This is a genomic window from Myxococcus hansupus, assembly GCF_000280925.3.
Taxonomy (GTDB): domain Bacteria; phylum Myxococcota; class Myxococcia; order Myxococcales; family Myxococcaceae; genus Myxococcus; species Myxococcus hansupus.
Genome location: NZ_CP012109.1, coordinates 6,319,216 through 6,376,886 on the forward strand (window position 1 = coordinate 6,319,216; position 57,671 = coordinate 6,376,886).

Sequence of the window (57,671 nt, forward strand, 5' to 3'; positions counted from 1 at the left end):
GCTCGGCCTTGCTGTTGGCCCGCTTGGTTGCGATGTCCTGCTTCTGCATCTCACCGAGCAGACGCTCCACCCATCCTTTGAGCTGGCCCTCGAGTTCGGTGCGGTCGACGACGAGGAGCACCGTCGCGTTTTTGAAGCGATCCTTGTTCTCGAGGATGAGACGAGCCGAGGTGAGCAGGCTGAAGGTCTTGCCCGAACCTTGCGTATGCCAGACCAACGCGCGCGTCTTCTTCGAGTCGGCGCAGCGATCGACGATGGCGTTAATGGCGCGCTGCTGATGCTGCCGCAGCACGGACTTCCGGGTCTCGCTATCCTGAACGTAGAAGAGTATCCAGTGCTGGAGCGTGCGCAGGAAGTCGGTGCGTTCGAAGAATGCCTGCACCGCGAAGCGGTAGCTCTCCTCGCGCGTCTGCTTCCAGCGCGCCATGTCTCGTCGGTTGGCGTTCCAAGTGACGCCGTACCAATAGTCGAGCAGGTGCGTGACGTTGAAGAGTTGGGGCGAGCCGATCAGCTCAGGCGTCTCGAGCTCGTAGCGACGGAGCTGCTTCACCGCGCGCTCGATTGCGTCGCCGTCCTTCGGGTTCTTGTGTTCCACGATGCAGACGGGCACGCCGTTGATGACGAACATCATGTCCGCACGGTTGCCCTTCGGGCGCCCGGTCGGCTTGATCACCCACTCCCACGTCACGTGGAACGAGTTCGCGCTGGTGCTCTCGAAGTCGACGAGCTTCACCGCGCGGTGGCGCTTCTCCTCCTCGTCGTACCACTGCCGCTCGCCGCGCAGCCACGCGAGCATGTCGCGATTGCCCTCGATGGTCGGCGGAATCGCGTCGAGCGTTTCGATGACGGAGCGGATAGCGTCGGGCGACATCCACGGGTTGAATGCCGCGAGCTTCGTGGCCAGCTCATCGCGGAAGAGCATCCCGGCGTCGCCGCCGCGCTTCTCCTTCGCGGACTCAGGGGTGAGCGGTTCCCAGCCGATTTCGACGGCGTGCTTCACCATTGGGAACTGCACGGTGCCCGCCTCGCTGATCTTGAGCGTGCTCATGCTGCGGCCTCCGGCGCGGTCGTAGTGAGCGCAGAGAGAGCCAAGCTGGAAGCACGAATTTCTCCAGTCATCAGCTTGTGCAGAAGTGAGGAAAAAAGCTCCTCAAGCATGGTGGACTTGCGCCGATGGAGATTGATCTTGTCATCGATCGCATTGAGCACGATTGAGATGTCGTGCTGCTCCTGCAAGGACGGAGTCGGCACCAGGAACTCGCGAAGATACCCAAGGTTCAGATGCGACAAGTGCCCCAAGGAGCCCATGCCACGAAGGTCGTCGTACCTGCTCAGCAGGTAGTGCCAGAGGAAGCTCGGCACGATGATGCTTTCCTTCGGTGCGATCGCAGCCGCATTCTGAGTGGTTGCGGCGGCGACTTCGAGCAAGGCAACCTGGCCTCTCGTCTTGCCTTGGCCGTACATGGCCATAAGCACGGTGCCTGCCGGATAGAGCGTCAAGTTGTAGTCCGCGCGTGCCTGCTCGGAGATGTGCGTGCTCGCGACCCGAAGCCTGTTGTTGACGATGTCGGCGGTCTTGATGAACGGAATGGTGCCGCGGTAGTAGTCTTCTCGCTTGGTCGACGGAGTCGTTCCTGTACTGAGGGTGCAGGCATCGCCAAGACGACGAACCGACCAGCTCTCCGGGAGCATGCCGATCTCCGTCTCCCTCTGCGTCTCGCCCCTCAATCCACGCGTGAACAGCTCACGCATCGTTGCGCGTTTGAGCTCGTCAGCCGTCGCCGAGGCCTCGGAATGAAGAGAGAGCGCTCGACGGACCGCGCGAAGAGAATCGGCGACAGCACGTTGCTCACCAAGCGGCGGGAACGGAACTTCGAGCGCGGCGAGCCGGTTCCGGGACAGATTCGGGATCGTGGTTTTGTTGCCCGCGCCCGCGAAGATCCCAAGCTGCGTAAACGCGCTCTGTAGGAAATAGACATAGAACCGCGCATCGGCCTCCTCGTTCAGCGGACGCAGCCGGTGAAGGTGATTCTGGAATGACATCACTGAGACCTGGCCATCCCAAATCGCCGCGCGCCCTATTTCTCCACCTTCACAGACGAGCAAGTCCCCGGGCTTGAGACTCTTTTCCGCCAGTTCTGCAGGGGAAATCGCCATCTCATCAACGTCGGAGAGGTCGATCTGGTCCCAGAACACGTTGGACGTGCGTAGGAACGGAACCTTGTCAGACCCGGTGCGCGCCGCTTCCGACATCGTCTTTCCTGCGCCGATCGCGAACAGCTCGCCGAGAGGTCGCCACTTCCAGTTCGGGTTCGTCATAGCGGAGCCAGCAGCCTTGCTAGGGTTTGGTCGATCGCACGAGCCTGCTCGTCAAGCGCGAGCACATCCGCAACGATGCTCCTGATGGGGCGATGGTCAGCGGCGGCGCCCTGAGCTACCCACCGACTCGGGCTGAGGTTGTAGTCAGCCTCCTCAGCCTGCTCGCGCGTGATGTTCGCGAGTTCACCCTCCACGGGTTCTCCCTTGAGAAACGTCGCTGCAAGGGTGCGAATGTCCTCGTCGGGCAGGTAATTCTTCGGCTTGCCCTTGCGAAAGTGCAGGCTCGCGTTGAGGAGCACGATGCGGCCCTTCCGCGACGCGGGCTTCCGCTTGTTCAACACGACGATCACGCCCGCCGCCGTGGTGTTGTAGAAGAGGTTCTCTGGCAGCAGCACGATGCCGTCGACGAGATCTCGGTCGACGAACCACTTACGGATGTTTCGCTCCTTGTCGTCGTTCTTTGAACCGGAACCGCGCGTCATTGCGCCGGTATCGAGAACCACGGCGGCACGACCTTTGTCGTTCAGGCACGAGAGCGTGTGCTGCAGCCACGCCCAGTCTCCCTTGCCGGTCGTGATCCCACCGGTGGTGCGGAAGCGGTCGAAGGGATCGTTCGCGAAAACGTCGGGCGCGAACGGCTGGTTCCACATTGGGTTCGCAACGACCACGTCGTGCGTCTTGATCTTCCCGTCCGGCGTGCGGAACTTGGGGTTGATCATCGTGTCGCCCCGCGCGAGCTCGATCTGCATGTCGTGGATGATTCCGTTCATCTTCGCGACCGCGTAGCTCTCGGCCTGCAGCTCCTGCCCCGTCAGCTTGAGCGGAACCTTGCTCGTCGGATCCAGCTCGCGCGCGACGAGCTGCAGCTTCACGAGCAAGCCTGCCGACCCGCAGGCGTAGTCGTGGCAGTCCTCGCCGGGCTTCGGCCGCATGATGTAAGCCATGAGGAAGCCCACCTCGGTCGGGGTGAAGAACTCGCCGGCACTCTGTCCCGAACCTTCCGCGAACTTTCTCAGCAGATACTCGTAGGCGCGGCCGAGGAAGTCGGGCTGCACGTCGGCGAGGCCGAGGCGGTAGCGCGGATCCGAGAACGTCTCGACGACGCCGCGCAGCTTCGCGGGGTTGATGTCGCGCTCGCCGTTGCGTTCGGCGGCGAAGTCGACGACGTCGATGACGCCCGAGAGCGAGGGGTTCTGCTTCACGACCGCGCGCACCCCCTTGGTGAGGTGCTCGCCGATGTCGCGCGGCTTGTCCTTGGCGGGCCAGTCGAAGGCCTCGCGCCCGCTGATCACGCCCCAGCGCGCTTCGGCTGGCAGGTAGAAGCGCAGGAGCGAGTGGTCCCCCTCGGCGATCTCGAGCGCGGTCTCGCGGTCGCCGTACTCTTCGGCGAGGCGATCGATCTCGTCGTCGAAGACGTCGGAGAGGCGCTTCAAGAACAGGAGCGGGAGCAGGTAGTCCTTGAACTTCGCCGCGTCCTTCTCGCCACGGATGGAGCAGGCCGCGTCCCACAGCATCTGCTCCATCGGCTTTGTGCTCGGAACGGCGGCAGACGCCTTGCCCCGGCGGCGCCTAGTCACCTCGGCTGCGGCAGCGGGAGATTCGGAAGCCTCCGCCTCGTTTGCCCCATTGAGCCCGGCCTCGTTGGCGAGCGCAGCGATGACCTCGCGGGCAGCCTTCTGCGGCTTGCTCGAACCGCCCTCCCACCGGTTTACGGTGGCGAAGGACACCCCGAGCCGCTCTGCGAGCTGCTCCTGGGTAAGATCCAGCTTGGCGCGGATTGACCTCAGGGTGGCGGTCAAGGCGATCGAGTTCGGCATATTTGCCATAATTGATATATAGCACAACGTGCGTCAAGAAGCACTATGCCTACTCGCCTGTACAGGGATTCACCCTACCTTCGGGCTCGACTTCGCCCACACCATCCGCTGCCCTGCATGTGCGCACATGTAGACAACTCACCCCAGGGTCCGGAGGCTCAGTGCCGTTGACGGCCTCAAGCTCCAAGGACGGCGTCTTGGAGGTCGGGCGCCAGCATGAGCAGTGACCGAGAATCTGGGTCGCCCGAGCCCACATGAGCCCCAGTTTGCGCACCACAGCGGCCCGGTCAGTGATGATATGCCTCGGGTTGACGGCCCCGTGCAGGTAGCGCGCGAAAGTGCGCTTCTGAGTGTCTCTGGCAGGGTGATTCACGGGCCCCGGGCTTCGGTAACATCAGTCTGTCGGCAGGGATGACGCTCGATGACTTGCGATGGAACAGAGATTCAGAGAGGAGCCAGCCGCTAGGCAACGCCGAGCCCATATTCATGGGCCCCGTCGCACTTCGCACTCTCGGCGCCGCTCATGTCGCGTCCCTCGCGCAGGTGGCAGCACCAAGGTTCACAAACTCGACCTCGCAGGCGCCGGAATTCCCGCTGAAGCGCCACCGATGCGCCACATGCGCCAGCTATCACGACTTGCGCGTAGGTTGGCAGTCCCTCCTCTTCAGGCTCGGTACCGCTCCGCCTCATGGAAGAACTGCGTGAGCGAGTAGTCCAGCAGCGACTGACGGGACTGCATGTACCGGCGAGCCCGGAGGAAGGGCAGCCAGACGCGCTTGCCGACACGCACCTGGGACTCTTCCATCTTCTGCCGCAGCACCCACGTCCCTCCCAGTCGCCGCACCAGCACGTCCCCCAGGTAGGCGCCTAACGCCGGTATCGTGTGTCCGTCGAGGACGTCGCGCGTGTAGCGCTCGGGAAAGTGGGTCTTCCAGAAGTGGACGTCGAGGTCCGTCAGAGACTCAGGCGTCTCCTTCATGATGGAGGGTACATCCGTGTGAAGCACAGCCACGAGACCTTCGGACAAGTCTCCGTAGGATTCGAGGACGCGCTCCGGATTCGCCACGTCAGAGGGATGGGCGACAGGGAGCCACTCCTCCGGCACCGGCGGCCGGAAGGCGTTGAGTTCGGCAATCTTCCGTTGCCGCTCGCTGATGGAGAACTCGTCCGGTAGCCGCGAGAGGAACGGCGCCACGTCAGGGTGGAAGCGCGGCTCGACGGGTATCAGCGCAGCGCTGCGCTCCCGCAGCGTGCGGAGCACCGTGTCGAAGTCGAAGTCCGGCCGCAGATGGACATGGGCTTGGGCCTGAGCCACGCGCGCCTCATCGCTGGCGAAGTCGGAGGCAGTGGGCCACAGCACCAGGAGGACGGAGCCATTGGGGAGCTCCTCCACGAGGTGCGCAGGCGTCGCGAGCATCCGCTCTCGGCCAACTGACTCCACCAGTTTGGGACCGAAGATGTTCAACCAGAACAGCTCATAAATCTTATCGAACTCGTCCCGGGTCCATGTCGCATTGTCTCGACCGAACTTGGGGAATTTAGAGAGCTGCATGTCGGCATCGCTGTGCGCCGCAGCATAGTTCGCAGGATATTGGGAGGCCCAGGCCCGAGCCACCGCTACGAATCGGCGACAGCTCTCTAACTCAGAAAAAAAGGAAAGCGGCTGCACCGTGAGATTAGTGCTCCAGAGGGACCGTTCCTGTTCGGGCCCGAGAGTGAGCACCACCGACACAGCAGGATTCTCTGGCCGAACTAGTCCAATGATCGTCCCATATTCCTGGCGCCGCTCCTCCAGCGCAAGCCGCACCCCGTCTCGGGAGTATTTACGCTTCCGGCTGGTCTTGACGAGTGTCGGCATCCAGCCGTCGGCATACTGCTCTAGAGCCTCAAGAAATGGCACCACTCCGCGCACCAGGCCATTGCTCGCGTCATAGACCGCATCGAAAGTGAAGCGCAGAGAGTCCAAGTCGCGCAGCGTCAGCGTCTTCATTGGAAAAGCACCTCGACCCCCACAATCAGCTTCTGCGCGTTTTTCACCGAACTATCCAACCCGCTTCGATTGTCGGGCAGGAGTCCCTTCTCCTGGTAAACGAGGCGCACTCGTTTAACATCCGCCTGCTGCCGCATACCGTCCCGAAGAATCTTCACCTTTCCACCGTAGTACTTCATGGCGTTACTTGCGTCCGTACTCACCTGAACAGGCAGTGCATTGTCGTCCAGGACGGCCAAGTTACGACTCTTGAAGCTGAACGTCTCCACCCGAGGTGACTGCCCCGGAGTGGGCCTCGCTTCGATGACGAGCACGTCCGCATAACGAAGGTCCACCTTCGAGACTCCGACGTGGGTCTCGATACGGGGCTCCTCGAAGGCGCCGAGCCAGCGCCTCTGTGCGCGGGGCAATGCAGCGTCCTCCTTCAGGATGGCGATCATGGTCCGCTCGAAGGCCATGCCCCGAGCATAGTAGGCGCGCATCCCCTCGTAGCCCTCCCACTTCAGGGGGCCCTTGACGGCGTCACCGTCCTGAATCTCCTTCAGCCGCCTCTTGCGGTAGGCGACGTACTCCTGCCAGAGCGGCGCCCCCTTCTCGACTCCCGGCGGCGGCTCCTCCAGCTTCGGGGCCATCTGCTTCAGCAGCTTCGCGTCCTTCGGGAGACGGGGCCCCTGCGACTCCAGTTCCGCCAGGAACAGCTTCGCCTTCGCGGCCTCCGCCGCGCCTACCTTGGCGTCCTGGGCGAAGAGGTCCAGGTTGTCGAACTGCTGCCTTTTCGCCGATGACCGGGCGGGCTCGCGATTCGCCCCTTCCCTCGTCGTTGCAGCTTTGGAGGACTCGCGGCTGGCCGCCTGCGCCTCCGCAGCGGACACCTCGGCGTTCTGCTCGAAGAGGTCCAGGTTGACGGGCTGCTTCCCCGCAGAGCCCCTCGTGGCCACTGCCTGGGCGGCCTCGCGGCTCGCCGTCTCCATCAGCACGGCCTGCGCCTTCGCCGAGTTTCCGCGGGCCTCGTACAGCGCCAGCAGCCCCGCCTCACCCCACTCAGCGGCCAGCAGGGCACCCTCGCGGCTCGCCTGCAGGTAGCGAAGCAAGTCGCGCGCGGCGTTGATGCCGACCTGCTCCTCCAGGCGCGCCAGCAGCGCCTTCATGCCGGCCACGTCGAGCGCCGGCATCCGGAGCCGCCTCAGTCCTCCGCCCGAATCCAACAGAGCCCGGGCGCCCTTGCCCCCGGCGTACACCGCCACCGCCAGCGCGGCTGGCGCCAGCTCGCGCGTGGCCTGCTCGTACTTGCCCTGCGCGAGCGAGTACGCCCCGTGCCCCGTGCCCACCGCCAGGTGGTAGAAGCCCACCGGTACACCGAATGTCAGGGAGTCGAAGGCTCCCGCCGAGACACTTCCCGGCGAGTAGTGCCTCTCCAGCAGGGCCTTCTCCACCTCTTCGATGGCAAATTGGTACGGCGACGGCATGTGCCCACGCCTCGCCATGAGTTCCGTGTACCGGGCCTCGCCACTCACCAGGCTGCTGGAGAGAATGTCCCGGCCCGCTCGCCCCAGCCCGCGCAGCACGTCGCGAGCTCTCTCTCCCCGCTCCGGGAAGCCTTCCAGCTCCAGGCCCCGCCGCTTCAACTCCTCGCGGACAGAGGCCATGGCGCCCAGCGTGTCTTCCAACTGCTTGTCGCGGGCCAGCCGCTGCACCACCTCGCGCAGCTCGTCGTCGAAGGCCGAGTGGAGGACGAAGAGGGTGAACACCTCGGCGTACGGCACGCCGTACCTCTCCACGGACGCGACGATGAAGTCCGCGCGTTTCCGAGTGAGGACTTCCGAGGCGTGCTCGTCCAGAGGCCCCAGGGCGCCCAGGCGGACCGCGTCCCAGGGAGAGAGGGACTGCACCAGCACGGCCATGTCCACCCCGCGCTGCATGGCCACGAATTCCGCGGGCGAGACACACGCCAGGAAGGGCGCCAGCACTTCGCGGCTTTGAGTCAGGCTGGGCCTGCTCCGGTTCGGTGGACAGGTTGACTATGCTGCCAGCCTCTTGGTTTCGGCCATCCGCTCGTACTCCGCAGGGCAGACGTAGCCCAGGGCTGAGTGGCGCCGCTTCCGGTTGTAGAACACCTCAATGTACTCGAACAGCGACTGCTTCGCCGCCTCACGCGTCTTGAAGCGGGTGACGTAGACGAGCTCCAACTTCAGGGTGGAGAAGAAGCTTTCCGCCACGGCGTTGTCCCAGCAGTTACCCTTGCGCGACATGCTGCATCCGATGCCGTGCTCCTCCAGCAGCCGGCGGTAGTCCTCGCTTGCGTATTGGCTGCCCCTATCCGAGTGGTGAAGTTGCGGGGCGGGACGGCTGAGCAACGCCATGTCGAGTGCGCGCAGCACCAGGCCGCGGTCGATTCTCTCGCCCATCGCCCAGCCCACCACCTTGCGGCTGAAGAGGTCCAGCAGCACCGCCAGGTACAGCCAGCCCTCGTCGGTCCAGACATAGGTGATGTCACCCACCCACGTACGGTGGAGCTGACCGGGTTGGAAGTTCCTCTCCAGGGTGTTCGGCGCCACGGGGTGGTGGTGGGCCGAGTCGGTGGTCCGTACGAAGCGACGCCGTGCACGGCCACGCAGGCCCGCCTGGCGCATCAGGCGAGCCACTCGCTTCCGCGCCACCCGCTGGCCTCTCGCTTTGAGTTCCGCATGCACCCGCGGAGCGCCGTACGTGCCCCGGCTCTCCTGGTGGACGGCTGCCACTTCGAGATGAAGCGCCCGGTCGCGTTGCTTCCGCTCGCACTCGGGCCGCGCCGCCCAGGCGTAGTAGCCACTGCGTGAGACGCCCAGGTGACGACAGAGGACAGCGACGGGAAAGAGGGCCTTCTTCGCGTGGATGAAGGAGAACTTCACTTCATCTCCTTCGCGAAGAAGGCCGCCGCGTTTTTTAGTATCTCCCGCTCCATCCGCAGCTCCCGGTTCTCCTTGCGCAGCCGAGAGAGTTCCTCGCGCTCCACCGTCGTCAGCGCTCCAGGCCTGCCCCCGCCCCGGTCCGTCTTCGTCTGCTCGACCCACAGCCGCAGCGCTGACTCCGTCAGGTCCAAGTCTCGGGCGGCCTGGGGAATCGTTTTCCCCTCCTCCAGCACCAGCCTCACCGCCCCGGCCTTGAACTCCGCCGTGAACTCCCGGCGTGGCCTACGGGGCTTCCTCTGCTTCTCGTCAGTCGCGGACATCCCGTGCTCCTTCCATCACATCTCGGGTGTCCACGGAACCGGGCTACTCCCACGGCAGAGCGTCGCGATGCTGTGGACGGCCTGGTTCGCTTTCACGAGTCGGTACGCCGCTTGGGCGTCGCCACGGACTCCTGCGCGAACCAGGCCGCAGCTTTTTTAGGATGTCACGCTCCTCGCGCAGCACCCGCACCTCGCGCCGCAGCCGCTCGAGTTCGGCGCGCTCATCCGAGGCGGTACTGCTCCCCCTCGGCGCTGGTCTGCTCTCGTCCTTGCTGATGGGGGCGCTGCTGCCGCTCCCCTCCAACTGCTTCTTCCAGTTGCGGATGCTCTGCTCCGTGCAGCCGAACTCTCTTGCGAGACTCTTGCCAGACCGGCCGGCCTTCAACAGCTCGACAACACGCTCACGGAACTCCGGCGGGTATGGGGGGCGTGACTTCGGCATCGTGGGGTCCTTTTCGCACAGCGAGTGGGACTCCGCGAAAACGGGGCAACTTCACCCATGACAGGTCGAAGGCGCGGCTGTCTCGGCGGCTGCGTGAAGCCCGAAGCTGTTCGTCCAGGTTGGTCCAAGGCCAGCACACTCCCGCGCTCGGGGTAGTTCCCCTCCGACAAGCGCCCTCCCCCGCCGACCCCGACTGGGAGCGCCCGCCGATAAGTGAACGCGGACACTTTCGCGTTCAGTTTCGCCGTTCACTTTCACGTCGCCAGGCCGCGCCCGTTCACTTTCCCCCGGGGAGCTCCACCTGGCGCGCGGATGCACACACCTGGCGCCACAGCCTTCGTAGTTTCGCGACGTTAGGGCGAACAGCCACCAGGTGCTTGAGCGCCGCGGTACGAGTTCGGGCCAGAACTCCTGCCCAGAAGCACACTCCGTCCAGCGGGCCGGACTCCTGCGGGCCGTTCACGTCCACGGCCCTCCTGCCCGTTCCCCGTCAAAGCCCCGCTGGCCGCCACGTGGCCCACCTGGCGCGCGCCCCCGGCCGGCCCCGCGCGCAAACGGCTCCGCCGCGTGGCGCCCCATTCGTGCGCGCGTGTCCCCCAGCGCTTCGAGCCGCAGGCCTTTGTCCTCCTCGTGAACCCCACGCCTCCCCAAGCTGACCTCGAAGCCCCGGCTCTCCGCCCCGCGCGCACCTGGGCGCGCGTGCCGTTACCAGGGCCGAGCCGAATGGCCGAAAACAGGTAAAGGCGGCCATTCGGCGTCACGGCCCCCATGCTGTTTCGCGCGCTTACGAGCCCTCATGAAGGGCCGAAGCGCCGAGGCCAATGGCCGCTTTCCGCTGGTTGGGGCCGCCTGCCGCCCGCCGCGCGGCGCAGCTCCTCCCCGTCACCTTCACTGCCTGCCCCTGCTGGGCGCAACCATGCCTACCCATGACGCCAGCACGCCTACCCCGCCTACCCCTGACGCCAGGGTGGGGGGGTAGTGCGATTTTTCGTGAAGCGGGTATCGCCGGGGAGTGTACCTAGGGCCCTTTTTGAGGGAGCCACCTCCCAGAAAGTGAACACCCCTCCCCTGTTCATTTGCACTCGGTAAGTGAACGGCGCGGGGTGTTCACTTTCGCCGGCTGCGTCTGGGACAGCCCGCGCGGCTCCCGCGCACGGTCACCCATCACCGCCTCCGCGCGGCACCCCGGCCCAACCAGGGGCTCGTGCGGACTCTCAGCGCGGAGGCGGCGTGCCCCATCAGCAGGGCAACTCTTGCGTCACGCGCACCAGTTCGTCGTCCGAGGGGTGCGTGTAGATGACTGTGGAGTCGATGCTGCGCTGCCGCGCGAAGCGCTGGGTGAGGCGGATGTCCTTCGTCCGCCGGTACACCCCGGTGCACGCGGTGTGGCGCACGGCGTGGAAGTTCAGGTGCCGCTCCAGGCCCGCGCGCTGCTGCCACACCGCGAAGCCGTGGCGCACCTGCCGCGTGGACAGGCGCAGGCCCTTGCGGCTCAGGAAGAGGGGCGCCTGGAGCCCCACCTCGTGCCCCTGCGCGCGCTTGAGGCGCAGTAGCTTCTCCAGCTTCGCGCGCACCGTGTCCGAGAGGACGACTTCCTGGGGGCCAGGGTGCCGACGGCAACCCTTGAAGACGCGCAGCGACACGTGCCGGCGTGCGCGGCTACGCGCGTCGAAGATGTCGCCGATGTTGAGGGCGACCAGTTCGTGCTCACGCAAGCCCGAGGCCAGCGCGAGGCTGTACAGGCAGTGGTCTCGGAATCCATCCCGGTGTTGCCCCGTGACGCGCAGCAGGAGGTTCACCTCCTTCTCGGTGAGGGTACGCGGTGGGCGGGCGACAGCGGCATAGACAGACATGGCGACTCCTTCGCAAAGGGAACGCGGCCATGCACGCTCTATCGCCCTCGCAAGACAAGTCATTAACCGCGCTGCGCATTCTCAGTCAGGTCCCGCGCGGCTTCGGCGTTTCTCCCAAAGAAGTCGCTGTGCAGCAGACCGCAGACTTCAACTTCGAGGCACACCGCAGCCGGGGCAACATGGCCGAGCAGGGTGAGCCGGGGCTCGTCGCCGCCGACGTATGCGCGGCGGCATCACCTTGTCCTCGCAGCTGGCATTGACCGTGCCATTGGTGGTGACACGCGTCAGGGAGGCAGCCTTCGTGGCGGCGCCCAACTCGGCCCGGTGCAGCGGGCTCGCGTCGAACGAAGACGCCCGAGCAAAGCGCCGATGTCACGCGCCAGTTCGGGACGAATGGCGCCGATCCCTCCAGGGACGCCCCCGAAAGGCGCCGATGCCGCGCCAGATAGACCCCGAATCTGTCGCTGCTCGGGGCTCGCGCCGACGGTCAGCCCCTGAAGCCAATCGCCACTCCGGCCTCCGACACCTGACTGGTACGGCGTATCGAGTGGACACCCAGCCCGCGCTGACTCCTGACCATGACCGAGTCGGGAACAGTGGCGCTCGGCCACGCGGGATAGCTGCGTCAGGCAGGCGTCCAGCACTGTGCTCCATTCAGGTGCCCCAACGATCACAACCACTGCAATATTACGTTATGCCCGAATTGACACAATTCTGCTCGTTGAGCACGCTTGCATCGGCGCGAGATTATCTAATTTGTCAGGGGTGAGAGCCCTGTTCTTGCAACCCTCTTGCTCCAACCCTCTCTCTTGTTGGAGGCTCTCATTCCTAACTGGCGATGTCTGGATCGGAGGGTTTCTCCCCGATGTTCGGAATCATCCTGGCACTTCACACCTTGCTCTTGGCGCAGGCGAACGTCGGCTTTGGGCATGAGAAGAGCTTTGTCCGAAGAGAACAGAGACTCAATTGGTCGCTCGTCGGCGAGGCCCTTCTCCCGGCGGCGGGCATCCTGGTCGTGCTAGGCGACAAAGTCCGGCTCAAGCCCATCACCGCCCCCTCCACCTTCCGCGGCCAAGTCATCGCATATTGCTCCAAGCAGGAGCGCTTCGCCTTCGTCTTCAAGCGGAAGGTCACCCGCGACTTCCTCACCGATGTCACGCTGACGAGGCCATTCGACATTGCAGCCGAGCTCGCCTCGGCGAGCATGACCGAGCAGTTGCTCCTGAGTCCTACTGCCGAGCGGTTCCTGGTTGCGCCGTTTGACGGGACATTGCAGGGACGACGATTGGAGATGCCTAGCGCGAACCAGTTCCTCAACGAGAAGGCACGTGAGCGCTGCGCAAGTGAAGGAATGAGGTTTGAACGCGCGGTTCCCCGCCGGAAACCGCTCCCGGCCAGCTTCTCTATCCTGGTCACAGTCTGTAGCCCGGCGCTGAAGACCTCGGCCACGCTTTGCCCCTTCTGATGCCCCCCTCTCCTCGCTCGCCTTTCCACCGCCCGACCACGCCCTGGACCACCCGGCTGGCAGAATTGGTACTGTTGCTCGTCGCGGCGGCCGCGTGGGTCGGGGCTTGCAAGGCCGACCGGAACGCTGTCGTCACCGAACACCGTCGCCGCAATGACGTGCGCTGTTCGACTGGGGCCAGCGGCGTCTGGACTCTTCAAGACGCAGACAAGCTCAGCTGGGATGAATGCGACGCCCTGCTAGAGAAGCCCCCTGCGGAGCCGGAGGCCGCAGAGCAGACCCGGATGCGCGAGTCCTGCAGCCAACTCACATGGATGCAGGCTCGCGTCGACTCCGGCTGTACCTTCGTCAAGCCTGCTGCAATCGATGCATTGCACCTCCCGATGAATGGAGAGGGTGATGCCCGGATGGCGTGGCGATTGCTGACCAACTCCGCAGCCATCCTCGGGGCGATCTGCGTGCTCGCTCTTATGATGCTGTTGGTGCTGTTTTTGACCCGCTTGCGTGGGGCGCTGATGGCGCCACGCCTTCGCACACTCCTCTTCGCTCTCGGGGTCGGGGCAGTCACCATCATGGCCATTGAGGTGGCTCGTGCCGACCGTGTCGTGAAGGAACAGTTGCGCCTGACTGCCCGCTGGACCGAGAGTTGCGCGCCACTACAGGAGCGTATGGCCCACGCGCGTCAAATGGCCAACGACCAGTGCCTCAAGCTGGGGATCCAGGACTGCACTTCCCGGAGCGACTTTCAGAACGCGCAGAAATGGAACCTGTGGTACCTGCTCCAGAAGAGCTTGCAACGCATTGAGACCGGTTATGCGTGCGCGCCCCCCGCGATGGCGTCGGCCGACACTCGCGCGGCGAGCACGGACGGGCGGGCAGCGGGGGAGCCGACTCCGGCCGCGGTGCACAAGACGAGCCCCCCCAATGGCGAGACAGGTCAAGCAGGGCAGGCAAACGGAGATCCCGCCCAGGTCCCACCCATACCCATTCTCTCCATCCCCTTGGCACCTGATCCCGGAGCCACGCCCCCGCTCAATTCGCTGCCTGGCGCCCTGAATGGGCTGGAGCAAAGCGGGAGGGAGGGTGGAATCAACCTATGTCAAAACCGACTCGCCCTCGGGATCATCGCCTCGGCGCAGGCTCCGCTCTTCCTCGCCCTATGCGAGTTGGGGATCGCGTTGCAGTTGGGTTCGACGAAGGAACGTGGGAGCCAAGGTGCTCTCAGCACTGATGAAATTTTGCGCGTCGGAAACAGGGACGGAACCGAGGAGGACCTCAAGAAAGTGGCCGAAGAGCTTGACCAGTCAAAACCCAAAAAGCCCGAGGACAAGGACGCGGCCCTCACCGAGTTAGCGCAAGCGTACCCGAACTCTCCTGAGGTCAAGGAGAGAGTTGCGCGCCGCTGTGCCGAGACACTCACCGCCGCCGACTGCAGGAACCAAGCGCAGGCTTACGCGCGACTTCAGCAGCAACTGCAGGGGTCCAACCTTTGCGAGTCGAGTAACTTCGATCAGCATTTCTTCGGCGTTATCTGGAAGCAGAAATGTAGGGGGGACCAATGAAGCACGCAGCAGCGCAATTTAGCCTCGGAGTGTTGCTCGCCGGCTTCTGGGCTGCGCCGAGCCTCGCTCAGCCAACAGCACAGACAGGCACCAAGAGACAATCTCCAACCCCAACGCAGCAAGAGGCTCTCGGGCAGCTTGAGGACACGTGGCGCCATTACAGCTCCGCCGTCGCCGTTGCCCTCCAGTGCGACAAGGATGGAAAGCACTGCAGGGAGGCGCTCGCGCCGGCGCCAGAGGACTCGATGAAAGCGCTCACGGAAGCGCTCGTCGCTGGACAGGGTGAACATAGTCTGCCGGTCAAGCTCTCAGCGGGGCAAGGCAAGCTCCTAGAAAAGCTAATGGAGCGGGTCGCCCAGCGCCGGGCTCGTCTCTTCAAGACTCGGCAGAAGTTGAAGGTCGAGCTGATGAATGCACGCAAGCACTGCATGCCAGGGCTGGCCTTCAACAAGGTCGAGTGCGACCAAACGCTTGAGAGCGGGGAGAAAATCGGCAGCGAGTTGAAGGCCGCCGTCGCAGAGGTGAACGGGTTCATTCGTGAGGCGATGGAATCGCTGGGGGGCTGATGCCCGCAGCGGCGATGGCAGGCTGCTTGGCCGCCGGTTTCGCAACTCCTGTGTGCATGCTCGTAGTGCAGTTCCTGGGAGAGTTCCTCCCCGCGCTCAACGAGAAGAAGGCGAGCGGCGGCGACGTTGCGATCGCGCAGGTACCTGGCGCCCTGGTACGCTCGGCCGCCACGGGCAAACCCGTCGACTTTCCGAGCAACCCATCGGCGAACGTGCCCCCTGCGAAGCTCAGCGGCGCGCTCGCGCGTGGCTCCCCCGCGGGTAAGAAGGCGCTCATCGACTGGTGCCTCATCGAGGGAGGCTCTCCAGTGGCCATTGGCAACGCGTCCTTGCCTCTAGAGTGTCAACAGGCCCTGCGTGACATTGGCTGCGACAACGTGCCAACTCTGGCCAAGACAAGCGAGTGCTACGCGCAGAAGCACCTATCAAGCGGTGGGAAAGAATGAGGCCCCCAGGACAACCATGCCACTGCACGCGCTCTCCCAGGCTGTGAAGGGGTTCTTCGGGTACACGTCCCCTGTCTCTACAGAGCCCGAGGATACCCCGGGCGGCGCCCTATTCGAGAGTGGCGACGTCCTCATCCGACGGATCATTGACGCCATCCGCCTGCGACGCCCAGTGCTCGTGACAGGTCCACGCGGCAGCGGCAAGTCGCACTGTGCTCGAGAGGCCATCGAGCGCTGCGTCGACGAGGGAGTCATCGGCGGGTACCACTTTGTGCAAGGAAACCGCGAGATCGGTCGCGACTATCTCAGCGAGGACAGCCTCACCATCCGGCGTGAGCGGCAGAACGACCCGTCGTCGCGACCGGTCGCGCAGGTGATCGACGCGCTGCTCGTGCGGGGCACCGGCGACAGCGAGCGGATATCAAAGAGGCGGGGCAAGAACGAACACTTCCCTGGCATCCCTGACGGTGGGGCTCTCGAGTGGGAAGCGTCCGACTGGACCGTACTCTTTCTCGATGAGATCAACCGGTTCGGAGACGGCGTCCTTGACAGCCTCCTGAGCCTCACCGAGGAGCGCGTCATCGTACGCGGTGGCGTCAAGCTTCATGTCCCGATCATAGTGGTCGCCACGGCGAACCCCCCCGGATATGACGCCACCGCGAAGAAGCTGTCGCCGCCGCTGCAGGCGCGCATCGCTCGCGCCTACCGGGTCTCGCAGCCAACGCTCGAGACATTGAGCCTGACCATCCTGCCAGCCCAGATACAAAACTACATCGCCCTCAACCGGAGCTCTCGTGAGGGCTCCAACAGCGCCACCGTCTCGCCAGACCTCACAAAGCTGATCGCCGCAGCGTCCCTGTGCCTGTGGGGCGCGCCATCGCTGAGCCGAAAGGGCGTAGGCTTCCTCACCTACGCAACGCGACAGTTGCTGAAGGAAGCCATGAAGGCGGATCCGGTGCTCTCCGGAGCCATGGTGCGGTTGGGCGAGCTGACCAGCTTCGGTCCTGATGCCCGCTCCGTAGGCGACTGGGTCGGGAGTGCGATGGGGCGGGCCTTGGACCGTGAGGAGGACCGCTTGGGGGCAACGGCCCAGGCGGCGGTGGCTGCACCGGGAGTGACTCACACGGACCTCATTGACGCGAGCAATGAGGCTTTGGCGAGCAAGGTCCGGGAGAACTTCAACGAGGGCGCCGAGCCGCTAAAGGCGGCCGAGAAAGAGACGCTAGTCGAGCAGGTCGTCTCGCGCGTCCTGCGGCAACCCGCGGTCCGGGCTGTCTTTCTCTACCCGGTGGAGAGCGCTGCCCTGCGCCTGCTGGCTCTGCCCCCCGTGGTGCTCGACCGCCCTGTCGAGGAGGTCTTCGGAGTGCTCCTCCTGAGGGACGAGCCTACCCCGTTCAACGAGGGACCCGTTGCCCTTGAGTTGCGCAAGCTCGTCCATGGCTACCTCGACAAACTGCCTGCTGAGAAGTCGCCGCAAGAGATTACGCCTGGGCCATGCGAGGTGCTCCGGCGTACAGTCAAGCTCCTTCGGAGCCTCCTGGTGGAGTCCTGCATCGAGCTCGGCCGAATGCGTGACCGGGACCTCATCCAGAGGCTCGCATCGGATGTCGCGCTCGGAGAAGGGCAGCCGGTGATCGGGCAGCTGAGGATCCTTGAAAGGTTGAGCGACGAGCTCAAGACCGCAGCTCGGCGCGAACAGCGGTGGGTGCTCAAGCAGGTCGGCTCCTACGACCAGGAAGAGGCGGTTCTCCAGGCGGCGGCGTTGTTCGACGGGCTCTTCAAAGTGCTCCAGGCTCGCGTTGCGGAGGTACGGGCTCAGTTCGCGAAGCACCAAGTGTCATTGAAAGACCACCTTGAGCGCGCCGGGCACCTGCATCCAGCTCTTGCGCCGTGGGCCTCAGCGCTCTCAAGAGCCTACCGGCAGCAGGAGGTGACGGGTGCGGTCGCCGACGCGCTGACCACAGTGCTGGTCGCCGCTGCAGAGGCCCTGCGAGACTTCGGACAGGCCCCAGTGCCTCCACCGTTGTCCACCCTCTCTCCCCTGGCGTCGGACCTCTTGGACCGGCTCAGTGGCGGCATGGGCCTTCGCAGAGGAGCGACTCAGCCGGGGGCGAACGTGGAGTCAGAGCTGAAGACGCGGCTGGTCGTGGGTGGCCACTCCGCCATGACAGATGAGGACTCCAGCAAGGTCCACGTGCTGGCCGTCCAGGCGCAGGACGTGATGAAAGCAGAGGCTGTCGCCAAGGCGCACTTGGAAATCGACCGCATCTTCGCTGCGCTGACGAAGCAAAAGGCATGAAGAAGAGCGCGCCCCATGGATACCGTTCTCCTCCTGGTGGCTGGCAGCTTGCTTGCGCTCGCCGCGCTATGGACGCTGCGCGCGGTGATCGGGCCCCGCCAGCGTGCGTCCACCTACGTCGAGCTAGCACTTAGTGTGCCGGTGCTGCTGGCGCTTTACGGGCTGCTCTTCCTTTCGAGCGTGGACGCCCAGCAACGCGTGGTCCTCATCCTGCAACCGCCCGTCGAGGAGCGGCTCTCGGGACTGCTGGACCTCGATGCTCCGGGGCTCCTCTGTGCTGCCCTCCGCCTCACCTCCGAGGCCATGGGAGAGAATGCCGTCGAGGAGCCGCAGGAGGACCCTTTCACCGACGGATGCAGTTCGGCGCTTGAGTCTGCGCGACTGGGCGGGCGCATTGATGACGCACTCTCCCACGCGACCCTGCTGCTGGAGCGTCGCCCCTTCTGGCAGAAAGCGCTGGATTACCTGGAGGGGCGGTCGCTCCGTGTGGTCGTGCTCGTCCGCGATCCGGAGAGCTGGCGCCAGTCGCAGCAACGACTCGACTTGAGGGCGCATTCGAAGAGGCTCGAGGCCACCGGTGCGCAGTTGCTGGTGGCGACGAACCGGGCCGACCAAGCTCCCCCTTGGGAAAGTAAGCTCCAGATCGCGCTGTTGTCGCGACGAATCTCTCGCGAGCAGAGACCGGAGCTGCAGTTCCGTCTCCGGCTCGTCGGCCCGCATCCCCAAGGTGCGCTGGCGGTGTCATGCGTCCTGGGCGGGGACTGCCTCGGCGGGGCCTCCTGCCCCGGTGGGAGCGCCTGTATGGCCGGAGCCTGCGTCGTGCCTTGCAACGCTCCGTCCTGCGAGGCGCTAAGACCGCGCTTCCGGTTCCATGCCCTGCCAGCGAACCTGACGCCGGACCCAACGCCCGGCGGGGATTCCTGGCTCCTCTCCCCATCAGGCTTCGGGCCATGGACCATCGATCACTTTGACCCGGGGAAATTGGCTCATGGCCGTGAATGGATCCCGCTGCGGTGTGAGGTCGGCACCATCCAGCCTCACAGGGTGATCGCCACGGCCACCACGGCTGTCTTCGTCGACGCAGCGAAAGTGCCGGTGATCTCTCCGGGGAGGGGGCACTTGGCGCCACAAGCCGGCATTGAGCCAAGCCTCCCCGACGTCAACAAGCGCCACCGGCTCTTCTTCTACGTGACGAAGAGTGCTGAACCCATGGTGGCAGAGGCGGCACGGGCGATGGTCTTCGACGACCTCGCGCCGGAGGACTGGAAGTCGCAGTGTGCCGTGCTGAAGCGCTCTCTGGAGACTGGCGTTCCTACGGTGGTCGCTGGGCTCTCATCCCAGGACATCTGCACAGGCACTGATCTGGGAGTGCGGCATCCGTCCCGGCTGAGGAACGTGTTGTTCGACCGGCGTCCGCAGTTACATGTCGACTTCGACCGGTCGCGGTTGGGGCGTTTCCTCTCGCCTCCCAAAAACCCGGGCACTTCGATCGTCGTCGAGAAGCTCGACGCCTCCCCCAGCCATGACCTCCTCGTCAAACTCCAGATTCGCATCATTCACGAAGCGGTGCGCCTTGCAAGGGATCTCCACGTGCTAGAGACCTGGGCTGAGACCTCCTCTGAGGATGTGCTCGTTCCCCGCAAGCCGAAGCTTTCCACGTATGAGGTGTTCACCCCGGACTCAAGGCTGCGCGAGCAGGAGTTGCTGGCGAATCGTCCCGACGGGGACAAGACGGGCGCGATGCTCGCAACGTCAAGCATCCCCTCGCGATTGGCGGCACTTCCCATGCCGAGCGTGGACACCCATGGACTGCGGCGCGCGGGCATCCAGGACTCTATCGTCCTGTTTGCATACGTCCATGACCAGTGCTTCGCGCCTGCAGACGTGGAGAGGGCGGCCGAGTACCTGTCCTGGGGAGCCAACCTCTCGGTCATCCCGATCCGGCTCGACTTCCAGTTGCGCAAGCCCGAATGCCCACCTGGAATGGGCACACAGGATTCGTTGCTGGGGACGTTGAAGCGAATCGCGGCAGCGGGCGGAACGAAGGCGGGACCGGTAGGAGAGCAGCTTCAGAGGCGGATCATGATCTGGACAGGCGAGCGGTTCCAGCCACTGTCTGCGGGGCTGTCCAATGCCTCCGTCGAAGCCACAGCCGTGACGCTCGACACCACCACGACCATGGCGACAGCACTAGCTCGGCACTGGGAGGAGGTACTCAAGCCGGACCGCTACCGCATGCGCGTCGTCGGGACGGGGCGTTGGATCGACGAACGGGTGCTGGACCCTGGCCAGAGCGAGTCCGAGGCGTCTCCCGCCGTTTCGCGCGGAGGTGCTCCCTTGGTGTTCGAGGCGCTCGAGACAACCTCGGGCTCTGCGCGCCCGCTGCTCCAGATTGCCGAGGGCATGAGCCCTCGGAGCCCGGGCTGGACGGTGGGGCTCAGCACCTTCTCCGTAGCCGCGCCCGTGCTTGTGCTCGGCTACTCTCCATTGGAGGGGCGCAAGGGTGACTTCCCCTATCCGGTTCACTGGCGCGCGGACCCAGGAATGCGCCTCTCCGTCGAGGGGAAGGAGGACCGCTTCGGGCCGAGGCGGCTGGTCGACGCTGTTTCGCTGTGGACCGACGTGCGTCCTACGGTGACGCGCAGCCCGCGGATCGAGGCGGTCTCCTACCGTGACGAGACGATCCGCCTTGAGGTCAGCCAGTATCTCCCCCTCTCGAAGGGAGAGGCCGCGCAGAGCACCGCCCTGGTCGTCGGCCGGACGGGATTGAGCGCGAACGTAAAGGACTGTCAGGGCTCGCCCCAAAGGCTCCGGCTCGCCCAAATCCTCCCAGACCGGAGCGCCTTTGTCTTCGAGCTACCACTCGGATCGCGAGCCGCGCTCTGTGGCGAGGCGAGCTGCCGGCTGACCCTGTGCCGCGCGGAGTGTGCGGGCGCCAACCCGCCCAGCGACTGCGAAGCGGTGGACTCCTTCTATGTCCCGGCAGCGAAGCTCCCAGAGCGAAGGTGGGCAGACGTCGACGTGCTAGAGCAACTGTTGGCGCTAGCGCGCTACTCCGGTGGAGGACTACTCAACCCTGCCGTGCCCGCCAGGTCGGCGCTGCGCTCGCGGTTTCTGATCGCCCTCGCACTCTCGCTCGCAACCCTGTGGACCCTGGTCGTCATTGCTCGCTGGCTTCGCACGAAACGCGTCACGCAGACGGCAACGCAAGCAACGCAGAAGCTGCGGCTGGATGAGGTCGCGACAACAGTGCGGGAGGCGGGGGAGAACCTCGGGCACGCGTCCCCCCGCCCGCCAGCGGGCCCGCTGGCGACAGTGCGCCCCATGGAGGCGGGCGACCCCTTCAGGAATATAGTGCGCAGCGACTTCCTGGCAGCAGTTGGTCTGCTGCCCGACGTTGAGGGTGGGCTATTGCCACGAATCGTGGAGCGCATTCGCGAAGAGCCGCGCCGAATCAAGGTGGTGGTGAACGTGGGCGCGTCGATGCGCGTCCCCACAGCACCGGGGAGCCCCCCTCCGAAGCTCCTGGGGGCCGCACGGGTGGCGGCAGCCGTCTCGCAGATTGCCTGGAGTGGCCACGCCGAGGTGACGCTGGAGGCGGTAGGGATGGGCGCGCCTCGGCTCGAAGGGCCCCACACAGTGTCCCCCGCGGATCAGTTTGTCGAGTCCTTCATCCTCGATGCAGCCCGCCGCACTGGCAGCCCCGTGCTCCGTGCTCCGCTCGCTGCGGACGAGGGCGAGGCAATCGTCTACATCTCGGACCTACTTAACGAGTCACTCCCCGAGCTCAGCGCGCGGATCCAGGCTCTGCAATTCGATGGCTCTCCAGTGTCCGTAGTCCACGTGTACTGGCCAGGCGAGTTCGAGCTCCTCGAGAGCGGCCTCGACATCGGGAACGGGATGCTGGTCGCGAGGGGCGGTCACACGCCAGAGACCTTGAAACGCGAGCATGAGGGATTCGTGCGAGAGCTCAGAGCGGCGTGCGGAGAGGCCCGGGGTGGATTGCTAGTGGTCGCGGCCGACATCGGGGCGGGCCAAATCGTGAATGCGGTGATGGAGAGCGACCTGGGAGCGATCTTGAGATGAACAGCTGGCGATGGCTGGAGGGCGCGACGGACGAGGTGGGGAGAGTGTTGCTGCTCGCCGCGGCAGCGGCGGTCCTTCTCTCGGCCCTGGCCGCCCACATGCCGGCCCGTGTGCCTGGTCCGCTGACGGCGCACGAGCGGGCCGCGGCGCGAGGCGGGCGCTGGGCGCGCTCCCTCGGGCTCATTGGCATCACGCTCTCCGCACTCTCCGCGCTCGCTACGCTCGCTGCCTTGTTCCCTCCTGCCGCGCCCAAAGCGATGGTGCTCATCAGCCGGACGCGGTCGAACCCGCCCTGGACCGAGTTGCCAACCTCGCCCGAATGTGCCGCCGCGCTCGAACAGCCCGCCGTGGATCTCGGAGACGTCGTGGATGGGGCGCTGGAGTCACTAGCGGGTCGGGAGCCCCCCTGGAACGGGGAGTGGTCCGACAACGCCCTCGCCCGGTGGCTCGCCGGCACAATCGATTGGCGCGAGCTCGAGCTTCCCATCGATGCGGCGCAGTTGGCGAACACCTCGGGCGGCGTGGGCAGGCCGGATCTACCGGAGTGGTTCATCCAAAGCGTCGAGCTCACGGCCGTGGCTCGCGCAACGAGGGCAGCCAACGTCCCCATAGTGCTGCTGGCTGCCGGGGAGTCGACAGACGCGGCGAGCCTTGATCTTCTCGCCGACTATCTTACCCAGCGTGGGACTCTGCTCTGCGCGTTCGGCGGTGGAGGCGGAGCTGGCCCCTCTCTCCGGCCGAGCCTCCAGAGGCTAACGCGAGCGCGGTTCTCGACCGAAGGGGTGCCCGCCCTCCGTGTTTATGCGCTGATCACGGGTCAGCTGCTGCAGCCCGCCCGCTTCGAATTCCAGCTTGCGGTGGGGGGCGCGCAACAGCCGAGCGCCTCGGCTGCGCAGGCAACACCTATCGGGATGATCTCGGTCATTGCGCCCGCCGATGGGTACACCAGCCGCATCCTTCCCGTGTGCATCTCCGCGGGAGGCTGTGGCGACTGGACGCAGGCAATAGTGCCACTCGCCACCCTGGAGGAGCTCGCTCGCGCCCTTGAGCGTGGCGACGACGTCGCCCTCGAAGGGAAGGGATTGCTTGCGCCGGGCCACCCGTCCAGCCGGGTCGTCCTCGCGGAGGCGGAGGCGCGGATTGAGGTCCGAGGTCCCACCGGAGGCAGCCCGCCCCCCGAACTCGCGCGGTGGCTGAAGCTCGAGACTGAGCTGCACGGTGCCGCTCTGTCGGCGTACCGGAGGGACCTGGCGGCGGGAGGGATTGCCCGACTGGGGACAAGCACCAGCGCACGCAAGGCGCTCGTGTCTGTTGAAGGCGATGCAGTCCTGGTCGCTGCGACGGGCGAGGGGATCGCGAAGGCGCGGGAACGCCTGATCCAGCTCTCCACAGGGACGGGATTGAGCAACGCTCCCGCTCGGCGCACTCGAATCATCGAGGCCCATGCTGGCGGTGAGACCCTCTTCTCGCTGCTCAATGTCTCGCTGCCCGGGACAACGACAAGTCAGCTCAAATGGCCCCTGAAGCAGGCGCTGGCCGTGGAGGCGAGCGGGTCTTGGCCGGCAGGTGCGAGCAACTCCCGCGTGGCGGTCGGCGGAATCGCTGAGCGCTCGAGGAAGGGGGGAGTGCACTTCGTCATCCTCAAGCTCACGCGTCGTCAGCTGCTCAATGGGCCCGACGCCGAGGTCATCACGCGGTTTGCGATTGCGAGAGCACTCGCCTGGGCGGCGACAGCGGTGACCGACCCAGACGCGATGACGCCCCCCTTGATTATCGCGGATGGGGCGGGCGCGAGCCGTCCAGCGGCACCGCTGCTCAACGATGGCGAGTTGGACGAGTCATTTCACGTCGCTGTACGCTTCTTCGACGTAGCCTGTGCACTGCTCGTCGCCTGTTACTTGCTCTATCGGCGTCAGGTGGGAGCCGCGCCGCCTGGGCGAGGAGATCGATGAATGCGCTGGTATGTCCTGCTCATGCTGGTGGGTGCCTCTAGCGCGGACGCACAGTCAAGTGCGACGGGCGTGAGACGCGAGGTAGCCCGGAAGTATTGCGACGCGCTCTTCAGCGGTGATGTGAGCACCGCCCTGGAGCTCTCGTTCGAGCCTACGGTGGATCAGAGGCGCAGCATCGAACTCCTCGCCGTGCAAGGGCGAAGTAGGCGCCGGGTGGTGGAGGTGCTGAAGCTGCACGATCAGCAACTGAAGGAGTTCTACCCACGCGAGGAATGTGAGCAGTTCTCTCGTTCTCCCGAGACCAGGAAGACCGTGGATCGCTACGTCCTGTCGGCGCCGTTCGAGGTCGAGCTGAGACGCAAGGGAACCCGATGGTTCGTGGTGCAGCCAGCGACCACAGAGACACCACATTGCTGGCATGCCGCGGTCCTCGCGGTGTACGAGAAAGCGGTGACCGCAGCCATCGCGGCTGCACAAGGCGGGGCTGCAGCAGAGAAGGTAATGAACGGCTACGCCTCGGCTGTTGAGAATGCACTCGACCAACCGATGGACTGTGAACGCGGCTCCCCTTGAGGATGCTCCGCCGAAGCATTGCCCTGCGAAATGCGGGTGACCCGAAGGAGAATGGTATGCGATTCATAACTGGCTCATTCCAGCAACTTGTGGTCGTCGCAACAACCATTGCATTTTTTGCGGGTGAAGCGCTCGCTGCCAAGCGGCCTAACCCTGCTGAGTGCCTACTCTTCGAGTCGGAGTTCAAAAAGGTGGAGTTCCGAGTCAAGAAGGGTCTGACCGCGACCGCGCTAAAGAAGGAGCAGCTTCAGGACCTGCGCAAGCTCCGCACCGACCTGCAGAACGACTCCTGGTGGGCGAGCAGCGACTGGGCCGTTGTCGTCGCGGCCGTCGGTGCCTTCGCAGGCAAGACGGTCGACACTTTTTCCCTTGCGGCAGGTCCCTACGGGCCGATGGTGGCGAGCTTGTACAGCGCAGCGGACACGGCGGTACGTAAGGGGTGGAATGAGAACGACCCCAAGGCCGCCGCGCGAGCCATCGTTCAGGACGAGGTCCTGGAGCGAGTTGCGGGAGCTGCGGGCGTCAACGTTAACGCGCTCTGGACGTCGGTGAAGGTGATGCGCAAGGCGTATGAGTTCAAGGATCTCGAGAAAAACGTGCAGCAGCGGGACGAGGTCCGAATGGTCGTGCAGCAGCAACTCCAGAACATCGACGCAGCGTTGAAGCGACTTCAGAAGGACCTTGACGACCACACCAGGGCCGAAAAGCAATTGGAGGCGCTGCACCAACAGATGCAGAGCGACCTCAGTGCGTGTGCGAGCCGATGATGGCACGAAGGGCCGCCGCTGAGTCCGTGTGTTCACGGGCCCGCCCGACGCGGATGGGCCCTGTGTCTTGCTGAAGTCCTCGGCCAGCTTTACCCAGGGTACCTGGCTGCACCTGCGATTGGACGTCAACGCCAACGGAGACGTCGTCCTCAAGGCCCTCCAGAATGACTTGGCAGCGCACCCGCGCGGCACGCCTCCCGACTGGCATCCCGTACCGGGCATGGCCGACCTTATCGACGACGGCCAACGTCTCGAAGCTCTCCGGCGTCCACACGGTGTGGCGTCCGCCTGGAGCTCGTCTCCTCGTGAGGTGTCGCTATGGCCACGGTTGAGCTACCCGCCCTCTGCGTCGCCACCGTCTCCCTCTTCGCCGAGACGCGCCGCCCCCTCCTCCTCAACCGTGCTCCGAGGAGGCGGACGTCCCCATCGACACCACGCTGGGGCTGGAGGTGGTGGACGTCGGCGTGGACGGCATTGCTCGGGCAGCGACGCGCGTCTGGGTGGACGAATTCCTCGCCTTCGAAGGCGGGGCTGACGTCGAGGTGCAACCCGCCTTCGCAGGGCCTCTGGCGGAGGTGACGCAGACGGGGGATACTCTGCGCGTGGTGCTCCACCCGGCCGTGCCGCTGGACAGCCAGGCCACCGTCTCCGTCCGCGTCGTATCGGCCACGGCGGGCGGCGCGCACCTCCTCGACGACACGTACACCTTCACCATGGAGGACAGGACAGCGCCCCGTCTCTTGGGTGCGCAAGCCGTGGGGCCGAAGTCGGTGCGCCTCGCATTTGACGAGGACGTTCGGGCGCCACCCGCAGCGCGCTTCACCTTCACACCTCGCGGCGCACCCGCAGTCCCGGTGGCCGCCACCGAGGCCGCAGCGGAAGGCGCCCTCGTCCACCTCGCCCTCGACACGGAGCTGACGCCGGACGTGGTGTACGAGGTGAGTGTAGAGGGCGTGACGGACACACACGGCAACCTGGTGCTCGCCCCGCACCATCGAGCCACCTTCACGGGCTTCCGGCCGGCCAGGCCGCCCTCCCGGCACTTCCAGCTCTGGGACATGCTGCCCCGCCACAACCGCCGCGCCGACGTGACGGGAGACTTGCACCGCTTCATCTCCTGCCTCCAGGAGGTGACGGACTTGCTCCTCTCTGACTTGGACGCCTTCCCCGACGTCTTCGACTTGGAGCGCGCGCCGGAGGCCTTCCTGGACGCCATCCTCCAGGACTTGGGCAACCCCTTCGCCTTCGAGATGGACGTCCTCGCCCGGCGCCGCCTGGCCGCCATCCTCACGGAGATGTACCAGCAGAAGGGCACGGCCCTGGGCCTGCGCAACGCCATCCGCTTCTTCCTCGGCATCGAGGTGCGGGCCATCTCCCCCTTCGCCTCGGACACCCTCGTGCTGGGCGAGTCCGAGCTGGGCGTCGACTGGGTACTGGGCCCTTCGGAGCGCTTCGCTCGCTACGCCTTCAACATCGAGGTGGAGCGTCTCCTCTCCCAGGCGGAGCGCCAGCGCCTGCGCACCCTCGTCGAGTACCTCAAGCCCGCCCACACCCACTTCGTGGACCTGGTGGAGCCCCTGCCGCCCGTCCTACCGGAGCACTGGGAGCTGGGACTCAGCGAGCTGGGCGAGACGTCACGCCTACATTGAACGACATCTCCAAACAAAGACCGCAAAGGCTGGCGCGATAGCAACTTCAACTGCTTGTCTCAAAAAACGAGCGCTACTTGCGACTGACCTCACTCCGTGCCAGAGTCTAGATCACATAGGCAAAGACGACTTCCTTGCCGTCAGTGGAGTAAACCCAGAAGGGGTGCGAATCCGTCGCAAGACGGTCGCACCCCTTTTGTCGTTTCCAGTACGGAGTTTCCAAATGAAGCGGCGCAAACCACGGCAACAATCCCGAAGGTCCTCCAATCAATCCCCTCTCTCCCTGCATACAGACTCCAATGCAGCTCTCCTCAAGGAGGCTATTTTTTATTCAAGAAGACCCCCTGCAGCCTATCTGGGCAACACTCTAGCCATTCTCATCGCCAATCAGGTCAGTCAAAGAGCAAACAACCCCCAACTCACAATGGCGCTAATTGGACTCGGCACCCTAGCCGCAAGCACCCGAACGCGAGGCCAAACCACTGATTTTCTGTCTAGTTTTGGATTTCGGCTTATCTCCGAATCCTTGACTGCACGCGCGCAAGCACATGTCCCCGATATTGAGTCGTAGGGCTTTGTCCTCTTAGGAGGACAAAACCGTGGCGAACCGGCTGGACTTTTTTCAGGCAGCGCGTGACGGAGGCCGAGCTGGACTTGGCCTTCGCGCAGTTGGAGCAGGCGGACCGAAACCTCGCCGCGGACTTGGGCGTCCACGGCGTCATCTCCGGGGCAGTGCCCGCGCCGCACTCCCCCGTGCCCAACCTCACCGTCGACCTGACGGCCCCGGGCCGCGCCTACGACAACCTCGGCCAGCGCATCTTCTTCGGCACCGGGCAGACGGTGGACTGCGCTGTGGACTTGTCCGGCATCCCCACTGACGTCTCCACCTCCGGCAGCGAGCGGTGGCTAGGCATCTTCCTGCGCTTCACGCGCCTGATGTCCGAGCCGCGCACGGACGGCAACTCCCAGCAGGTGTACTTCCGCCGCGACGAGTCCTTCGAGCTGGTGGTGCGCCAGGCGCCGGAGGGCCTCGTAGGCCAGGCGCCCAAGCCCGCCATCCAGCCGGACGAGTTGCTGCTGTGTGACGTGCGGCGCCGCCCCGGACAGACGCAGATTCTCGCCGCGGACTTGGACACCTCCCGCCGCCAGGCCTTCATCTTCGCGCGCGGCACCTCAGTGGCCGTGGAGAGCGGCACCTGGGACGTCCTCAGCCCCAGCTCCGCGACGGTGCAAGCGACGCTGGGCGAGGTGGACGCCGAGTTGGCCGGGCACTTCTCGGGTGCCGCCCGAAGGCATGACGCCAGCACCGTGGACTGCAAGCCCCGAGGCTTCATCACTGGCACCACCGTGCAGGAGGCCGTGGACGACGTCGCGGACAAGCTCTCCTCAACCGCCGCCGGCACACCGGGCGCATCCCTCGTTGGCGCGGACGCGGTACCGGGCACGCCCAACCCGCTGCCCGCGGGCACCGTGGACGCCCAGCTCTCCTCCCTGCTGGGGTTCCTCAACGCCCACCAGGGCGCCGCCACCGGGGCCCACCACGCCAGCGCCGTTGGCGCCACGCCCCACGGCTACGTCAGCAGCACCAGTGTGCAGGCCCAACTCCAGGAGGTCGTCACCCGCCTCGGTGAGACGACGGCCGGAAGCCCTGGGACGTCTCGCGTCGGAGGAGACGTGCTGGCCGGTACGCCCCATTCCCTTGCCGCCGGCAATCTGCGGCAGCAGGTGGCCGCGCTGCTGGGCTTCCTCAACGGGCACGTCACCCAGGGGGCGGGGGCCCACGCGGCCTCCGCCGTCTCCATCGCGGACACGGGAGAGTTCCTCGGTGCAGGTACCGTCGAGGCAGCCCTCGCTGAAATCCTCGCGGCCTTCAGCAGCGGGCACTACCGGAGCAACGAGACGGCGGCAGGCCAGCACAGGGCCATTCTCCAACCCAGGCTGGGCTCCGGCCGCGTCCTCCTCCTCGACGCCCTGGGCGTTGGAGGAGCAGCCGCGCGCCTTCGCCTCTACGCCGACAACGACTCGGTGTGGTTCACCCTCAACGCCGCCTGGAATGGCAGCGCCTGGGCCCGGGACACCTCCGGAGCGGCTGCAGGCGGCTTCCGCCTCTCGCGCAATGAGGCGGAGTTCCTCCACGACGCCAGCCTCACCGCCACCTTCGCCACCTGGACGCGCACGTTGCGGCTCCCCCTGAGCAGCACCACCAGCAACACCTCCTTCGAGTTGGCGGGCAGCGTGCGCGAGGTGGGCCGGCTCGGCGTCCAGTACAGCAACAGCGACACCGCCGCGCACGACAACCTGTCCGGCGGTGGCTCGGTGACGTTCCGCAGTCGCTTTCCCACCGCGCCCTCCTCCATCACCCTGAGCCCCTACGCCTCCGCGGGAAGCTTCGTCGGCAATCCCATCGTCATGGTGCCGGACAGAGACGGCTTCGCCTTCTATTGCCACCAAACAATCTCCGCGCTGGGAGCCACGTACTGGTTCGGCGCGTACACCGCTGTCGCGTGAGGACTCCGCCCATGGCCATTCATGAAGTCACCACCGAGGACGTCCTTCAGCGCTGCGCCCGGTGCGGTAGCGGCAACCGCCTCTCCATCGACTCCCTGGAGGTGGGCGTCGCGCGCCGGGAGGACGTGGACGACAGTCTCGTCCAACTTCCGCCCTGCCCCACCTGCCGCTCCACCGAGGTCCTCATCCGCGCGGCCGTAGGCGAGCCGGAGCATCCAGCGCCAGGCAGCTTCGGGCACCTGCACCGACTCCTCGTCGGCCATGTCCACGCGGAGCTCGTCCAGCGCGAGCGCCTGCACAGGGGCATCAAGCCCAAGGGGGGCAGTGCCAGCAAGGTGGTGGTGGTGCGGCCCCTGTCCCAAGAGACGCGCGAGCGCTGGTTCCCCCAAGGCCTCCGAATCTTGGTGCCTCCCGACGAGCAGCCCCACGCGCCGGAAGAGTCCAGTCAATAGACATACACTGCCAGCAAAACAGAGCCCCGATGCGCCCGCGAAACCCCGGGCGCTGCGAATCCCTCCCCCCTCGACTTGCTATGCCCCCAAGACAGAGCGTGTATGTCTTCACGCGCTACCCACTGCGCGCCAGGGAGACACGCATGGTTATCGGCATCGACACCACCTACATCGGCAATGAAATCCCCGGACTCAAGGGGAAGAAGGTCCGCATCTTCGCCGTGTTGCACGGCGGCCTCCGCCCTGACGCCGACCCGGACGCGGATAACTACTACGCGGACACCGAGGAGAAGCTGGCGCGCCTCGGGGGCGTCACGGCCGAGGACCGCATCGACGCTGCCTCCATTCGCCCGGGCGGCACCACCTCCTTCGTGCATGTCGACCCGCGCGCCATCGATTTGGAGTGCTTCGCGCACCTGCAAAAGCCTCGCGGAGAATGACTTGCCATACGCGCGAAACAGAGCGCGTATGTCTCACGCGCGCCGCCCACGGCGCACGGAAAGACGAAACAATGACATCCCGCAAGCCACGCCCCGTAAGCCCCCCGAAGCCTGACCCGGCCCTCGAAGAGACTCTTGGGCGCATTGCGCACGAGACGCTGAACATTGAAACCTTGAAGACACGCAACAGCGACAGTCTCGACTTTCACGAAGTGCCGGTGTGGCGGCTGAAGAAGGCCCTCAACGCGGCCTACCAAGCCGGTCTGAGCGCCGCCAGCAGCCCCCGCAGCAAGTAGCGCCTCCCCTCACCACTCACGCCCCGTTCAGCGGGGCAGCCGCGAAGGAGGGCCGCCGGGCCGCCCACCTGAATGGCAGACGTGTACCCACGGCCCGGAAAGGAACAACCACCATGCCTCGCAACGCTGCACCGAAGACGAAGAAGCTGGAGTCCATGAACCTGACGGAGCTGCGCGCCCGCTTCCGCGAAGTGGTGGGCGAGGAGACGCGCAGCCCGAACAAGAAGTTCCTCATCCGCCGCATCGAGGAGTCCCTCGCCGCCAAGAAGCGGCGCAGCCCCTCCCGCCGGGCGACGGCCACCGCCCCCAGCGCCCCTCCTCCGGCCCCTACTGCACCGGCCACCACCTCGGCCGAGGGCACGCAGCCCGCTCGCCAGCGCGGGCGCTTCGCCGGCGTGTCGCTGCAGCAGTTGCAGGAGAAGTACCGCGAAGTCGTCGGGCGTCCGACGGGCAGCAGCAACGTCTCCTACCTCCAGTGGAAGATTCGGGAGGCGGAGGCTGGACGAATCAACGTAGGCCCGCGGCCCGCGCGCGAGGTGAAGGTGCGCGAAGACGGCAAGCGCGTCATCCCCCTCTCCTTCGACGCGGGGGCCCTGGAGGCCCTGGACAAGGCCTGGCGCAACGCGGGCATGCCGAGCCGGACGGAGTTCTTCCGGCGCGCCATCCGCCGCTACCTCGTCGACATGGGGGCCCCGGAGGTCGCTGCCCTCTTCGCCCCGAATGAGGACGAGCAAGGCCCGGCATGACGACAAAGGAACAAGCCACCGACGCCCTTGTGTCGGTGGCACTTCGCAAGGCGCTCTCGGGAGCCCGCGTGGAAGTGAAGCTGGCCCTCCCCGACTCCGGCGCCGAGTTGCAGCCCGAAGTCGAAGTCACCTTTCCGCAGCGCACCTCCTCGCGGCAGCGCAACGCGGCCCTCCTCCTCCTCGCCGCACAGGTGGAGCTGCACACCCCGGCGCAGGAGCACTGGCTCGTCGAATCGGAGGTGCTCGACGACGGGCTCACAGGCCGCGTCCACCTGCTGTTACTCGGGGACGGTGGCCCGCGGCCGACTCGTGACGAGGCAGAGCGAGGGCTACAAATCCTGCACAAGGCCCTCCGCTGACATGGGCATGCGGGGCGGCAGAACAAGCTGCCTCCCCGCCGCCCACTCAATGAAACATACAGCACCACAGGTCCAGAGAAGGACTTGATACACCCGCCAACCAGAGCGTGTATGGCTTTCGCGACGGGCAACGAAGCGCCGCGCAAATCCACAGGAACGCACGTCATGACCACCTCCCCCAAGCCCCTCCACCTTGTCCAGATGACGGTGGTTGACTTTCAGAACACTACCCTGCGCCTGGACCTCGCCACCAGCCGGTACGGCACGCCTCAACCGCAGTTGGACGTCATCCTCCCGCGCGGCTCAACCCACCGGCATCTGAGCGCGACGCTCCACGCCCTGTCAGCCGACCTGGAGCTACGCACGCCCTCTGCGGAGCGGTGGATTGTGCAGAGCGAGCGCCTCCTGGAGCCGAACCACGGCCGCATCTACCTGGAGCTGTCCGAGGGGGACCATGCCGAGGCCATGCGCGGAATGATGCTCCTCGGCACCCTGCTGGGCTAAACGCAAGAGCCAGGGGAATCCGCGCCGCAGCACCGCGCGGGTTCCAGGCCAGACGAAAGCCGCCCAGTCTCGCGGGTGCACCGCACGCCAGCGCCTCCTCTGAAACTCAACTTGAATTGCATCCCCAGAAGAGCGCGTATGTCTTTCGCAACGGGCAACGCCCCGCCCCACAGAACGCGAGGACAACGGTGGCCGCAACGAGCCAGCAGTCAATGATGGTGGGAGAGCGCACCGCGCGCTATGGGATTCCCCAGCCGTACATCGAGGTGCGCTTCCCGAGGGACACGCACCAGCGCACGTTGAGAGCCGCGCTCCATCGCCTCTACGCCGACGTCGAGATGGCAACCCCGGAGGGAGCGCTCTGGAATGTGCACATTGAGTTCCTCCCGGACATCCTCATGTACTCCGGTGGCCGCGCGTACTTGGAGCTTGGCGAGGGCACTCCGGAGGAGAACGAGCGAGCGACGGCAATGCTCAAAAGCCTCGTGGGTTGAGCCCTCCTGAGAGCCCCTCGGCAGGCGCCACGCGGAACGCGCGCCCGCCAGCAGCCCGGCGTAGGCAGGAGGCTCCTCCGGCTGAGCCTGCCGCTGGGGCGGGGGAATCCAGCCTGGAGTGTATCGCCCCCGCATCCCGGCTGCCGAGGCAATCACACACACTGGAATTCCGCCGACCGCCCCAACCCAGGCAGACTTGCCGCACCCGCCCTGCAGACGGCCGCCGCGCAACCTCGCGAATTCTCGCAACTATTTCAAACACACAAATATCACCAACCCAGACATCGAAGACGACTTGCCTCATCCGCGCACCAGAGCGTGTATGCGTTTAGCGACGGGCGCCACAGCCCCGCGCGAACGCGAGAGGCAAACCCCATGAGGACGCTCCGGTTTGGAATTGAGATTGAGACGGTTGGCGCCAGTCGCCAGAAACTGGCCAACGCGATTCAGAGCGCGGTGGGCGGACAGATTTCCGGCGACTACCGGGGCATGCAGGTGACGGACGCCCAGGGCCGCGCCTGGAAGGTGGTGCCGGACGGCTCGCTGAGCGGGGGCGATTACAGCGGCGAAATCGTTTCCCCCATCCTCACCTACCAGGACCTGGAAGCCTTACAGCAGGTGGTGCGCGCCGCCCGCGAGGCCGGCGCCCGCGCCGACGCCTCCACCGGAATCCACATCCACGTCGACGGCAGCCGCTTCGACGCCAAGAGTGTCACCAACCTCGTCAAGATGGTGCACAAGCAGGAGCGCCTCCTGGAGACGGCCCTCGAGGTGAGCGCGGCGCGGTTGAGCCGCTTCTGCAAGCCCATCGACGGGGCCTTCCTCCAGCGGCTGGAGGCCCGGCGTCCGCGCACCCTGCAGGAGGTGAATGAGGCTTGGTACGGGCGCCGCAACAGCATGCCCAGCCGCTACGACTCCAGCCGCTACCACGGCCTCAACTTAAACAGCCTCTTCTTCCGGGGCACCATCGAGTTCCGCTACTTCAACGGCTCGGTGCACGCGGGAGAGGTGAAGGCCTACGTCCAACTGGTGTTGGCCCTGGCCTCCCGGGCCCTGGCCTCCAAGGCCGCCTCCAGCAAGCGCCGCGACTTCAACCCCGCCACCGCCAAGTACGACTTCCGGGTGTTCCTCCTCCACCTCGGCCTCATCGGCGAGGAATTCAAGACGGCCCGCCTCCACCTCCTCAAGAAGCTGGAGGGCAGCGCGGCCTGGAAGGGCCAGCGCCGCGACCGGCGCGGCTCGGGTGGGGGGGAGGACGGCTCGCCCGGCAGCGAGGGCACGCAGGACGCACAGTGCGGCACTGAGGGCAGCGCGCCCACCGAAGCCATGGCCGCCGCGTGACGGGGCCTTCGCGGGCGCCACGGAGCCCTGGCGCCCGCCTGCGCTCGCGACAGGGCCCCGGGAAAATCCGGGCGCCGGGCTCCCGCCTTCCTGCGGTCCCCGCCCCTCGCAAACAGCGCTTGCCTCAATGGCGAACCAGAGCGTGTATGTCTTTCGCGAAGGGCGGGTGCCCCTCGCCAACACAAGAGACGCACCAATGAAAGCATACGGAATCACCCGCAAGGACAGAGGCTGCTGTCCGGGGCACGGCAAGTTCCCCGTCGAGAAGTACCGCGGGCGCCTCTCCCGGAAGGCGCACACCCGAGGGACACGCCTCGCGCACCGCCGCGCTCGGGCCTGGGAGAGGGCAGAGCTCTTCAACGAGAGGCGGAACGCCTCGCGTAGCGACAACGGGAGGTAGGCCCCGCCGCGCTGGGCGGCGAACCCACCCCAGTACGCCTCTCCACCACGGAGGCACCGCACCAAGGCCCTGCAAGCGCCCTGGCTGACAACGACACCGGCGGGCCGCGCGCCCGCCCTCCACGGGAGAATCCCCATGCTCTACTTCGCCTACGGCTCCAACCTCGACAGGGCGCAAATGCGCACGCGCTGCCCCGGCGCCACCGTCGAGGCCCGGGCCACCCTTCCCGGCCACACCCTGGTGTTTGGCGGGTACAGCCGCCGCTGGGGAGGGGCCGTCGCCAGCCTCCATCGGGTGCGCGGCGCCCACGTCGAGGGGTTGCTGTACCGCCTCACCCCCGAGGACTTGCGCGCCCTCGACGCCTTCGAGGGGCACCCCTTCGCGTACCGGCGCGCCACCCGGCTGGTAACGGACAGGGCCGGCCTCCGCCGCCGCGCGCTGGTGTACCTGCAGCCCGAGGCAAGCATCGAGTCCTGGCCGCCCGCTGTCCGCTACTTCCGCGTCCTCTGGCACGCCTACGGACGCCTGGGCTTCAACCGCGCCGCGCTCGCGGACGCCCTGGGAGGTGCGGCGTGAAGCGCACTTCCACCGCAGCCACGCGCGTCTTCGTCTACGGGACGCTGCTGTCCGGCGAGCCCAACCACCGCCTCCTGCGCGGCGCACGCCGTATTGGCTCAGCGCGGACGCAGCCCCGCTTCAGCCTCTACGACTATGGGCCCTTCCCCGCCCTCGCCTCCAGGGGCAAGCACGCCGTCGAGGGAGAGGTGTACGAAGTCGACACCTTCATTCTGGCCGCGCTCGACAGGCTCGAAGGCCACCCTCATTTCTACCAGCGCACGTCCATTGCCCTCGACGGTGCCGGCCGCGTCGAGGCATACCTTTTCCCCAAGGCGCGGCTAACAGGTCGCCCCACAATCAAATCCGGCTGCTGGCGCACACACCTGAAGGAGAAGAAGTCATGGTAATCGTCATGCGAGACGGACGTGTCTTCCAGGGCACGGCCGTCCAAATCGTGAAGGGTATGCAGGACATCGCATTCGGCGTGGAGCGCCTCTCGCTTCCTGAGTACATCGACTGGGTGGTGGCCAATGCCCAGCGCGTCGAGTCCGTCGCGCTGCGCGTCCAGGGTGAAACCGGCGACGAGAAGGCCGCCTCGCTGGTGCAAGAGATGCTGCGGACAGGCCTAGCGGCGCGAGGGTAACAGTGGGTCGCGCCTGCTCCGCCTCCGCCGCGAGCACAACCCCACACGCCCAGAGCCGCATCGTGTTGTAGATGCTCACGTCCAGCGCATCGAGGATGGCGTCGCAGCTGGTCTGGGCATCCTGGCCGTTGGCGACGAGGCCCTTGGAGAGCTGCATCCGCGCCGTACGCTCACGGTTTGAGACGGCGCGGTGCTGGCCCTTAAACGCTCTGAAAAAGCCGATGTCACTGAAGCAACGGTATGCAAACGAAGCGCGGAAGCGCGTAACAGGTGCAGCAAGCCCCTGTCACGCGGTCTCAGCGCCGCTTCTTCCTCAACCGAAGAAGACGAGTGCGTCGTTCGAGCAAGGATTGACGCTCCTGTTCGCGAAGCGCTTCGGGATCATCACCATGCGCTCGAAGCATGCGATCCATTTCTCTATCCACCGCCCGTACGAATCGCGCCTCCGCCTCCTCGGTAAACCCGAACGGGAACGTTCGTGGCAGGAGCAGAGAAGGGTGTCCTAAGAACCGGAGTTCGTCCGCGATGGGCTCTAGCAGGACTCTCGCGCCTTCAATCGCCACCCACAGCGCCTGCACCGAGTCCACGCCCACCGCATCCGCCTTGAGCTTCGAGGGGCCAATGCCTACCACCTCGTACTTGCAGACATAGTTGCGTCGAGAGCGGACGGGCTTAAACCACCGGACCTCAATGTTTCCAGAGCCGTCCGCCCACTCATACTTTCTGGTTGCAACAATCACTCTTGGCATGAAGGCCCTCAGTTTCCGAAGTAGTTATAGCACCAGTTGTTGCAGGCACTCTGGCTCGAGTTCTCGTTCGCGTGGCAGATCATCCTCAGCTGGATGTCGGAGATTTTATCGCAGAACCTACGCCATGCATGAGGGAAACCCGAGCGCCGCGAAGCCGCACATGCATCAAGACACTGGGAGAGGGGTTTGCGTCCGTCCTTGCTGAGCTCGTCGTCTCCGTCGCCCTCGCGGCAAACCGGCTCCGCAACTGGCTTGACGGGAGTGTCTCTCGGGAACCAAGTGAATGGATTGCAGTATGGGTTCCCGGTAAGCGTGCAGATACCGTACCCCACACCAAAGCCTAGCACTCCCGCGATGCCCACTGCTGCCGCGCCGCCCCCAGCGCCAATCGCCCCGCCTACCCCAGCCGTAGAGCCGCCTCCGGCGCCGACGCCAATGCTGATGCCGGAGATGATGGCTTCGTTCCCATCAGGGTCGACAAAGCCTAAAGGGTTGTTGAGCGCGTACCCGTAGACCGGCGCGCTGAGCCCCGCCATAACTTGCGCCCGGACCCACTCCGGGTCCGTGGCCATGGACTCCGGCTGCAGGAACCGACTCATATCTGGATCGTAGTAGCGAGCTCTGAAGTAGTAGAGGCCGGTGCCGTCGTCCTCCCGCCCGATGAAAGCCTGCGTGTTGCCGACAGCATCCCCGGTGTGCGCCGTCGCACCATAGGGTGCATACGTGTACTCCGCGGTCAGCGCCCCCGTCGCATCCACCAGGGCCACCGTCGAGCCGAGCACGTCGGTGAAGTAGTCCCGCGAGCCCGTGGAGGTCGTCCGGCTGAACACCTCGTCCATACCCAAGCCCGTCAACAGGCGGGTGGTACTCCCTCCGCGCTGCTCCTGGATGATGTTGGTCCCGCTGTAGAGGTAGTCCGTCGTCACCCCCGCCACCGACTTGCGCATGCGCCGGCCTGCGGGCTCATAGGCGAACTCCGCGAGAGAGGCCAGGCTGTCACTCACTCGGGTGAGGTTGCCTCGCGCGTCCCAGGTGTAGGTCCTGAGTCCGTCCGACTCAAGGTTACCATTGGCATCATGGGCGAGCGTCCGGCCCTTCCAAGACGTCAACTGGCTGGCTGCGTCGTACGTCATCCCGGAGACCGCATCTGGGAGCCCGGTACGGGCATAGGTCCCTCCGACGGAGACGAGGTCGCCGTTCAAATCGAAGGTGTACGTCAAGTCGCCCAGGAAGGTAGTCCCTTGGCGGTACTCGATACGCTTGAGTCGGCCATCGGAGTAGCTGTAGTGCTGAGACGCCCCACCTGGCAGGGTGACGGAGGTGCGCCGGCCCGCAGCGTCATATGTGAAGGACACCGTGCGACCGTCCTGAGCGATGGAGGTCAGCCGACCCGCAGCATCGTATGCGTAGGTGCTCTGCGCCTGCCCCGAAACGCCCATGCTCGTCAGGCGGCCCGCGACGTCATAGGTGGAGTCGATGGTGCCGTTGGACGACACCTGCTGCAGGGGCCGGTTGAGCACGTCATAGGTGAAGGTGGTAACCGGCCCCAAGCTGTCCTCGATGCGACTGAGCCGCCCGACAGTATCATACTCATACGAGATTGTGCTGGTGTAGTCCTCGGGGGTGGCCGGGGTAGCGCCAAAGCCCTTCAGCACCAGCCGCCCCAGGGAGTCGTAGGCCCAGCCACTGACCTGCCCCTTGCGGTCCTGGAAGTTCTTCGCGCGGCCTGCGCTGTCGTAAGTGTATGCCTCGGTGCGGCCCAGCGGGTCCATGCGCTCGGCCAGTAATCCCAGCGCGTTGTAGCTATAGAGCGTCTCCTTGCCCCGAGGGTCGCGAACCCGCGTGAACCTGCCGGTCTTGTCATAGGTAAAGACTGTGACGTGACCGAGAGCGTTGGTGTGCCGGGTGAGCCGGTCGTGCGCATCGTACTCGTAGCGGTCCACCTGTCCGCCGGGGCCACGACGGGCCACGGCGCGCCCAAGCGCGTCGCGGAGGAACTCCGTGGTCCGGCCGGCCCCATCTGTCACCGCGACGAGGTCCGCGCCTTCGTATGTGAGGGTGATGGGCTCCTCCGTACCGGCACGCATGGTACGCACCCGCCCATGGGAGTCATATGAGTACTCGACGTTCCGCCCCGTTGCGTCCTCAAGCCGATTGAGACTCCCCTGGGAGTTGTAATGGTACCGGGTTATGTGGCCCAGCCCGTCCTTGAAGGTGGCGACTTGGTTGTCCGCCGTGTACGTATACTCCAGCGAGAAGGCCTGGGGCGTGCCCGCCAAGCGCGTCACCTTCGTCAGGTTTCCATGGGCGTCATGCTCGAACTCGGTGCGCCGGCCCTGGGGGTCAATCTTCGCCGTCCGGCGGCCGTTGGAGGGCGCCAGTTCGAATGCCGTCACCTGCTCCTGAGGCGTGCCCAGAGGATACGCGTCATAGATGATGTAGCCCGAATAGAACGTCACCCGCCGCGTCTGTCCAGAGCGGTCCTTGATGTCCGCGACGTTGACTTGGTCGCCTTCGCGCACGTTGCAGGGCCCGTTGGGCAGACATTGGGAAATCATCGACATCACGTAGGTGAATTCGTACGTGCTGCCGTCCGACAGCGTCTGCTTGGAGATGCGGCCCTTTGTCCCGTACTCGTTCTGGACGACAAGCCGGTCCTCCGCGTCCACCACGGTCTCCATGTAGTTGCTGGTGTTGTACGTGTACCTGCGGACGGCCCCCGTCGCATCCGTGACGTGGGTCAGCCGGCCCTGGGGGTCATAGGCATACGTGACGATCCTGCCGGCGTGGTCCTTCGCCTGGAGGACCAGCCCCACCTGGGTGCCTGTGCCGTTGGTGAACTCCACATAGCGGCCTGAAGGCCCGGTGATGCGGGTGATGGGGCCGGAGTTTCCATTCTGGCGCGTAAGGGTCACGACGTTGCCGTTGCGGTCAGTCATCCGCTCCAGCCGGTGGGCATGGTTGAACGTCCAGCGGCGGCCGTCACGGAAGCTAAGGTCCCAGCCCTGCAACTCGGTGTTGAAGACGATGCGCGAGCCGGCCCATGGGCCCGGGTACGTCGTGGCGAAGACCGCCGACGAGGCGCCCGTCCCAGGCGAGATGCGCTCATAACGGATGCGCGTGCCGTCGGGGTTGACCAACTCGTACTCGGTGAAGTCGCTTGAGGACCGCCAGAGGAACCTCTCGTAGTCGCTGGTCATGCCGACGCCGAACTGCCGGCGCGTCAGGTCCAGCGAACGGTAGGTGCGCTCCACGCGCAGGGGGATGAGGTCCGCGACGGAGAGGTCCACTTCGCGGAAAAGAAACTGGCCGGAGGAGAGTTGGACGGGGTCTCCGCCCGTCAGGCTGCCGGGGCTGCCAGCGGAGCCGCCACCACAGTCGCCACCACCGCCCGCCCCTCCCCCACCAAGGCCACAGCACTCGGTGTTGCAGCCACCGCCCACGGGAGGCGGCGGCGCGTCCGGGTTCGTGAACCCCGCGCCGACGAAGCCATACAGGGCCACCCCGTCATCGGGAATCACCTGGCGCCCGTCCGCGCTGACACTGCCCAAGCCGTAGGCATGCCAGCCGCTGCCATTGGCGTCGTAGTTCCAGAAGTTGGCGCGCGCCCCGGGCAGTTCGCCCCGGTAGTTGGGATAGTACAGCTTCGCGCCGCTGAAGCCCGGCGTCAGGCCCTCGAAGCGCGCATCCCCCGGCTGGAGCGTGAAGTACAGCGGCATGTCCAGATTGGGCAGCGGGAAGGGAGTCTGGTTGATGGGCAGCGGAGTGATGTTGATTTCGGTGAGCAGGTTGCCCTCGCGGTCGCGCACCACCGTGCCCGGAGGCAGCCGCAGCTCCAGTCCGGGGATGGCGGGCGTCGTTACCGTGACATCCTCCGTCGTAGGGCTGGGAATGGAGACGGTACCCTGCGGATCCAACCGGGGCATCCACACCGTGTGGCCAAGGGGATTGGTGACGCCGTCCTTCACGTCCACGTGCATGAAGAAGAGGCCGTAGCGGACGTCGCCGTGATTGGCCGTCTGGCCGTTGACCTCCAGCGTCTGGCCGCCCTGATTGAGGCCCTCCACGAGGAAGCGTCCCTTCGCGTCCGTCACCGTGGCCACGCCATGCACCACGATGCGGACACCCGCCAGCGGCTGGCCATTGAGGCGCAGCACGCGCCCAGAGAGGGCGGTGATACCCGGCGCCGCAGTCAGCGGTTCCACCGCCTCCACCTGGGGCTCGCTCGAACGCCAGTTCCCCGTGAAGTGCTCCGGCCCCGGCAGCCAAGTCTCCCCATCATCGAAGAAGGGACGCTCGGGCGCGAGCCACTCATAACGCCCATCCGGCAGTCGCCGTTCCGTGGCCCGCAGGGAGGCCACGGGTTGGGCCTTCGCCTGCGCGCGGCTCGACCTCGGCCGGGGGAGGCGCGCGTCCGGGCGTGCCTCTCCCGGAGCCAGGCTCGCGGTGGTGAAGCCCACCGTGGTGAGCGGCAGCTCCAGGCCGCCCTCGCCCTTCAGGCCCTGCGCGTAGAGCGTGTACGCCGTCGCAGGCAGGAGCGACTTCGTGGGAAGGAAGAAGAGCAGCCGTCCGCTCTCCGCGAGCGTGTGACGGCCCGCCACCGAGCCCACCGGTCCCATCAGGCTGACGGTGCTCCCGCTGGCCTCGGACACGGGCTGGCTCAGGCGCACGGCCAGCAGGGTATTCACGGGCACCGAGATGGCCCGGTCCGCGGGCAGAGAGCCCGCCACCGCGAGCGCAGCGTTCGGCTTGGGCAGTCGCTCCAGTTCGGCTGCGTCCACCCGGAGGAACGTCTCCCGCGCCGGGTCGAAGAGCTCCGCGGTGGGTGTCGCGCCCGGCGCATCCCCGCCCCACAACAGCACCCGGCCATCCGGCAGCAACACGGCCGTGTGGCCTGCGCGGGCCACCTGCATGCGGGAAGGTAGCCGCGTCACCATGAGCGTGCGCGGGTCCATGAGTTCAGCGGTGTCGCTGTCACGCGCGTCGGATGTCTCGCCACCTGTGATGAGTACCCGCCCATCCGTCAGCACCGTGGCCGTGTGCCGGGCACGCGGCTCCAGCCGGAGCGCTTCCTCGTCCGCGAAAGCGCGACGCTCCAGCGAGAACCACTCGGAGGTCGCGACTAGGCGCCCAGAGGCGTCCCGGCCTCCCGTCACCAGGATCCGGCCATCCGGGAGCACCGTCGCGGTCGCGTGGGAGCGCGCGTGCCGGAGGCCCGGAATCAGCGGCTCCAGGGCCCCATCTACGCCCTGGATTACGGAGTCGCGCGAGGAGGTCTCGCCGCCCAGCAGCAGCCAGCGCCCGTCCGACAGGCGCGCCGCGCCGCGACCTTCTCGTTGAGGGGACCGGTCCACGGTCAGCGGCCGCACGAGTGCGTCCGGCACCACCGCGAAGGGAGCTTCTTCCGCGCAGCCACCCATCACGCCCGTCAGGGCGAAGCAGGCGGCCGCGAACACACGTCTGGCTCGATGCATGGTCTTTCCGGGTTGAAATAAGGAGGAATGGAGATTCATCACTGGCCCCCGACCTGTGAGGGCGCGAAAGGAGCGCTCTGGGTCTGCACCCGCAGGGAGAGCTGCCCGGTGCTGGCCAGGTACGGGTCCACCGTGATGGCATGGAGGCCTGTCGTCGTCGGGGTGAAGTCGACCGTGTAGCCCGAGGAAGAGCCGAGCGTCCGGGTGGCGAGCTGGGTGCCATCGGGCCTGAGGACGCGCACCAACGTGTTGCTGGCGAAGGTGTTGCCCGCGAGCACCAACGTCAGGTTGGAGCCGACGCTCGCATCGAAGGTGTAGAAGCCATCCTGGCCCACGCGCGTGGTGCTGAAGGTGAGCGCGGAGCCGTCCACCGTGAGGACTCCGCCCAGCGACGTGGACAGCAGCAGGCCCACCTCCGCCGTCGCCAAGCCCGAGGGGTTTACCGTCACGAAGTACGTGCCCGTCACGGGTAGTGCCGGCAGGTCGCACTCGCCCGGCGCCGTGAAGTTGCCGCAGTTGACCAGCGAAGTGCCGTCCGGCTTGAGAATGGAGATGGCGACGTTGCCTGACGGGGAAATGGCGACGCTCGTCACGCCCAGGCCCAACCGGTCTCCGGCCGTGCCGCTGAAGGCGTAGCGGCCCTTCTGTCCCGCCCCAGCGACACCGTCGTCGCCGCGCTGTCCGGGACGCCCGCACTGCCGTTGACCTCCTCCACCAGTTGGAGCGTCATCTGCCCGGTGCTGGTCAGGTACGGGTCCACCGTGATGGCGTGGAGGCCCGTCGTCGTCGGGGTGAAGTCGACCGTGTAGCCCGAGGAGGAGCCGAGGGTTTGGGTGGTGAGCTGGGTGCCATCGGGCCTGAGGACGCGCACCAACGTGTTGCTGGCGAAGGTGTTGCCCGCGAGCACCAACGTCAGGTTGGAGCCGACGCTCGCATCGAAGGTGTAGAAGCCATCCTGGCCCACGCGCGTGGTGCTGAAGGTGAGCGCGGAGCCGTCCACCGTGAGGACTCCGCCCAGCGACGTGGACAGCAGCAGGCCCACCTCCGCCGTCGCCAGGCCCGAGGGGTTCACCGTCACGAAGTACGTGCCCGTCACGGGTAGTGCCGGCAGGTCGCACTCGCCCGGCGCCGTGAAGTTGCCGCAGTTGACCAGCGAAGTGCCGTCCGGCTTGAGAATGGAGATGGCGACGTTGCCTGACGGGGAAATGGCGACGCTCGTCACGCCCAGGCCCAACCGGTCTCCGGCCGTGCCGCTGAAGGCGTAGCGGCCCTTCTGTCCCGCCCCCAGCGACACCGTCGTCGCCGCGCTGTCCGGGACGCCCGCACTGCCGTTGACCTCCTCCACCAGTTGGAGCGTCATCTGCCCGGTGCTGGTCAGGTACGGGTCCACCGTGATGGCGTGGAGGCCCGTCGTCGTCGGGGTGAAGTCGACCGTGTAGCCCGAGGAGGAGCCGAGGGTTTGGGTGGTGAGCTGGGTGCCATCGGGCCTGAGGACGCGCACCAACGTGTTGCTGGCGAAGGTGTTGCCCGCGAGCACCAACGTCAGGTTGGAGCCGACGCTCGCATCGAAGGTGTAGAAGCCATCCTGGCCCACGCGCGTGGTGCTGAAGGTGAGCGCGGAGCCGTCCACCGTGAGGACTCCGCCCAGCGACGTGGACAGCAGCAGGCCCACCTCCGCCGTCGCCAGGCCCGAGGGGTTCACCGTCACGAAGTACGTGCCCGTCACGGGTAGTGCCGGCAGGTCGCACTCGCCCGGCGCCGTGAAGTTGCCGCAGTTGACCAGCGAAGTGCCGTCCGGCTTGAGGATGGAGATGACGACGTTGCCTGACGGGGAGGTGGCGACGCTCGTCACGCCCAGGCCCAGCCGCTCCCCGGCTGTGCCGGCGAAGTCATAGAAGCCGTTCTGTCCCGCTTGGCCGACGAAGGTCGTCTCCGCCCCGTCCTTCTCAAGCACCTCCCGCGCGGCACGCACCAGGGCCAGTGAAACGCTGAACCCGGTCGTCGTGCCGGTGGCCTGCACCACCGCAGTGTAGACGGCGTCCCGGCTCGCAACGGGGAGGTCGTGGACACCTCCCGCTGCCGACAGGGGGAAGCTGCCAATCTGCGCACCCATCTGGTCATGGACCTGCAGCGATGCCGAACTCGCGCCGCCCAGCACCATCGACGACGATACGACGCTCACCTGCTCGCCTCGCGACACCGGGAAGCTCAGCACCGCCCGGTGCGAGGCATCCGCCAGCGAGACCGCGCTGGGAGGCCCGCCCACCTCGGCATAGAGCAGGGTGTCCGCGGCGCCGGGCACGAGGCTTGAAGGGAGCACCAGAAAGTCCGAACCGCTGGTCACCCGTCCCGAGGGTGTGGCGACCTTCACCCGCCCCGTCTCGCCCAGGTTCGAGACCTTCACCTCCAACTGCGAGGGGCTGGCGGAGACCACGAAGGCCTGGATGTCGCCGAAGAAGACGCGGTTCAAAAGACGGTCGGGGTGGAAGTTGCTCCCCATGAGCGTCACCGTCGTGCCCACTGGCCCGCCCACCGGCGAGAAGCCGGTGAGAACCGGGCCGGGCACGGCGGCGGTGACGACGTAGTCCTCGGCGCTGGCGACCGTCGTGCTCCCCACCGTGACGCTGACCGGCCCCGTGGTGGCACCCGCCGGGGTGGTGACCACCAACCGCTGCGTGCTCGCCGCAGTCACCACGGCATCCACGCCGTTGAAGCGCACCGTATTGCCCGCGGGCGTCGGGTTGAACCCCGAGCCCGTCAAGGTCAACTCCGCGCCGGGTGGCCCGGAGTTGGGCGTGAAGTCGAAGATGCCTATGTCCGTAGCCGTTAAGCGCTTTATTTCGAGAATGTTTCCACCTTCGTCATAGACGTACTGGGCACTAGCACCCGTCCCGTCGTAGACGCCCACCAACCGCCGAGCTCCGTCATACGCGTATTGAATGGGTGGGCCTGCATCAGCGCTTCCAGTGGCACGGGCCACAGTACCCATCGGCGCTTGTTCCAGAGCAGAGCCCTCACCGCCACATGCGACGAGGAGAAGAACACATGCCAAGACGTACATGCCAAGGCATTGTCCTATCGAAGGTATCTTCACCGGGAACTCCTATTCAGAAACGTTGAAGGCGCTGAAGCCGCCGCGGCAGGCACCGTGGCAAACGTTGAGCTCGTCATTGAATGAAGGAAGGCGACCAAGTCTTCTCTCTCGGAAGGGGTCAAGTCGCCCACCCGCAGCCCGCCTTCCGTGCGGTAGTAGAGTTCTCTCTCCACGGCCTCAGCCAGCGTGGGAATGCTACCGTCGTGCATGTACGGTGCAGTCAACGCCACGTTACGCAGTGAGGGCGTACGAAAACGGCCGATATCATCCGGCCGGAGCGTCACGATGAAACGTCCCAGGGCTGCCACCTCGCTGCGTGTGGAAACTGCGGCCCGCCGCGCCTCCGGTGACATGCGGGCTGTAGACCGGGCTATAGCCGCAAGCTGAGAGAGCGAGGCCGGCGTAGCCACTTCACCGGGATGGAAGTCCCCATCCGAATGAGCCTCCTCCACAAAAGGATGGCAACGGCTGCATGCCGCACGGCCAGAGAAAAGGGCAAGGCCGCGCCGCTCGGAAGCACTGAGTGCGTCGGCTTGCCCTGCCAAGTGACGCTCCAATCGAGAAGGGCCTCCGACGAGGCTGCGAACATATGCCGCTAGGGCACGGGCTACCGTCGCTGGCGTTATGCCCTCGCCCGGGAATGCGCGTGCAAAACCGGGCGAATGACGTGCGCGCACGATGGGTAGAACCTGCTCCATGTCAGAAAAGCCGTGCTCCACCGGCGTGGTGAGAGGGTCCAGGACGAGTTCCTCAAGGGTGGCGCGCCGCCCGTCCCAGAAAAGCGCCCCCTGCTTCTCCAGTCCTAAAAGACTCGGAACGTTGCGCGTACCCACCCGCCCAAACACCCCTCTCGGGATGGCTTCGCCACTAGAAAAAGCAACTTCGGGTCGATGGCAGGTGACACACGCCACTTTCCCGTCAGCACTCAGGGCCTTGTCGAAAAAGAGAGCCCTGCCCAGTTCCACGCTGGCACGTGCACCGGCACTTAAAACTGGCTCACTAGCCACCCCCGCCGTCGGCAATACAAATAAAATCCACGCCAACCGGCACGTGCATGCCAACCACTTCAAACAAGAAAAAGAATGTGCACGGACCCAGAAACTCAGCAACAGTCCCATTTCCCCTACACCCCAAGCCAATGGCGCGCGCCTCTCCATCTTTGAGCACTCAAACAAACGCTTCCCCTCCACTCTGGGACTGCCTACGAAGGGCGCCACCAACAAACCATCTCCAAGTGGTCCTCAAACGTCCATACACCAGGGCTCTGACAGGAGGTGCCAAGGAGTCCACCCTAGAGTCTCGACAACCCAAAAAGAGGGAGCCGGAGCATCTAGACTGTGGCGGGCTAACTGTGTCCCAGGCGCAAGAATGGAGCGCAACGACGTGACGAACGAAGCCCCATAGATTTTCCCTACATGCAAACGGGCCCTGCGGCGATTAGTGGTCCATTTGAGGCGGCGCTTCTGTGGATGAGTCTTTCAACACCGCCGCCTTGCACTCCTTCGTACCGTAGCCATGTACGACTCATTCGCGCTCCTCTGGGGATGCGTCAAAGCCAGCACCTCCAGGGGTTGCTCCTGTCTAAAGCCAAATAAAAGTCCCTCACTTCCGAAAGGGATGTGTCACACCAGCTTCATTCCTTCATCACGATTTCATCACGAGTGAGCTACTCAAACGCACCGACCTGACCAGGGCCAGCGTCTAATCCCGCATCAGGACGCTGCTCGTCATCGGCAACTCGCAGAGGATGAGCCTACCCAGCGCTTGCCGATACAGCCCGTCTGAACCGCGAAGCTGTCGATGACCACCCCCATCCCGAACTCCTGACGGGAGTGCGGCATGAGTGCCATCACCCACGCCAATTTTATCAATAGGTTGCGCGCCAGAAGCCGTCCTCAAGCTGGACGCCCATCCGACTTCCTAGACGCGCGCGGTAGTCGCCGTTCCGCCTGAGGCGGGAATGCGGAGGGGGCGGAACTACCAAAGAGGCTACGCTGCCTCGAGGTTCGCCCCCGTCAACTCCGTCCACTCCCCCTCGGAGCAGTATTTACTCGATGGGGACATGCACCAAGCGGAGCTGGGCGCCCTCTCCCGCCGTCGCGGCTTCCTCGCCCCTCGGTCTCGCAAGTATGCGGTTCCGGCCCAAGCAAGAGCACGCAACCAACTCCTGCACCTGCTCAATGCGCTGAGGTCCGAATGGAGAAACGCCGCCAGTCCCTCTCAGGCACTTTGCCCTAGACAAGAGGCCAATCATGTGCAGCCAAGCCATCTTGCGGTGGGCGGCCGCCCCTACCACGCGGGTCTGACATGAACGAAATGACAGTGAATCCAGCAGGTTGACGCGTATTTCCGCCCTGGTTACCTAAGAGGGGAACCCATCTGTCCGCGCCAATCGGGCCGGAAAAGGAAGCCAGCAATGACGAAGAAGAATGTCCATACCGTCCCGTCCAAGGGTGGCTCGGGGTGGGACAATAAGGTCGGTGGTGAAGTAGTTAGCCACCACCAAAAGAAGGAGACTGCCGTCGAGAAGGGCCGGTCCATTGCACGGGCGAATGAGGCTGAACACGTCATTCACGACAAGGGGGGCAAGATTCAGCAGAGCAACAGCTATGGGAATGACCCCAACCCACCGAAGGACCAGCGGTAGCTGAGAGCCTTGCTCCACAGCCCCTTGCGCTGCTCGCGCTCGTTACCGCGAGCAGCGGCGCTCCAAAGCTCGGCTAATGCGTCTATTCGAAGGCGCCAGCCGACTCTGCAGAAGGGGCACGCCGCTTTCGCTTCTGCGTTTCCTTCTTAGCGGGCTCGACGGCAGCAGGCACAGGGGGAGGAGCATCCACCGCCGGCACACCAGGGCTTGGCACAAACTGCGCCTCGGGCCGAACAAGGCCGTCCCATCGCGCAGCTCCCTTCCACCCCACAACGAAGGCAAGACCGAGCGCGAGGACTCCAACGAGTCCCCAGTAGGTCTTCCAGGCCACCCGCTTCGCAGTCCCAAGCCATCTGGACGTCCGCCGCACCTCGTCATCGGACACCGCTGCCGAGGGCACCTGCGCGGGCAGCGCCCGCACGCGTAGAGCCTCTGCAGGGCCTGGATTGCGGGAGGCCCCACCAGAAGGCAACACGACTACGGGACGCGGGGCAGTGGGAACCTGGGCCGTGGCAGGCAGCGGCGTGACAATACGAACCGGCGTGGACTGCTCCGACAGCGGCTGGACTCGCCGGAAGAGTCGAGCGACGAGGTGCGCCGCAACGGAGGGAGTCCGTGCCCGATAGGCAGCGAAGCGCTGTGCCTCCACCCTCGTCCTAGCGTGCCCCACGGCCACAATACACGGCTTCGTCAGCTGGCAAAGGGCTCGAGCGACCACCGGCGAGTTGAAGGGCTGCAAGTCAATCCGCGAGCCCCCTCCGCGGGCTAGGACGACCACTTCCGCACCGCCATCCTGCGCCCGGCGGAGACCATCCGCGATGGACTCCTCGTCGTAGAGCCCTACCGGAATGAGCTCCACCTGAACGCGGATGCCGATGGTGTCTTCGAGCTGACCGCTGAAGTCCGCCACCGCTTCGCTCCCCTCGGACGTGACGAGCGCCACGCGAGTGAAGGGCCTGGTGACCTTCGGCGGCGGGGACAGGCGTCCCGCTGCGATAGCGTCGAGCTCGGCCTGATGTCGGGCATGCCGACTTGAGGGGCCGCGGTCCGTCCAACTCTTCGCCATGAAGCGCACGTCGATGCCGCCGCGCTCCTCATCCACGAAGGCCCTTGCACTGCCCTCGAACTCCACCATGTGCGCCAACCCAGGGAGCCAAGTGCAATCGCCCGGGAGCACCACCCAGACGCGCTTGTCGAAGCCATAGGTGTCGGCCAGGCACACTCTACGCCCGCGGACCTCGACAACCTCCCCCACCAGAATCATCTCCCGCGACGGCAAGGCCTTCCGCGCGAGAGGCTGGACATCATCGGAGATGAGCTTGATGACCGACCGGATGGAGAAGTGTTGCGCCTTCTGCTTTCGAAGTCCCCGCTGCATGCGCCCTCCCTCACATCGGGCACCATACCCGACTTGTGGGTGGGGGTATGCCAGATAGGACTGACCTGCCGTGGCATGCGGGGTCAACAGAGACTCAGTCAAAATCCGAGTTCGTCCTAGCATTGACGAACCAAAGCCCTATTTAATCGGATTAGCCATATTGATTCCCTAATGCCATCAACAGGCCGTTGAGTATCGCCAGGGCGAGAGCCCGGCAGAGGCCGCGAGTTCATTAGCATGAAGAAAAACCTCGGATTCAGTTCATACATTTCCGCCCAAAGCGCCACAGGAGTTCCTGTTCACGCCCACAAACTTCGAGAGTTCATAGCGCGCTTTTCGTGGGAAGAAACGTTCATGAAACTAGCCATGCTAGCTGGCGCTCTCGCCAACTATCGCACCAATGGCGGAGAATACTACTCGCAACACGTCTACAACGAACTAACCAAGCTGCGCTTCTCGTTTCGCAAAATCGACTGGCTCATCGGAGACCATGTCCTCAGAAACAAAGAGAATCCAGTCGCACACGAGCAGGCAATTTACTTCCTTCAATCCCTGGCAATTCTATACGGGAAAACCATCGGCCCCACCCCATCCGACCTAGAGGTCGGCCAACTCTTGCTCGCGGCCAATGATCATCTGACCTCATGGAAAGAAGAAGACGCGCCACCGCTATCTCGCTCTGATCGGCTCACGGCGGAATTCTGTCACCTCGCGCGCTTCAACACGCACCACGACCCACTCAGAGGCATCGTCCGAACGGCCCTGATTTTTGAACACCCCCCTAAACAGGGGCTTCTCTCAGACCCTGCCAAATGGACGGACCTACAAGAACGCGCCTTTGGCACGTCCTTCACTGAATGGCTCGAAATATTCCTACTCCCGCTCTTCTATTTCTCGCAGACCTGGGGAACCCATAAAGATGGGAAATGGATAGCGCCAATTATCACGCCCCAAACATGGTATGCCAAGACGGCGCTTCAGCCCACATGGACAGACCACCACTTCAGCTCCCTCACGACGACTCGGGTCGAAGCTCGTTCGCACATTGAGGCGTCACTTCGTAGCGATGGGCTCCCACATGCCCCAACTTTCTTCATCAGAACGCCGTTCATAAAGCTCAACTCTGGCAACCTAGTAGCTGCATCTCCCTGGGCGATACGCGAGCAGCTTCGTGGTGGAATTTGGATGCGGCACAGGGAAGCAACGCGCTCCTTTTCAGACGACATCAGGACGTGGACAAGCGCTTTTGGACAAACATTCGAAGCCGCATGCCGAAACATCGCCCTTGAGACCATTGGGCAATCAAACCCGACGACCAAGCTCATACTATCAACTGCCATCGGCTCAAGCGACGAGCTTGAAGACATCGTCACCATCGAATCCGACGGAATCGTTCTGTTTTCCGTCAAGTCACGCCTGGTGCTGGAATCGGTAGCTCGCCAAGCAGTGTCGCGCCGAAATCTACTTAACTGGTATGAGGAGTTCCTATTTGGTCCCGGCAACAAGAAAAAGAAACATCAACCTGGGGCACTTCGCCTCCTCGACGCAAGAATTCACGCAATCAGATCCGGGCAGACGGAAATTAGAGAGACCCTCGCCCCGATCTTCCCCGTCCTGGTCACCTTTGACGACCTATGCGAGAACGGCGCCCTCGACAGGTGGATCGCAAAAAAATACTCTGAACACGACATGCCACGCCCTCCCAACACTCACCCTCCAGTCCTCCTGACAATCAATGACTTCGAGGCACTGATGTCGCTATCATCAAGCGGCCATTTAATCACATCGATCCTGAGTCGAAAACATAGCGAAGAATGGCGCGACGCTACTATGAGCGCCCTCCTGCTGAGCTACAGCCCTAACGGAAGTCTATTGTGTGCAAAGTCCTTCCTGAAGCGATTCAGCGAGATTGACGAGCGAGCATTTTCTCGGTTCTTTCCAGACGCCGCGCATTCGCGGTAGCAGTCTCTGTGCCCACCCTAAGCTGGACGCTGCGCCGCGAGCGCGTCAGCCACATCGCGCCGTTGGCCGCGCGTGCGGCTGGGGCAGAGGTACTGCCGAAGCGCTCTTCCAGGGACTGGAGCACGGGCCCCGTCGTGCGCGGCACCGCGTCGTCCGCCCGAGGACGGCAGCATGGAGGGCCCCAGCCTCGTCCGTCACCTCGACGCAGGCATCCCGGGCACGCCAAGCCCTCGCGCCACTTCGCACGCGGCACAGCCCCCGCGCCGTCACCCGCACCGTGGCCGTGCCGCTACCCTGGCGGTTGAGGACCACCGTCCCACGCAGCTACCGCACTCGCCACTTAGCGCCCGCAGGCTGGAGCTCGGCGACACCGCCCCGCCGCCTCATGACCGGATACCTCTACCCTCAGCTCCAACCGGCCGTCGTCCTCCTGCGCAACCTCCTGCGCTAGCCGCATTCGAATGGGGCCCTCCGTTCGCGGTAGGCGTTGGGAGCGCGGCCGGAGGCAATACCCCAAGGGAGAAGGCTTCAGCGGTGAACGCGCCTGCTCTTCGAGTAGGTTCGCGACCCGCAGTCCCCGGGCCCGAGGCGGAAGTCCTCAACCATTCACGTTCTGGCTGGCCACCGGGGTATGCTTGCGCACTGCTCAGCAAGCTAAGTGCTCCAGCCCCCCGGGGAACACCCGGACCTCTACTTGACGTTTCCGCCCCACTATGGACTCAACGCCCCTCGAGAAGCCTGACGTGATTCAGACGGCCGCTGACCTGCTCAATGAGCTCTTCAAGAAGGAACAGGAGATGCTCGCTAGCCACCAGATCTCGCATGCACCGACGATTGGAGAAATGTACGAGGGGCTCACACAGAAAGGACTCAAGCAAAGCCTTCCCACTTTCTTGAAAGTGGTTTCCGGGTTCGCCCGAGATGCGGCCGGGGACCTCAGCGGACAGCTTGACTGCATGGTGGTTGTGGGCGAGGGCGAGCAGGTACCTAACACTCATCGTTGGATTTATCCCATCGAACAAGTCGTCGCAGTGGTTGAGGTGAAAAAGAACTTCACGCGCACGGACCTGATCGAGGGGGGCGAGGCACTGGGGAAGCTCGCATGGGCCATGCCCGCCAAAACTGGAGTGCGACGAATTACAGTGGAGCGTGCGTTTGAGACGATCTCAGGATATGCATTCCCGGACAACAAGAACAGCATCCCTTCCGACTTGAGAACAATCTACCATTTCCTCGTCGGGGAAGCTGTCAGTCCAGTGCGGATTCTCCTGGGATTCCACGGGTACAAGACAGAGAACGGCCTCCGCAAGGCTCTGGCAGAAGTCATGGCTACGACGGTGATCACGGCGGTTGAGGCGGGTAGCCGCAGAACGCGAACCAAGCCGCTGCGTCCTGTGGCCGCACGGTTGCGAGTGCCTCTCGCATCGCTTCACGGAGGGCCACGTGTGTACGGGCGCCGATGGCCCGCATGCGCGTCTTTACCTTCAACCAGCACGACTCGATGGGGTTGAGCTCAGGGCTGTAGGGAGGCAGGAAGAGAAGACTCGCCTTGCGGCTGCGAATGAGCTGCTCGACCACTGGCCGGTGATGGACGCTGAGGTTGTCCATGACCACCACGTCGTGCGGCTTGAGGATGGGCAGAAGCCCCTCACGGACATATGTTTCGAAGCGGTCGCTGTTGGTAGCGCCTTCAAAAGTCAGTACCGGCCCCACTCCTCGAAGCGTCAGGTCCCCTATCATCGTGACGAGTTGGCGACGACCCAGGGGCACGTAGCCGCGAGCGCGCTGCCCTCGTCGAGCACGCCCATACCGTCGTGTCATTGTGAGGGTCGCGGCAGTCTCGTCGATGAAGTGGAGGTGCGCAGGCTTCAGTTGGGCGGCCGTAGCCAAATACCGCCTGCGGGCTCGGCGATTCTTCGCCAGCCGCCGCTCGGAGGCGAGAAGCGACTTTTTTTGCGCGTATATCCCAATCGGCGGAAGGCACGTCCCATGGTGGCGCGGCTTACGCACACGCCCGTTTGCTTGACGTATGCATCCGCGATTTCCTGGGTCGTACTATCGGGCGCGGAATCCAGCAGCCGTTTCACCCGGCCCAGTTGCGAATCCGGGATGCGGAAGTAGGGACGAGGGCCTGGGCGCTTTGGCTCAAGCGAGCCGGTACGCTTCCAGCGGCCAATGAGGCGATCAACCGTCGCGACCCCTACTCGAAACCTCCTGGCGAGTTCTCCCCAGGACTCCGCTCGCGTCAGGTACGCGTCGAGTATCCGCTGCCTCAAGTCCATTGAAAGTGGTGCGCCCATGTCCTCAATCTATGGGCTCTGGCGCGCTCGCCCTTGCTCGTCACCCCTCGGACTGGCCCACCAAGGGCCACTTCCTGCGCTTCCCTCAATCAACGTCCGTGATCACCGTCGTAATGCATTGAGCACGAAGAAGGGAGGATACTCTCCAAGGGAGTTGCCCTCGCTGATTGTGGGTCAGGACACGGTCGCAATGAAGGGGAACGCTCTTCCTTGGGGCGTTCCGATGACAGACGGTTGGTGGCACTTGTTGTTCACTTCCGGGAAGATCGGGCGAGGGCGGGCCATCCTCGAAGTGATTTGGAGCCGCCTGAACCACCTTGGGATGGTTGGCCCTGACGTATTCGGTGATGATCGCAAGGTCGATGCATGGAACCTGCTGCTGAGCGCCAAGTTCCACGCCAACCCAAATGGGTGGGAGTACACCCTTCTCCCAGCCAAGCCGCCTAGGGCTGTCAGGTCCGTCAACGCTGTCAAAGTCAGTGCTTCTTGGGAGCCGGCTCGTCTCACAACCGAAGAGGCGGTCCTCGTGACGTGGCTGTGCAAGAATGACGAACTTGACCTCGATAAGCCTCCGAGTGATGCGCCTCCCCGTAAGCAGCTTGAGGCCCTTCTTCATCGTCTTGCGAGCACGGGCCTTGTTGGGCCTGTTGCCGGAGCGCCCAGCCGTTACCGCTTACTTACGACAGAATGCGGTGTTGTCTGCATGCCCGACGGCACCTCTGTTGCCGGAGATAACAGTTCGGGTCGCTTGACCCGCTGGGTTCTGGAGCAACAGGCGAACCGAAAGAAGGGGGCTCTACCATAGGGCATATGAAGCGTTCTGGCGAGCCGGAGAAACGGTGGGCGCGAGAATCGATTCTCCACAATCGAGAGAGGCTCCGAGGCGACTCGGAGCACTTCGCTGCTGCGGACTACGGCTTCCACTTCGAAATCCGGAACCTCCTGAGCCTTTCGTGGAACGACTCTTGCGTCCGACAGGCCTCGCATGGCATCCGCGGCTGGAAGTTCCCGTTCCCCCAGTAGACGCCGAAGCAAGGGTCAACCGGTTTCGTTTTCCCGCATTTCAGGCACCGTTGCAGGACCTGCGTCCAGTCGGGAATGTCACGCATATTAGTGGCGCCTGTGGCTGGTGTGCACCGCCACCTGGCTCGCTCCCCAACCCGCCAGGGAGAGGGCCTCGGCGAGGGGGCGCTCCGTGTCTACTTCGCCGCCTGCAGGATTGCCTGGAGCGACACCGCGGCCTGCTCCGTCTCCGTCTTCATCTGTTCAAAGAGCTGGTGCTCCTCCGGAGTTACGTCACGGATGTCCTCGAGCTGGCTCCACATTTCCCTCATGAACCGTGTCATATTAGAGCGAACTCTCTGAGCGAGCGACTCGCCAATCTCACTGACATGATCATCCATGCTCGTTGCGAACTGGTTCCAGCTCCTTTCGAATGCTTGAGCCACGGCTTCTTCCAGCTCGGACGGGGTGTCGGCGCTGTCGGTGAACAAGCCAACGACCCACGAAACAGTCGTGCCAATCAGGGCCCCCAGCCCGACCAGATGCCCCATAAAAGCTGCAATGCCGAAAGATGCAATGCCGGCGACCCGAGCCAACTGGCGCCCTTGATGCTCGGGGACTGATAGCTCCATCTGCGTCTTCCAAGCAGAAAGCGTCTGCGAGAGGCTCTGCATCTGTTGAGTTTGGGCCGCCCTCCCCGCCTCCGAACGCAGAGCCAAGAGGCTCTTCCGCATGTGCGATTCGACCCGCGTCAGCTTACCTTCTAACTTCTCCTGAACCTGCTCTGCAACCTTGCGCCTACGGCTCATCATTGAGGCTTTCAGCGCGTCCACGCCCGCAGAAGGCCTGGGCAGCCCCTGTTCGACGGGCAAGGCTTCGACCCACTTGCGGACCTCGTCCCTAAGCTCCGTCCTCTCCGCATTGATGAGCCGCGCACCATGTGCGCGTACATACTGGATGGCCTCGTCGCCGTCCGCGACGATTTCCTTTCGCTGCTCCTCACAACGCTGGAGTGCTTCGCGGAGCTTAATGCGCTCCGGTTCCTTTGCCTGCCGGGATGCGATTAACATGGCAACTTCATCACTGGCGAGTTGCAGTCGCTCGAAGACCCGATAGAGGCGGCGCAGCCCAATGGCCTCCGTGTTCCAAAGGCTCTCCCAGAGCGAGTCATAGAATACATTGAATGCAGGCGGACTCGCTTTCCCCTGTTGCCGGGGAACAGTGACCGCATTGGCGCTCAGGAAGAACGGCGGATGCGTCAGCGTGTCCCAGACACCAAATCGTTCGAGAGCCGACTGCACCATCATTTTCGCTTCCCGGTTTTCCTCCGCATTTAGCTGATCTGCCTTGTTGCAGACGACGAATACGGCGCACTGCCGCTTCTGAGCGTCCAAAAGCAGCTCTTTCGTCTGCTTGTCCAAGGCGAAGCCGCCAGCCCGAACCGTAGAGACGTCCAGGACAAGCACGAGCGCATGCGCGGTCTGGAGAACCTCTGCCGTGGAAGACCAGATCCGACCATTTGGGTCATCGAACCCAGGGATGTCCACGTACATGACACCGAGGTCGAGAACCTCGTCTCTCAAATCCACACGGATGTCGATAACCTTCTTCTCGTTGTCCGGGTTGTGCTGTTGGTCCGCATAGGGGGCAACCATGTCCTGCGTTACCGGACCATCGCCCAGTCGCGGGCGCTCTCCCTCAATATTCACAGTGAGGGACTCCCTCTCTCCTGGTTTAATAATGATGGGAACCGCAGTGGTGATAGTTCGTCGCACCGGGCAGATGGCCCGCCCCACCAAGGCGTTGAGGAGCGTGCTCTTTCCCGCTCGCGATTTTCCCGTGATGACGACCCGGTAGGGCTCCTGATGAAGGACCTTAAGAAGGTCCTTTCCCTGTTCCGCCACATTGTACCAGCTGAGCTTCTGAGCAATCGTGCTCAGCCGTTCTACCGAGAGCCGCGCACGCCCATGCAGACGCGCGTAGTCGCCTGCCGAGAGCTGGGAGCGCATAGAGGGCGCGCCGACCTCCAACTCTGCGTTCCACGAGGGCTGAGTGTCAGCGGGTGCGGCCGGCGACGCCAAGCGCTTCCGTCCTCTCTTTCCTCTTGGCGTGAACGTCTCGGTCCAAGCACCGCGTTCATCCAGGTTGGCCCTGGAGTCAGGACCGAGCGCTCGGAAGTTACCTTCCTTGAGTGTTGCAGCCCGAGGCCAAATGCTCAGCGTGGCGTCAGATTTCTCTATATCGATCTGCCCCGCGACATAACCATGAATTCGCTGGATTCGGCTCTCCTCGCCAAACTCCTCCAGCCCGAAGAGGGATGGCCCCTGGATAGAGCGGCGAGGTGTGCCTCCCCCACGTCGTGTGCTTTGCGAAGCACCAAGGTGCATGTGTCCGAACAAATGAAGAGTGAAGTTGTCACTCGCCAGGATCTCCTGCTCAAACGATGAAACCGCATTGGGATGGAGCCAGTTCTGGGGATGATGAGTCAGCAGAATCGTCGCATCGTGTCGGGCCAACCAATCCGACGAGTCACCGCCGCAAGCGCCCTGGAATTGGCGAGCGTCGAGCGCTAGCTTTCCTTCGAAGTTCTCAGCCGTCAGTTGGAGGAACGCAGAGTTCAGGCCCACCACCCCCAAGCTCACGTCGCCCTTCTCCAGGGTGAACGAAAAGTCCCCTGGCAGCAGCCCGGACGTCAGGGGCTGTCCATGAAGCCGAGACGAACGCTGCCAGTCGCTGAACGGTTTGAAGGCGGTCGCGACCACTTGCCTGTACTCGCTGATTTCGTCCTTCCAGAACTCATCGGAAATATCCGAATCGTCCCACCAAGCCCCCAGCGCTTTGACCGCAGCCTTCCTGGGAGCGGGTCTCACCAAGTCGTGGTTACCTGGAACCGCGAGCAGGCGCGGACTCGATCCAAGCTCCTCAAGATGCGCCCACAACCGGTCAAGGGTCTCGTCTAACGCCTTAAACTCCTCGGCAGAGCCTCGCTGCGTGAGATCTCCGGTAAATAGGACGAGGTCCCATGGGCCCCCCACCTTCTCCTGAAGCCGAGCCAGGTCATCAAAGACCTCCGTCCTCATCCTCGGCCAGAGCCACTTCTGCCCCCCCATCCCCTGGTGGAAGTCGGTGAGGTGCAGCCAGCGAATCGCGGTCATTCGTCCCCCGGAGGTGTAGCCGGAGCGCTCTAGTACCAGACGTCTCGCTGCGTAGAAACTGGTGACTCGATGTCCCATCCTCGTCCTTCACCTCGACGAAGGCGTCCTGAGTACGCCGGGGACACTCGCGACACTTCGCGTGCGGTACAGCCTCGGCGCTGCCGCCATCACCGAA

The 57,671-nt window shown here is 64.8% G+C and carries 40 protein-coding genes and 2 pseudogenes (1 of these 42 running past the window's edge); 25 read left to right on the top strand and 17 right to left on the bottom strand.

Annotated elements, in window-relative coordinates; all coding sequences use genetic code 11:
• The 8 genes and pseudogenes from A176_RS24585 to A176_RS24620 form a co-directional block, all read right to left on the bottom strand.
• Window positions 1-1,048: the beginning of a type I restriction endonuclease subunit R gene (locus A176_RS24585; RefSeq protein ID WP_002637251.1), read on the bottom strand. It extends 1,889 nt beyond the left edge of the window; 1,048 of the gene's 2,937 nt are visible here — the first part of the coding sequence; it begins with the start codon at window positions 1,046-1,048; the stop codon falls past the left edge of the window.
• Entirely contained in the window at window positions 1,045-2,319 is a 1,275-nt protein-coding gene (locus A176_RS24590; RefSeq protein ID WP_044890956.1) for a restriction endonuclease subunit S, read from the bottom strand. The genes A176_RS24585 and A176_RS24590 overlap by 4 nt, the downstream gene beginning before the upstream one ends.
• On the bottom strand, window positions 2,316-4,136 hold the full coding sequence (locus tag A176_RS24595; protein ID WP_044890957.1) for an N-6 DNA methylase: 1,821 nt from the start codon (window positions 4,134-4,136) through the stop codon (window positions 2,316-2,318). The genes A176_RS24590 and A176_RS24595 overlap by 4 nt, the downstream gene beginning before the upstream one ends.
• A 664-nt stretch (window positions 4,137-4,800) precedes the next feature.
• Window positions 4,801-6,126 (bottom strand): hypothetical protein, encoded by a 1,326-nt coding sequence (locus tag A176_RS24600; protein WP_044890958.1) that lies wholly within the window; start codon window positions 6,124-6,126, stop codon window positions 4,801-4,803.
• Window positions 6,123-8,045, bottom strand: a complete 1,923-nt coding sequence (locus A176_RS24605; RefSeq protein ID WP_226993976.1) for a hypothetical protein — start codon at window positions 8,043-8,045, stop codon at window positions 6,123-6,125. The genes A176_RS24600 and A176_RS24605 overlap by 4 nt, the downstream gene beginning before the upstream one ends.
• Before the next feature lie 99 nt (window positions 8,046-8,144).
• Window positions 8,145-9,334, bottom strand: a protein-coding gene (locus tag A176_RS24610; RefSeq protein WP_226993910.1) for an IS3 family transposase whose coding sequence is annotated in 2 segments (ribosomal slippage) — window positions 8,145-9,052 and window positions 9,052-9,334 — 1,191 coding nt in all. Because the reading frame shifts where the segments join, the coding sequence is not laid out codon by codon here.
• Between the two features lie 51 nt (window positions 9,335-9,385).
• Window positions 9,386-9,776: pseudogene (locus tag A176_RS38190) on the bottom strand (transposase); the annotation flags it as partial.
• Window positions 9,777-11,014: 1,238 nt separating this feature from the next.
• Entirely contained in the window at window positions 11,015-11,629 is a 615-nt protein-coding gene (locus tag A176_RS24620) for a tyrosine-type recombinase/integrase (protein ID WP_002637951.1), read from the bottom strand.
• Between the two features lie 865 nt (window positions 11,630-12,494).
• On the opposite strand from A176_RS24620, the gene A176_RS24625 reads away from it, so the two are divergent.
• The 22 genes from A176_RS24625 to A176_RS24735 all read left to right on the top strand — a co-directional run bounded on the left by A176_RS24625 (window position 12,495) and on the right by A176_RS24735 (window position 35,735).
• A complete protein-coding gene (locus tag A176_RS24625; protein ID WP_021781634.1) occupies window positions 12,495-13,094 on the top strand; it encodes a hypothetical protein in 600 nt (199 codons plus the stop codon).
• Window positions 13,095-13,168: 74 nt separating this feature from the next.
• On the top strand, window positions 13,169-14,656 hold the full coding sequence (locus tag A176_RS24630; protein WP_144429597.1) for a hypothetical protein: 1,488 nt from the start codon (window positions 13,169-13,171) through the stop codon (window positions 14,654-14,656).
• Window positions 14,653-15,222: a hypothetical protein gene (locus tag A176_RS24635; RefSeq protein ID WP_049872372.1), complete on the top strand. Its 570-nt coding sequence runs from the start codon at window positions 14,653-14,655 to the stop codon at window positions 15,220-15,222. Before A176_RS24630 ends, A176_RS24635 begins: the two co-directional genes overlap by 4 nt.
• A gap of 26 nt (window positions 15,223-15,248) precedes the next feature.
• Window positions 15,249-15,668 carry a hypothetical protein gene (locus tag A176_RS24640; protein ID WP_144429598.1) on the top strand — a complete coding sequence of 140 codons (420 nt, stop codon included), beginning with the start codon at window positions 15,249-15,251 and terminating at the stop codon, window positions 15,666-15,668.
• A 16-nt stretch (window positions 15,669-15,684) separates the two neighbouring features.
• Complete coding sequence (locus A176_RS24645) at window positions 15,685-17,967, top strand: AAA family ATPase (RefSeq protein ID WP_021781635.1); 2,283 nt, start codon at window positions 15,685-15,687, stop codon at window positions 17,965-17,967.
• Between the two features lie 15 nt (window positions 17,968-17,982).
• On the top strand, window positions 17,983-22,053 hold the full coding sequence (locus A176_RS24650; protein WP_002637948.1) for a hypothetical protein: 4,071 nt from the start codon (window positions 17,983-17,985) through the stop codon (window positions 22,051-22,053).
• Window positions 22,050-24,005 (top strand): hypothetical protein, encoded by a 1,956-nt coding sequence (locus A176_RS24655; protein WP_002637947.1) that lies wholly within the window; start codon window positions 22,050-22,052, stop codon window positions 24,003-24,005. Before A176_RS24650 ends, A176_RS24655 begins: the two co-directional genes overlap by 4 nt.
• Window positions 24,006-24,578, top strand: coding sequence for a hypothetical protein (locus tag A176_RS24660; protein WP_044891127.1), 573 nt, complete (start codon window positions 24,006-24,008; stop codon window positions 24,576-24,578). It begins immediately after the preceding gene.
• Between the two features lie 56 nt (window positions 24,579-24,634).
• Complete coding sequence (locus A176_RS24665; protein ID WP_044891128.1) at window positions 24,635-25,345, top strand: hypothetical protein; 711 nt, start codon at window positions 24,635-24,637, stop codon at window positions 25,343-25,345.
• Window positions 25,346-25,809: 464 nt separating this feature from the next.
• Window positions 25,810-26,994: an Ig-like domain-containing protein gene (locus tag A176_RS24675; RefSeq protein ID WP_226993977.1), complete on the top strand. Its 1,185-nt coding sequence runs from the start codon at window positions 25,810-25,812 to the stop codon at window positions 26,992-26,994.
• Between the two features lie 633 nt (window positions 26,995-27,627).
• Complete coding sequence (locus A176_RS24680; protein WP_002637944.1) at window positions 27,628-29,502, top strand: hypothetical protein; 1,875 nt, start codon at window positions 27,628-27,630, stop codon at window positions 29,500-29,502.
• Window positions 29,503-29,513: 11 nt separating this feature from the next.
• Entirely contained in the window at window positions 29,514-29,954 is a 441-nt protein-coding gene (locus A176_RS24685; RefSeq protein ID WP_002637943.1) for a hypothetical protein, read from the top strand.
• 143 nt (window positions 29,955-30,097) lie between these two features.
• Window positions 30,098-30,394: a hypothetical protein gene (locus A176_RS24690; protein ID WP_002637942.1), complete on the top strand. Its 297-nt coding sequence runs from the start codon at window positions 30,098-30,100 to the stop codon at window positions 30,392-30,394.
• A 173-nt stretch (window positions 30,395-30,567) separates the two neighbouring features.
• On the top strand, window positions 30,568-30,690 hold the full coding sequence (locus A176_RS40800) for a DUF6900 domain-containing protein (protein WP_002637941.1): 123 nt from the start codon (window positions 30,568-30,570) through the stop codon (window positions 30,688-30,690).
• Between the two features lie 113 nt (window positions 30,691-30,803).
• Window positions 30,804-31,436, top strand: coding sequence for a ribbon-helix-helix domain-containing protein (locus tag A176_RS24700; RefSeq protein WP_002637940.1), 633 nt, complete (start codon window positions 30,804-30,806; stop codon window positions 31,434-31,436).
• Window positions 31,433-31,795, top strand: a complete 363-nt coding sequence (locus A176_RS24705) for a hypothetical protein (protein ID WP_044891131.1) — start codon at window positions 31,433-31,435, stop codon at window positions 31,793-31,795. The genes A176_RS24700 and A176_RS24705 overlap by 4 nt, the downstream gene beginning before the upstream one ends.
• 165 nt (window positions 31,796-31,960) lie before the next feature.
• On the top strand, window positions 31,961-32,299 hold the full coding sequence (locus tag A176_RS24710; protein WP_021781636.1) for a hypothetical protein: 339 nt from the start codon (window positions 31,961-31,963) through the stop codon (window positions 32,297-32,299).
• Window positions 32,300-32,487: 188 nt separating this feature from the next.
• Entirely contained in the window at window positions 32,488-32,793 is a 306-nt protein-coding gene (locus A176_RS24715) for a hypothetical protein (protein WP_226993978.1), read from the top strand.
• 375 nt (window positions 32,794-33,168) lie between these two features.
• Window positions 33,169-34,134 (top strand): amidoligase family protein, encoded by a 966-nt coding sequence (locus A176_RS24720; protein WP_002637936.1) that lies wholly within the window; start codon window positions 33,169-33,171, stop codon window positions 34,132-34,134.
• A gap of 535 nt (window positions 34,135-34,669) precedes the next feature.
• The gene (locus A176_RS24725) at window positions 34,670-35,110 is read left to right on the top strand and encodes a gamma-glutamylcyclotransferase family protein (RefSeq protein WP_002637935.1); all 441 of its coding nucleotides are present in this window, start codon (window positions 34,670-34,672) and stop codon (window positions 35,108-35,110) included.
• Window positions 35,107-35,499, top strand: coding sequence for a gamma-glutamylcyclotransferase family protein (locus A176_RS24730; protein WP_002637934.1), 393 nt, complete (start codon window positions 35,107-35,109; stop codon window positions 35,497-35,499). The genes A176_RS24725 and A176_RS24730 overlap by 4 nt, the downstream gene beginning before the upstream one ends.
• Window positions 35,500-35,504: 5 nt before the next feature.
• The gene (locus tag A176_RS24735; protein ID WP_002637933.1) at window positions 35,505-35,735 is read left to right on the top strand and encodes a hypothetical protein; all 231 of its coding nucleotides are present in this window, start codon (window positions 35,505-35,507) and stop codon (window positions 35,733-35,735) included.
• Between the two features lie 296 nt (window positions 35,736-36,031).
• On the opposite strand, the gene A176_RS38795 is transcribed toward A176_RS24735, so the two are convergent.
• The 5 genes from A176_RS38795 to A176_RS41260 are packed head-to-tail and all read right to left on the bottom strand — an operon-like array spanning window position 36,032 to window position 46,209.
• Window positions 36,032-36,484 (bottom strand): DUF6968 family protein, encoded by a 453-nt coding sequence (locus A176_RS38795; protein WP_144429599.1) that lies wholly within the window; start codon window positions 36,482-36,484, stop codon window positions 36,032-36,034.
• Between the two features lie 8 nt (window positions 36,485-36,492).
• The gene (locus A176_RS24740; RefSeq protein WP_002637932.1) at window positions 36,493-41,958 is read right to left on the bottom strand and encodes an RHS repeat-associated core domain-containing protein; all 5,466 of its coding nucleotides are present in this window, start codon (window positions 41,956-41,958) and stop codon (window positions 36,493-36,495) included.
• 38 nt (window positions 41,959-41,996) lie between these two features.
• Window positions 41,997-42,551 carry a hypothetical protein gene (locus tag A176_RS24745; RefSeq protein WP_144429600.1) on the bottom strand — a complete coding sequence of 185 codons (555 nt, stop codon included), beginning with the start codon at window positions 42,549-42,551 and terminating at the stop codon, window positions 41,997-41,999.
• Complete coding sequence (locus A176_RS24750) at window positions 42,548-45,019, bottom strand: IPT/TIG domain-containing protein (protein WP_082282816.1); 2,472 nt, start codon at window positions 45,017-45,019, stop codon at window positions 42,548-42,550. The genes A176_RS24745 and A176_RS24750 overlap by 4 nt, the downstream gene beginning before the upstream one ends.
• Window positions 45,020-45,048: 29 nt before the next feature.
• Window positions 45,049-46,209 (bottom strand): cytochrome-c peroxidase, encoded by a 1,161-nt coding sequence (locus A176_RS41260; protein ID WP_082282817.1) that lies wholly within the window; start codon window positions 46,207-46,209, stop codon window positions 45,049-45,051.
• Between the two features lie 1,259 nt (window positions 46,210-47,468).
• Here A176_RS41260 and A176_RS38210 point away from each other — a divergent pair.
• Entirely contained in the window at window positions 47,469-47,699 is a 231-nt protein-coding gene (locus A176_RS38210; protein WP_021781640.1) for a DUF2188 domain-containing protein, read from the top strand.
• An 82-nt stretch (window positions 47,700-47,781) separates the two neighbouring features.
• On the opposite strand, the gene A176_RS24755 is transcribed toward A176_RS38210, so the two are convergent.
• Window positions 47,782-49,077, bottom strand: a complete 1,296-nt coding sequence (locus A176_RS24755; RefSeq protein WP_049872375.1) for an exodeoxyribonuclease VII large subunit — start codon at window positions 49,075-49,077, stop codon at window positions 47,782-47,784.
• Window positions 49,078-49,314: 237 nt separating this feature from the next.
• Between A176_RS24755 and A176_RS38800 the strand changes: the two genes are divergently transcribed.
• Together A176_RS38800 and A176_RS40625 are read left to right on the top strand one after the other, a co-directional pair.
• Window positions 49,315-51,039 (top strand): hypothetical protein, encoded by a 1,725-nt coding sequence (locus tag A176_RS38800; protein WP_002634546.1) that lies wholly within the window; start codon window positions 49,315-49,317, stop codon window positions 51,037-51,039.
• Between the two features lie 797 nt (window positions 51,040-51,836).
• On the top strand, window positions 51,837-52,550 hold the full coding sequence (locus A176_RS40625; protein ID WP_420811440.1) for a DUF6602 domain-containing protein: 714 nt from the start codon (window positions 51,837-51,839) through the stop codon (window positions 52,548-52,550).
• Here the strand turns inward: A176_RS40625 and A176_RS41265 are convergent.
• From A176_RS41265 to A176_RS24770, 3 genes and pseudogenes are all read right to left on the bottom strand, one after another.
• Window positions 52,504-52,929: pseudogene (locus A176_RS41265) on the bottom strand (IS630 family transposase); the annotation flags it as partial. The gene A176_RS40625 and the pseudogene A176_RS41265 overlap by 47 nt on opposite strands.
• Complete coding sequence (locus A176_RS41270; protein WP_082282820.1) at window positions 52,908-53,339, bottom strand: helix-turn-helix domain-containing protein; 432 nt, start codon at window positions 53,337-53,339, stop codon at window positions 52,908-52,910. The pseudogene A176_RS41265 and the gene A176_RS41270, both read right to left, overlap by 22 nt.
• Window positions 53,340-54,538: 1,199 nt before the next feature.
• A complete protein-coding gene (locus A176_RS24770; RefSeq protein ID WP_044891134.1) occupies window positions 54,539-57,496 on the bottom strand; it encodes a dynamin family protein in 2,958 nt (985 codons plus the stop codon).
• Window positions 57,497-57,671 lie beyond the last annotated feature (175 nt).

What these genes read in the sequence shown, in the direction of transcription:
- A176_RS24740 (WP_002637932.1), bottom strand. Translation starts at nt 41,958, where the DNA reads ATGCATCGAGCCAGACGTGTGTTCGCGGCCGCCTGCTTCGCCCTGACG.
- A176_RS24750 (WP_082282816.1), bottom strand. Translation starts at nt 45,019, where the DNA reads ATGTACGTCTTGGCATGTGTTCTTCTCCTCGTCGCATGTGGCGGTGAG.
- A176_RS41270 (WP_082282820.1), bottom strand. Translation starts at nt 53,339, where the DNA reads ATGGGCGCACCACTTTCAATGGACTTGAGGCAGCGGATACTCGACGCG.
- A176_RS24725 (WP_002637935.1), top strand. Translation starts at nt 34,670, where the DNA reads ATGCTCTACTTCGCCTACGGCTCCAACCTCGACAGGGCGCAAATGCGC.
- A176_RS24600 (WP_044890958.1), bottom strand. Translation starts at nt 6,126, where the DNA reads ATGAAGACGCTGACGCTGCGCGACTTGGACTCTCTGCGCTTCACTTTC.
- A176_RS24590 (WP_044890956.1), bottom strand. Translation starts at nt 2,319, where the DNA reads ATGACGAACCCGAACTGGAAGTGGCGACCTCTCGGCGAGCTGTTCGCG.
- A176_RS24735 (WP_002637933.1), top strand. Translation starts at nt 35,505, where the DNA reads ATGCGAGACGGACGTGTCTTCCAGGGCACGGCCGTCCAAATCGTGAAG.
- A176_RS24605 (WP_226993976.1), bottom strand. Translation starts at nt 8,045, where the DNA reads ATGCAGCGCGGGGTGGACATGGCCGTGCTGGTGCAGTCCCTCTCTCCC.
- A176_RS38800 (WP_002634546.1), top strand. Translation starts at nt 49,315, where the DNA reads ATGAAGAAAAACCTCGGATTCAGTTCATACATTTCCGCCCAAAGCGCC.
- A176_RS24665 (WP_044891128.1), top strand. Translation starts at nt 24,635, where the DNA reads ATGCGATTCATAACTGGCTCATTCCAGCAACTTGTGGTCGTCGCAACA.
- A176_RS38795 (WP_144429599.1), bottom strand. Translation starts at nt 36,484, where the DNA reads ATGCCAAGAGTGATTGTTGCAACCAGAAAGTATGAGTGGGCGGACGGC.
- A176_RS24595 (WP_044890957.1), bottom strand. Translation starts at nt 4,136, where the DNA reads ATGCCGAACTCGATCGCCTTGACCGCCACCCTGAGGTCAATCCGCGCC.
- A176_RS24645 (WP_021781635.1), top strand. Translation starts at nt 15,685, where the DNA reads ATGCCACTGCACGCGCTCTCCCAGGCTGTGAAGGGGTTCTTCGGGTAC.
- A176_RS24685 (WP_002637943.1), top strand. Translation starts at nt 29,514, where the DNA reads ATGGCCATTCATGAAGTCACCACCGAGGACGTCCTTCAGCGCTGCGCC.
- A176_RS24720 (WP_002637936.1), top strand. Translation starts at nt 33,169, where the DNA reads ATGAGGACGCTCCGGTTTGGAATTGAGATTGAGACGGTTGGCGCCAGT.
- A176_RS24655 (WP_002637947.1), top strand. Translation starts at nt 22,050, where the DNA reads ATGAACAGCTGGCGATGGCTGGAGGGCGCGACGGACGAGGTGGGGAGA.
- A176_RS40625 (WP_420811440.1), top strand. Translation starts at nt 51,837, where the DNA reads ATGCTCGCTAGCCACCAGATCTCGCATGCACCGACGATTGGAGAAATG.
- A176_RS24690 (WP_002637942.1), top strand. Translation starts at nt 30,098, where the DNA reads ATGGTTATCGGCATCGACACCACCTACATCGGCAATGAAATCCCCGGA.
- A176_RS24625 (WP_021781634.1), top strand. Translation starts at nt 12,495, where the DNA reads ATGTTCGGAATCATCCTGGCACTTCACACCTTGCTCTTGGCGCAGGCG.
- A176_RS24660 (WP_044891127.1), top strand. Translation starts at nt 24,006, where the DNA reads ATGCGCTGGTATGTCCTGCTCATGCTGGTGGGTGCCTCTAGCGCGGAC.
- A176_RS24620 (WP_002637951.1), bottom strand. Translation starts at nt 11,629, where the DNA reads ATGTCTGTCTATGCCGCTGTCGCCCGCCCACCGCGTACCCTCACCGAG.
- A176_RS41260 (WP_082282817.1), bottom strand. Translation starts at nt 46,209, where the DNA reads ATGGAGAGGCGCGCGCCATTGGCTTGGGGTGTAGGGGAAATGGGACTG.
- A176_RS24705 (WP_044891131.1), top strand. Translation starts at nt 31,433, where the DNA reads ATGACGACAAAGGAACAAGCCACCGACGCCCTTGTGTCGGTGGCACTT.
- A176_RS24710 (WP_021781636.1), top strand. Translation starts at nt 31,961, where the DNA reads ATGACCACCTCCCCCAAGCCCCTCCACCTTGTCCAGATGACGGTGGTT.
- A176_RS24650 (WP_002637948.1), top strand. Translation starts at nt 17,983, where the DNA reads ATGGATACCGTTCTCCTCCTGGTGGCTGGCAGCTTGCTTGCGCTCGCC.
- A176_RS24755 (WP_049872375.1), bottom strand. Translation starts at nt 49,077, where the DNA reads ATGCAGCGGGGACTTCGAAAGCAGAAGGCGCAACACTTCTCCATCCGG.
- A176_RS24635 (WP_049872372.1), top strand. Translation starts at nt 14,653, where the DNA reads ATGAAGCACGCAGCAGCGCAATTTAGCCTCGGAGTGTTGCTCGCCGGC.
- A176_RS24700 (WP_002637940.1), top strand. Translation starts at nt 30,804, where the DNA reads ATGCCTCGCAACGCTGCACCGAAGACGAAGAAGCTGGAGTCCATGAAC.
- A176_RS38210 (WP_021781640.1), top strand. Translation starts at nt 47,469, where the DNA reads ATGACGAAGAAGAATGTCCATACCGTCCCGTCCAAGGGTGGCTCGGGG.
- A176_RS24770 (WP_044891134.1), bottom strand. Translation starts at nt 57,496, where the DNA reads ATGACCGCGATTCGCTGGCTGCACCTCACCGACTTCCACCAGGGGATG.